The organism is Paenibacillus sp. S29 (assembly GCF_049319765.1).
Lineage (GTDB): Bacteria > Bacillota > Bacilli > Paenibacillales > Paenibacillaceae > Paenibacillus > Paenibacillus polymyxa_B.
Map to the genome: position 1 here is coordinate 173,015 of NZ_JBMOUI010000005.1, position 57,671 is coordinate 230,685.

Annotated in this window: 48 protein-coding genes and 1 pseudogene (2 of these 49 running past the window's edge); 38 read left to right on the top strand and 11 right to left on the bottom strand. The window is 44.9% G+C overall.

Going from position 1 to position 57,671, the window contains the following annotated elements; genetic code table 11:
* The 4 genes in view from ACL9RM_RS10640 to ACL9RM_RS10655 are tightly spaced (each overlapping or abutting the next) and all read left to right on the top strand, a layout consistent with a single transcriptional unit that may run on beyond the window.
* Positions 1 to 856, top strand: the 3' portion of a protein-coding gene (locus ACL9RM_RS10640) for an ABC transporter ATP-binding protein (protein WP_025720927.1). 254 nt of this gene lie to the left of the window's left edge; only the last 856 of its 1,110 coding nucleotides appear in the window; its start codon lies beyond the left edge, outside the window; it ends in the stop codon at positions 854 to 856.
* Positions 846 to 1,658: an ABC transporter permease gene (locus ACL9RM_RS10645; protein ID WP_023989586.1), complete on the top strand. Its 813-nt coding sequence runs from the start codon at positions 846 to 848 to the stop codon at positions 1,656 to 1,658. The genes ACL9RM_RS10640 and ACL9RM_RS10645 overlap by 11 nt, the downstream gene beginning before the upstream one ends.
* Positions 1,648 to 2,469, top strand: coding sequence for an ABC transporter permease (locus ACL9RM_RS10650; RefSeq protein WP_013311255.1), 822 nt, complete (start codon positions 1,648 to 1,650; stop codon positions 2,467 to 2,469). Before ACL9RM_RS10645 ends, ACL9RM_RS10650 begins: the two co-directional genes overlap by 11 nt.
* Positions 2,466 to 3,539: an ABC transporter substrate-binding protein gene (locus ACL9RM_RS10655; RefSeq protein WP_028542540.1), complete on the top strand. Its 1,074-nt coding sequence runs from the start codon at positions 2,466 to 2,468 to the stop codon at positions 3,537 to 3,539. Before ACL9RM_RS10650 ends, ACL9RM_RS10655 begins: the two co-directional genes overlap by 4 nt.
* 515 nt (positions 3,540 to 4,054) lie before the next feature.
* Here the strand turns inward: ACL9RM_RS10655 and ACL9RM_RS10660 are convergent.
* Positions 4,055 to 5,218 carry an aminotransferase A gene (locus tag ACL9RM_RS10660; RefSeq protein ID WP_061829694.1) on the bottom strand — a complete coding sequence of 388 codons (1,164 nt, stop codon included), beginning with the start codon at positions 5,216 to 5,218 and terminating at the stop codon, positions 4,055 to 4,057.
* 183 nt (positions 5,219 to 5,401) lie between these two features.
* Between ACL9RM_RS10660 and ACL9RM_RS10665 the strand changes: the two genes are divergently transcribed.
* From ACL9RM_RS10665 to ACL9RM_RS10715, 11 genes are all read left to right on the top strand, one after another.
* Positions 5,402 to 8,782, top strand: a complete 3,381-nt coding sequence (locus ACL9RM_RS10665; RefSeq protein WP_250268945.1) for an S-layer homology domain-containing protein — start codon at positions 5,402 to 5,404, stop codon at positions 8,780 to 8,782.
* A 115-nt stretch (positions 8,783 to 8,897) separates the two neighbouring features.
* A complete protein-coding gene (locus ACL9RM_RS10670) occupies positions 8,898 to 9,299 on the top strand; it encodes a VOC family protein (protein WP_061829696.1) in 402 nt (133 codons plus the stop codon).
* 109 nt (positions 9,300 to 9,408) lie between these two features.
* Positions 9,409 to 9,939: a GNAT family N-acetyltransferase gene (locus ACL9RM_RS10675; RefSeq protein WP_061829697.1), complete on the top strand. Its 531-nt coding sequence runs from the start codon at positions 9,409 to 9,411 to the stop codon at positions 9,937 to 9,939.
* Between the two features lie 198 nt (positions 9,940 to 10,137).
* Positions 10,138 to 11,547 carry an aspartate ammonia-lyase gene (aspA, locus tag ACL9RM_RS10680; RefSeq protein ID WP_061829699.1) on the top strand — a complete coding sequence of 470 codons (1,410 nt, stop codon included), beginning with the start codon at positions 10,138 to 10,140 and terminating at the stop codon, positions 11,545 to 11,547.
* Between the two features lie 173 nt (positions 11,548 to 11,720).
* Entirely contained in the window at positions 11,721 to 12,311 is a 591-nt protein-coding gene (locus ACL9RM_RS10685) for a restriction endonuclease (protein ID WP_061829700.1), read from the top strand.
* Between the two features lie 171 nt (positions 12,312 to 12,482).
* Positions 12,483 to 13,487: a BMP family lipoprotein gene (locus tag ACL9RM_RS10690; protein WP_061829702.1), complete on the top strand. Its 1,005-nt coding sequence runs from the start codon at positions 12,483 to 12,485 to the stop codon at positions 13,485 to 13,487.
* A 27-nt stretch (positions 13,488 to 13,514) separates the two neighbouring features.
* The gene (locus ACL9RM_RS10695; protein ID WP_061829704.1) at positions 13,515 to 15,170 is read left to right on the top strand and encodes a methyl-accepting chemotaxis protein; all 1,656 of its coding nucleotides are present in this window, start codon (positions 13,515 to 13,517) and stop codon (positions 15,168 to 15,170) included.
* Between the two features lie 214 nt (positions 15,171 to 15,384).
* The gene (locus ACL9RM_RS10700) at positions 15,385 to 17,826 is read left to right on the top strand and encodes an AraC family transcriptional regulator (RefSeq protein WP_250266346.1); all 2,442 of its coding nucleotides are present in this window, start codon (positions 15,385 to 15,387) and stop codon (positions 17,824 to 17,826) included.
* Positions 17,827 to 17,955: 129 nt separating this feature from the next.
* The gene (locus tag ACL9RM_RS10705) at positions 17,956 to 18,963 is read left to right on the top strand and encodes a tripartite tricarboxylate transporter substrate binding protein (RefSeq protein ID WP_250266345.1); all 1,008 of its coding nucleotides are present in this window, start codon (positions 17,956 to 17,958) and stop codon (positions 18,961 to 18,963) included.
* Between the two features lie 48 nt (positions 18,964 to 19,011).
* Positions 19,012 to 20,013 (top strand): 2-keto-3-deoxygluconate transporter, encoded by a 1,002-nt coding sequence (kdgT, locus tag ACL9RM_RS10710; RefSeq protein WP_250260847.1) that lies wholly within the window; start codon positions 19,012 to 19,014, stop codon positions 20,011 to 20,013.
* Between the two features lie 140 nt (positions 20,014 to 20,153).
* Positions 20,154 to 20,507: a hypothetical protein gene (locus tag ACL9RM_RS10715; protein ID WP_013311244.1), complete on the top strand. Its 354-nt coding sequence runs from the start codon at positions 20,154 to 20,156 to the stop codon at positions 20,505 to 20,507.
* Positions 20,508 to 20,589: 82 nt separating this feature from the next.
* Here ACL9RM_RS10715 and ACL9RM_RS10720 read toward each other — a convergent pair whose 3' ends face one another.
* Together ACL9RM_RS10720 and fdhF are read right to left on the bottom strand one after the other, a co-directional pair.
* The gene (locus ACL9RM_RS10720; RefSeq protein WP_250266344.1) at positions 20,590 to 21,072 is read right to left on the bottom strand and encodes a DUF1641 domain-containing protein; all 483 of its coding nucleotides are present in this window, start codon (positions 21,070 to 21,072) and stop codon (positions 20,590 to 20,592) included.
* 12 nt (positions 21,073 to 21,084) lie between these two features.
* Positions 21,085 to 24,027: a formate dehydrogenase subunit alpha gene (gene fdhF, locus ACL9RM_RS10725; protein WP_250266343.1), complete on the bottom strand. Its 2,943-nt coding sequence runs from the start codon at positions 24,025 to 24,027 to the stop codon at positions 21,085 to 21,087.
* 640 nt (positions 24,028 to 24,667) lie between these two features.
* Between fdhF and moaA the strand changes: the two genes are divergently transcribed.
* The 8 genes from moaA (at position 24,668) to ACL9RM_RS10765 (ending at position 32,245) form a co-directional block, all read left to right on the top strand.
* Positions 24,668 to 25,681, top strand: a complete 1,014-nt coding sequence (moaA, locus tag ACL9RM_RS10730) for a GTP 3',8-cyclase MoaA (protein ID WP_250268885.1) — start codon at positions 24,668 to 24,670, stop codon at positions 25,679 to 25,681.
* Between the two features lie 40 nt (positions 25,682 to 25,721).
* Positions 25,722 to 26,534: a formate dehydrogenase accessory sulfurtransferase FdhD gene (gene fdhD, locus ACL9RM_RS10735; RefSeq protein WP_250268884.1), complete on the top strand. Its 813-nt coding sequence runs from the start codon at positions 25,722 to 25,724 to the stop codon at positions 26,532 to 26,534.
* Positions 26,535 to 26,666: 132 nt separating this feature from the next.
* A complete protein-coding gene (locus ACL9RM_RS10740; protein WP_061829719.1) occupies positions 26,667 to 26,915 on the top strand; it encodes a MoaD/ThiS family protein in 249 nt (82 codons plus the stop codon).
* Positions 26,916 to 26,970: 55 nt separating this feature from the next.
* Positions 26,971 to 27,702: a molybdenum cofactor biosynthesis protein gene (locus ACL9RM_RS10745; RefSeq protein WP_323873174.1), complete on the top strand. Its 732-nt coding sequence runs from the start codon at positions 26,971 to 26,973 to the stop codon at positions 27,700 to 27,702.
* Positions 27,703 to 27,765: 63 nt separating this feature from the next.
* Positions 27,766 to 28,845, top strand: a complete 1,080-nt coding sequence (locus ACL9RM_RS10750) for a thiazole biosynthesis adenylyltransferase ThiF (RefSeq protein ID WP_323873173.1) — start codon at positions 27,766 to 27,768, stop codon at positions 28,843 to 28,845.
* Between the two features lie 102 nt (positions 28,846 to 28,947).
* Positions 28,948 to 29,769: a molybdate ABC transporter substrate-binding protein gene (gene modA / locus ACL9RM_RS10755; RefSeq protein ID WP_250268883.1), complete on the top strand. Its 822-nt coding sequence runs from the start codon at positions 28,948 to 28,950 to the stop codon at positions 29,767 to 29,769.
* 27 nt (positions 29,770 to 29,796) lie between these two features.
* Positions 29,797 to 30,462, top strand: coding sequence for a molybdate ABC transporter permease subunit (gene modB, locus ACL9RM_RS10760; RefSeq protein WP_250268882.1), 666 nt, complete (start codon positions 29,797 to 29,799; stop codon positions 30,460 to 30,462).
* A 247-nt stretch (positions 30,463 to 30,709) separates the two neighbouring features.
* The gene (locus ACL9RM_RS10765; protein ID WP_414126313.1) at positions 30,710 to 32,245 is read left to right on the top strand and encodes a choice-of-anchor Q domain-containing protein; all 1,536 of its coding nucleotides are present in this window, start codon (positions 30,710 to 30,712) and stop codon (positions 32,243 to 32,245) included.
* A gap of 236 nt (positions 32,246 to 32,481) precedes the next feature.
* On the opposite strand, the gene ACL9RM_RS10770 is transcribed toward ACL9RM_RS10765, so the two are convergent.
* Positions 32,482 to 33,792 carry an amidohydrolase family protein gene (locus tag ACL9RM_RS10770; protein WP_250268880.1) on the bottom strand — a complete coding sequence of 437 codons (1,311 nt, stop codon included), beginning with the start codon at positions 33,790 to 33,792 and terminating at the stop codon, positions 32,482 to 32,484.
* 156 nt (positions 33,793 to 33,948) lie between these two features.
* On the opposite strand from ACL9RM_RS10770, the gene ACL9RM_RS10775 reads away from it, so the two are divergent.
* Together ACL9RM_RS10775 and ACL9RM_RS10780 are read left to right on the top strand one after the other, a co-directional pair.
* The gene (locus ACL9RM_RS10775; RefSeq protein WP_250268879.1) at positions 33,949 to 34,377 is read left to right on the top strand and encodes a MarR family winged helix-turn-helix transcriptional regulator; all 429 of its coding nucleotides are present in this window, start codon (positions 33,949 to 33,951) and stop codon (positions 34,375 to 34,377) included.
* 120 nt (positions 34,378 to 34,497) lie between these two features.
* Positions 34,498 to 34,845 carry a DUF2294 domain-containing protein gene (locus ACL9RM_RS10780; RefSeq protein ID WP_250268878.1) on the top strand — a complete coding sequence of 116 codons (348 nt, stop codon included), beginning with the start codon at positions 34,498 to 34,500 and terminating at the stop codon, positions 34,843 to 34,845.
* A gap of 109 nt (positions 34,846 to 34,954) precedes the next feature.
* Here ACL9RM_RS10780 and ACL9RM_RS10785 read toward each other — a convergent pair whose 3' ends face one another.
* Positions 34,955 to 35,389 (bottom strand): DUF4395 domain-containing protein, encoded by a 435-nt coding sequence (locus ACL9RM_RS10785; RefSeq protein WP_155729733.1) that lies wholly within the window; start codon positions 35,387 to 35,389, stop codon positions 34,955 to 34,957.
* 292 nt (positions 35,390 to 35,681) lie between these two features.
* Between ACL9RM_RS10785 and ACL9RM_RS10790 the strand changes: the two genes are divergently transcribed.
* Positions 35,682 to 36,134 (top strand): AAA family ATPase, encoded by a 453-nt coding sequence (locus ACL9RM_RS10790; protein ID WP_235309259.1) that lies wholly within the window; start codon positions 35,682 to 35,684, stop codon positions 36,132 to 36,134.
* A gap of 10 nt (positions 36,135 to 36,144) precedes the next feature.
* Complete coding sequence (locus ACL9RM_RS10795; protein ID WP_250268877.1) at positions 36,145 to 36,975, top strand: siderophore biosynthesis protein; 831 nt, start codon at positions 36,145 to 36,147, stop codon at positions 36,973 to 36,975.
* Positions 36,976 to 37,012: 37 nt separating this feature from the next.
* Here ACL9RM_RS10795 and ACL9RM_RS10800 read toward each other — a convergent pair whose 3' ends face one another.
* Positions 37,013 to 37,501 (bottom strand): hypothetical protein, encoded by a 489-nt coding sequence (locus ACL9RM_RS10800; protein ID WP_190297640.1) that lies wholly within the window; start codon positions 37,499 to 37,501, stop codon positions 37,013 to 37,015.
* Between the two features lie 305 nt (positions 37,502 to 37,806).
* On the opposite strand from ACL9RM_RS10800, the gene ACL9RM_RS10805 reads away from it, so the two are divergent.
* The 3 genes from ACL9RM_RS10805 (at position 37,807) to ACL9RM_RS10815 (ending at position 45,141) form a co-directional block, all read left to right on the top strand.
* Entirely contained in the window at positions 37,807 to 39,279 is a 1,473-nt protein-coding gene (locus ACL9RM_RS10805) for an Ig-like domain-containing protein (protein ID WP_250268876.1), read from the top strand.
* 203 nt (positions 39,280 to 39,482) lie between these two features.
* The gene (locus tag ACL9RM_RS10810) at positions 39,483 to 40,361 is read left to right on the top strand and encodes a hypothetical protein (protein WP_061830398.1); all 879 of its coding nucleotides are present in this window, start codon (positions 39,483 to 39,485) and stop codon (positions 40,359 to 40,361) included.
* Between the two features lie 193 nt (positions 40,362 to 40,554).
* Positions 40,555 to 45,141 carry a fibronectin type III domain-containing protein gene (locus tag ACL9RM_RS10815; RefSeq protein ID WP_250268875.1) on the top strand — a complete coding sequence of 1,529 codons (4,587 nt, stop codon included), beginning with the start codon at positions 40,555 to 40,557 and terminating at the stop codon, positions 45,139 to 45,141.
* Positions 45,142 to 45,190: 49 nt separating this feature from the next.
* Here ACL9RM_RS10815 and ACL9RM_RS10820 read toward each other — a convergent pair whose 3' ends face one another.
* Positions 45,191 to 45,700 (bottom strand): discoidin domain-containing protein, encoded by a 510-nt coding sequence (locus tag ACL9RM_RS10820; RefSeq protein WP_250268874.1) that lies wholly within the window; start codon positions 45,698 to 45,700, stop codon positions 45,191 to 45,193.
* 792 nt (positions 45,701 to 46,492) lie between these two features.
* On the opposite strand from ACL9RM_RS10820, the gene sigK reads away from it, so the two are divergent.
* Positions 46,493 to 47,194: an RNA polymerase sporulation sigma factor SigK gene (gene sigK, locus ACL9RM_RS10825; protein ID WP_013311218.1), complete on the top strand. Its 702-nt coding sequence runs from the start codon at positions 46,493 to 46,495 to the stop codon at positions 47,192 to 47,194.
* 326 nt (positions 47,195 to 47,520) lie between these two features.
* On the opposite strand, the gene ACL9RM_RS10830 is transcribed toward sigK, so the two are convergent.
* Entirely contained in the window at positions 47,521 to 48,495 is a 975-nt protein-coding gene (locus ACL9RM_RS10830) for an alpha/beta hydrolase (protein ID WP_250268872.1), read from the bottom strand.
* Positions 48,492 to 49,121, bottom strand: a complete 630-nt coding sequence (locus ACL9RM_RS10835) for a TetR/AcrR family transcriptional regulator (RefSeq protein ID WP_250268871.1) — start codon at positions 49,119 to 49,121, stop codon at positions 48,492 to 48,494. Before ACL9RM_RS10835 ends, ACL9RM_RS10830 begins: the two co-directional genes overlap by 4 nt.
* A 189-nt stretch (positions 49,122 to 49,310) precedes the next feature.
* Between ACL9RM_RS10835 and ACL9RM_RS10840 the strand changes: the two are divergent.
* Together ACL9RM_RS10840 and ACL9RM_RS10845 are read left to right on the top strand one after the other, a co-directional pair.
* Positions 49,311 to 49,456: pseudogene (locus ACL9RM_RS10840) on the top strand (sigma factor); the annotation flags it as partial.
* Between the two features lie 140 nt (positions 49,457 to 49,596).
* Entirely contained in the window at positions 49,597 to 50,058 is a 462-nt protein-coding gene (locus tag ACL9RM_RS10845; protein WP_250268870.1) for a DUF523 domain-containing protein, read from the top strand.
* Positions 50,059 to 50,161: 103 nt separating this feature from the next.
* On the opposite strand, the gene ACL9RM_RS10850 is transcribed toward ACL9RM_RS10845, so the two are convergent.
* The gene (locus ACL9RM_RS10850) at positions 50,162 to 50,911 is read right to left on the bottom strand and encodes a YdcF family protein (protein ID WP_250268869.1); all 750 of its coding nucleotides are present in this window, start codon (positions 50,909 to 50,911) and stop codon (positions 50,162 to 50,164) included.
* Between the two features lie 217 nt (positions 50,912 to 51,128).
* Here ACL9RM_RS10850 and ACL9RM_RS10855 point away from each other — a divergent pair, with 217 nt between their 5' ends.
* The 5 genes from ACL9RM_RS10855 (at position 51,129) to ACL9RM_RS10875 (ending at position 56,814) form a co-directional block, all read left to right on the top strand.
* Complete coding sequence (locus ACL9RM_RS10855; RefSeq protein ID WP_250268868.1) at positions 51,129 to 52,016, top strand: DMT family transporter; 888 nt, start codon at positions 51,129 to 51,131, stop codon at positions 52,014 to 52,016.
* Between the two features lie 228 nt (positions 52,017 to 52,244).
* Positions 52,245 to 53,021 (top strand): NAD-dependent epimerase/dehydratase family protein, encoded by a 777-nt coding sequence (locus tag ACL9RM_RS10860; protein ID WP_250268867.1) that lies wholly within the window; start codon positions 52,245 to 52,247, stop codon positions 53,019 to 53,021.
* A gap of 233 nt (positions 53,022 to 53,254) precedes the next feature.
* Positions 53,255 to 54,250, top strand: a complete 996-nt coding sequence (locus tag ACL9RM_RS10865) for an ABC transporter permease (protein ID WP_069290040.1) — start codon at positions 53,255 to 53,257, stop codon at positions 54,248 to 54,250.
* A gap of 18 nt (positions 54,251 to 54,268) precedes the next feature.
* A complete protein-coding gene (locus ACL9RM_RS10870) occupies positions 54,269 to 55,162 on the top strand; it encodes a carbohydrate ABC transporter permease (RefSeq protein WP_061830389.1) in 894 nt (297 codons plus the stop codon).
* 110 nt (positions 55,163 to 55,272) lie between these two features.
* Complete coding sequence (locus tag ACL9RM_RS10875) at positions 55,273 to 56,814, top strand: extracellular solute-binding protein (protein WP_103049571.1); 1,542 nt, start codon at positions 55,273 to 55,275, stop codon at positions 56,812 to 56,814.
* 127 nt (positions 56,815 to 56,941) lie between these two features.
* Here the strand turns inward: ACL9RM_RS10875 and ACL9RM_RS10880 are convergent, their stop codons facing one another.
* A protein-coding gene (locus ACL9RM_RS10880) for an AraC family transcriptional regulator (RefSeq protein WP_250268866.1) crosses the window boundary here: on the bottom strand, positions 56,942 to 57,671 show its 3' end. It continues 1,532 nt past the right edge of the window; only the last 730 of its 2,262 coding nucleotides appear in the window; its start codon lies beyond the right edge, outside the window; it ends in the stop codon at positions 56,942 to 56,944.

Genomic DNA, 57,671 nt, shown 5'->3' on the forward strand with positions numbered 1-57,671 from the left:
TCAGGATTATGCGCTATTTCCGCATCTCAATGTGTTTGAAAATGTAGCCTTCGGTCTGCGAATCAAAAAGATGAACAAAAAGGACATTCAGGAGAAGGTGACACAGGCGTTGTCCTTTGTCAATCTGGAAGGCTACGGCGAGCGGGAAATTTCTGAGATGTCCGGGGGACAGCGTCAGCGTGTAGCCATCGCACGGGCTATCGTCAATGAACCTGATGTTCTCTTGTTGGATGAACCGTTGTCTGCACTGGATTTAAAGCTACGTACTGAAATGCAGTACATTTTGCGCGAAATGCAGCAGCGCCTTGGAATTACTTTTATTTTCGTTACGCATGATCAGGAGGAAGCACTGGCCATGTCGGACGAAATTTTTGTTATGAACAAAGGTAAGATTGAGCAGAGTGGTACGCCTAATGATATTTATGATGAGCCGATCAATCGGTTTGTTGCTGATTTCATCGGCGAATCTAACATTGTCCCAGGACGGATGATTGCAGATTATCAAGTGGAATTTAACGGTCGACAGTTTGAATGTGTCGACGGAGGATTACGTCCGAACGAACCCATTGAAATTGTGATCCGGCCAGAGGACTTGGAGATTACGAATGTTGCTGAAGGCAAGCTGCGTGTGAAGGTAGATACCCAATTGTTCCGTGGTGTTCACTATGAAATAAGCTGCTATGATGATTCGGGTCAGGAGTGGCTTGTGCATTCTACCAAAAAGGCGGAGCTGGGCAGTGAAATCGGTCTGCGATTTGACCCGGAAGCGATCCATGTGATGCGGTTTGGGGAAACAGAAGAAGAATTTGATCGGCGTCTGGAAGCCTATGAAGAGGTGGATCAGCATGTCCGGTAATACAAGAGCAGCGTATCTGCTGCCTTACTATTTATGGATTGTGCTGTTCGTGGCAGCTCCGGTTGTACTTGTGTTTTACTATTCACTATTTGATGTGGATGGTCATCTCACATTCAACAACTATGCTCAGTTTCTGACACCTGTTTATTTGAGCATGACGCTTAGTTCGTTTTGGTATGCATTTCTGATCACTGTATTTTCACTGTTAGTTGCTTACCCGGCAGCATATTTGCTCACACGCACCAAGCATAAGCAGCTGTGGCTGTTGCTCATTATTTTGCCGACCTGGATTAACCTGTTACTCAAAACGTATGCTTTTATCGGGATATTTGGTACCTATGGCCCGGTGAATGCGGTGTTAGGTATGGTTGGGTTGGGAGGTCAGCAATTATTGTTTACTAGCTCCAGCTTTGTGTTTGTATCGGTTTATATTTTTGTGCCTTTTATGATTTTGCCCATCTATAACGCGCTGGAAGGGTTAAACCCTTCATTGCTGGACGCTGCCCGAGATTTGGGAGCCTCCAAGTGGACCGCGTTTCGTAGGGTTATTTTCCCGTTAACGCTTGCGGGTGTGCGATCCGGTTGCATGGCTGTGTTTATTCCAGCGTTGTCGCTGTTTATGATTACCCGCCTGATTGCAGGTAACCGTGTGATTACACTGGGGACGGCGATAGAGCAGCATTTTCTGGTTACTCAGGATTGGGGGATGGGCTCTACGGTTGCCGTGTTCCTGATTTTGGCGATGGGGATCATTATGCTGCTCACCTCGGGAACGAAACGGAGGGTGCGGCATGGTAAATAAAAACCGGTTCGGGAATATTTATTTGGTGATTGTTTTTCTCGTGTTATACGCACCTATTTTGTATTTGATGTACTATTCCTTCAACAGTGGCGGGACGATGCATGAGTTTGAAGGTTTTACACTCCAATATTACAAAGAGGTGTTTGCAGACACTCGCTTGATCATTATTGTCATTAACACCTTGGTGATTGCTTTGTTGTCGTCTGCGTTGGCTACGATTATTGGCATCATGGGTGCGCTGGCTATTCATCAGATGCAAAACCGTCGAGTCAAAAATACGCTGCTATCGCTCAATAATGTATTGATCGTGAACCCGGACGTCATTATTGGCGCTTCCTTCCTCATTTTGTTCACGATGGTCGGGATTAAGCTGGGTTTCTACTCCGTTTTATTATCCCATATTGCATTTAGTGTGCCGATTGCGGTCATTATGATTTTGCCGCGGTTGCAGGAAATGAGTCCATCTCTGGTCGATGCCGCGCGTGATTTGGGTGCCAGCCGAATGGATGTGCTGACCAAGGTGATTCTACCCTTTATCAAGCCAGGGATTTATGCGGGCTTCTTTATGGCGTTAACGTACTCGCTGGATGATTTTGCGGTGACCTTTTTTGTGACAGGCAGTGGCTATTCGACCTTATCGGTGGAAATATACTCACGTGCCCGTCAAGGGGTTTCATTGTCCATCAATGCGCTATCCACGCTCATTTTCCTGTTTACTGTGCTGCTGGTGGTGGGTTACTACTTTATTATGCGCAAAGCGAATCGTAATGGTAAAAAAGAGCCTGCGGCAGAAATGGGGGTGCCTAGATGAAGTCACTTGTGCGCGTGTTTCTGTCGATTTTCATCATCTCGTTTGGGCTGATGGGGGTGGCCGCATGGTTGAATTCCAGTCAAGGCTACTCCGGTGGTAACACACTGACGGTGTACAACTGGGGAGACTACATTGACCCTGAGCTGCTGGAACGGTTTCAGAAGGAGACGGGGATTACTGTCATTTATCAGACATTTGATTCTAATGAGGCGATGCTGACGAAAATCGAGCAGGGAGGAACTTCGTTTGATGTAGCGGTTCCCTCGGAATATGCTTTGGCTAAAATGAAGCAGGAGCACTTGTTGCTCCCGTTGGACCACAGCAAGCTGCCGAATTTGAAGCATGTGGATTCTCATTTTCTAAACCTTTCGTTCGACCCGAATAATGAATACTCAGTGCCGTATTTTTGGGGTACAGTCGGGATTGTGTTTAACCCAGAGCTGACGAAAGGCATTGATTTTCATAGCTGGAACGGTCTGTGGAATCCAAAGCTGCGTAATAATCTACTGTTGGTTGATGGTGCGAGGGAAGTCGTAGGGATGTCACTGAACAGCCTTCACTATTCCTTGAACGATACGAATGAGGCACATTTGCAGCAGGCTTTGACGAAGTTGGAGAAATTAGCACCCAATGTCAAAGCGGTTGTCGGTGACGAGATTAAAATGCTGCTGGCAAACGAGGAAGCCGCTGCCGGGGTAGTATGGTCCGGTGATGCGTCTGAAATCATGGATGAGAACGAGAAGCTCGATTACATCGTGCCAGATGAAGGCTCCAACTTGTGGTTTGATAATATGGTTATTCCGAAAACCGCTACCCATGTGGATGCAGCCCATAAGTTCATCAATTTCATGATGCAGCCCGATGTAGCCGCTCAAAATGCCGAGTTTGTAGGGTACTCCACACCCAACGAGGACGGAAAGAAGTTATTGCCTGAAGATATCTCTGGCGACGAGCGTTTTTACCCTCCGTCCGAAATTACAGACAAGCTGGAAGTATACAACAATCTAGGCAAGCGCATGCTCGCTCATTACAATGAATTGTTCCTGCAATTCAAAATGCATTTAAAGTAGGGGAGTGGCGTTGGGATTAGGAGTTGGTGCTTTAAAGGTCGCTACGGTGGCGGATGGTGCTTACCATCGCTGTTAAATTCCGATTTTTATGATTGAATATTTAAAGGTTAAAATCGGAATTTAAAGGCGACCGCTTCGCTTGTCCAGCACCATTCCGCCCCCTCCGCTGCACCGTGCTTAAAGGTACGCACCCATGAATCCCACACCTAGGTGAGGGAGTAGAGGAAGAACGAACAGGCCCTTGAACCACCCGTGTAGGTGGTTCAAGGGCCTGTTTTGTTTATTCACCGTGTAAAGCAGTGAGTATTGTACTTCTTTTCCCCATACTTCACACACGTTAGAGAATCGTGGGACTTTGAGGCGGGCAGTGAGCGAAGCGGGCCATTTGAATCTGGAGAAGCGGTAGCGTTCGCCTTTGCTGAGGGATTCTTACCTATAAATGTTTTATCTAATCCAAGAATCCCCCAGCAACAGCGATCGGAAGATCAAATGGACTGCGTAGCGCCTCTGCTACCTTAACTCCTCACAATTCCCCTAACAAACCTCTCTATTTTATCCAACCCTTGCTCCAGCACATCCTGTCCGTAAGCATAGGACAAACGAATGTATCCTTCGCCATAGGAAGAAAAGGCATCTCCAGGTACGACAGCTACTCCATGCTCTTCCAGCAGCTTCAAGGTAAAATCCATCGAGTTTAATCCAAAATGGGCGATGGAAGGGAAAAGGTAAAAGGCTCCTTCGGGTTTCTCCAGCGGGATACCCATGTCTGTCAGCCTACCATGTACATAATCACGACGCTTGCGGTATTCCTCACGCATCGGGAGTGCATCATCGACACCAACAGTCAAGGCTTCCAGGGCAGCATATTGGCTAATCGAGCTGGCACAGGTTACGTTGTATTGATGGACTTTGACCAAGTGCTGTGTAATTTCAGCGGGTGCAAGTGTAAAACCAATGCGCCATCCCGTCATAGAATGTGATTTGGACAGACCGTTAATGACGATGGTGCGCTCCCGCATACCTGGTAGAGCTGCAATGGAAACGTGGGGTGTATCGTAAATCAGTTCACTGTATATTTCATCCGAAATGATAAACAAATCGCGCTCCTTCAGTAAATCCGCGACCGCTTCCAGTTCTTCACGGCTCATCACTCGTCCGGTTGGATTTGAAGGATATCCGAGAATGACTGCTTTTGTCCGTTCGGTCAGATAAGGCTCCAGCACCTCGGCCGTGAGTTTGAAGCCGCTACTGCGGGTATCGGCAAACACAGGAATACCGCCTGACAAACGGATCAATGGCTCGTACCCTGGGTAGATCGGGACAGGTAGAACAACTTCATCGCCGGGGGACAAAATCGTGCGTAAGGTAATATCCAGCGCTTCACTGGCTCCGTTCGTTACGATCACCTCATCCTGTCCACGGTAATTCAGGCCGTATTTACGAGCTACAAACGCCGCTGCGGCTTCTCGTAATTCCGGCAGTCCCGGATTAGGTGTATAGGAGGTGCATCCTTCGTTAATCGCCCGATGGGCAGCTTCCATAATATGCGCAGGGGTAGGGAAATCCGGTTGTCCGATCGTTAATGACAGGGTTCCGGGTAATGCGGCAACTTTGTTGGCGATTTTGCGGATGCCGCTGATTTGAATGTTTTTAACCTGATCGTTAAGCAAATGCTCCATAGCGTATGTGCCACCTTTTTCTGTATTAGAACAAGTTTACAATAATTTGATCTGAATATGCTACGGCAAGAAGAATTCATTTTACATAATTCAGGTACTAAATTGACTAATTTATGGTATCTTAAAAGAAGAATATATTTGTAAGCGTAATCATAGTAAAAATGGGGAGGGGAGTATCTTTTGATGAAACAAGAATACATAGAAAAAATATTACCTACGAAATTAAAAAGGTTCGGGATCACATGGCTCAGTGCTATACTGCTGCTTTCAGCTGGAGGGCCGGCAGGGTTGTCCAGTGGAAAAGCTTCGGCAGAGCCTGCATCTTTTGAAGGAAAAGAGGTGCAACCTTCACCCGTAACTGTAGGGGCAAGTGTATATGCAGATGTCTATTTTCCTAAAAAGCTTCGCATCCACGATGTACAGAGGGCAGCACACCGTTCTCCATATGAAGGACAAAAAGTAGCGGATATTGAAGGCGTTGTCACGATGGTGAAGGGGAGCAGTTTCTATATCCAAGAGTTGGATGCTCAAGTGGATCAGGATGAAAAAACATCCGAGGCCATTTTAGTGTACAAGCCTAGTCACGGTGCACAGGTAGGGGATGAGGTAAGGGTTAGCGGTTCGGTAAAGGAATACACGGAAAGAACATATGCAAGCAAGCCAATCGACTTGACGACCACAGAAATTGTGGCTTCTTCGGTTAAGGTAATTGCCAATGACCGTCCATTGCCAGCTCCAATTTTGCTAGGTGAACAGGGACGTGTGATGCCCACATCTGTTGTGGATCATGACGGAATGACGGTGTTTGATCCACAGGAGGATGGCTTGGACTTTTTCGAAAGCCTGGAAGGCATGCGTGTAGAGTTGAAGGATGCCACTGTGATTGGTCCCTATGGCTATGAAATTCCAGTCCGAATTGTTAACGGTCCAAACACAGGTGAGGTTGTAACGGAGGCAGGCGGACTCATGCTGACAGAAAGAAGTCTGAACCCGCAACGGATTCTGATTGATGCGAAGCCTTCGACACCGTTGAAAACAGGCGATCGTTTTGCGGGTTCTATCACAGGTGTGGTGAGCTATAGCTTTAGCAATTATAAGCTGCTGCCAGAGCGTCTGCCGGATATTGTACCTGGCGGCCTCCAGCCAGCCAATACGCGTTTGATAGGGGATGATCGTAAGCTGACAGTAGCTTCTTTTAATGTGGAAAACTTCGATCCCGGTGATGGAAAACGGATAGATCAGCTGGGGCAGGCTATCGCTGTAAATTTGAATCATCCGGATATCATAGGATTGCTGGAAGTGCAGGATAATAACGGTGAGAAGGATGATGGCACCACAGACGCTTCCGAAAGCTTCCGCGTGCTCATAGAGGCGATTCGTGCTCATGGAGGCCCGGAATACAATTTTACAGATATTGGCCCTGAAAATAATAAGGATGGCGGTGCCCCCGGTGGCAACATCCGTGTTGGCTTCTTGTACAATCCGCAACGTGTTACGCTGACCGACAAGCCCAAGGGGGATTCAGTTACGTCTGTCACTTATGGAGTGCAGGGACTTTCCCTCAACCCGGGTCGGATTGATCCCCTGAATGCGTCATTTGAAGACTCGCGCAAGCCGTTGGCCGCTGAATTTGAGTTTGAAGGCCAGCAGGTGATTGTGGTCGCTAACCATTTTAATTCCAAAGGGGGCGATCAAGCGCCATTTGGAGGAATTCAACCACCTGTGAGAAGCAGCGAAATACAGCGTGCGAAGATTGCAACGATTGTGAATGGCTTTGTAAAGTCGGTACTGCAAGTAAACCCTAAGGCCAATATAGTGGTGCTCGGTGACCTGAATGATTTTCAATTTTCGGAAACGCTGGCTTTACTACGGGGGCAGGAATTGACCAATCTGATTGACCATTTGGATGAAAAGGAACGGTACTCTTATATTTATGAAGGTAATTCGCAAACATTGGATCATATGCTGGTCAGCCCGTCACTGAGCAAAACATCCGTGCTGGATATCGTTCATATGAATGCAGACTTTAGTGCGGCGGACGGGCGGGTCAGTGATCATGATCCGTTGGTTGCGCAAATAGATGTGCCGCGCAAAACGGAAGAACCACCGACAGATGATGGGAGTGGCCGAAATGACGATGATGATGAGGATCAGCAGGATAACGAGGGAAATGGTAACACTGGAAATGGCAGTAGCGGTAACGTGAATGGAACGGTAAATGGACAGGGTCAGACTGCCAGTAGTGAGCCCAATGGAAGCAGCCTGTCTGGTACAAATGTGGTGCAAGTTAAGTCTGTAATGACCGGAGTGGAGAAAAACGGACTGAAAAAGGCAGTTGCTCAAGTAACAGCTGCTGAAATACAAAAGGCCATTCAAAATGGTGCGAAGGGTACGCTTGTGATCCGTGCAGGGGAGCAAGTAGAAGCGGGGACGTACGAGGTTCATTTAAACGGGGAAGCTTTGGGAGCCGTCTTGAACGACCGTATTCGTACCCTTCGAGTGGAAACGCCACAGGGTGGATATGAAGTAACAACAAGTCGCTTGTCTCTTCAGAAACTGGCTGATACCTGGCAGGTGCCTGTAAAACAAATTTCTTTGAATTTTTCCATCGCTTCGAACGAAGAGCTGGCTAAACGCTTGGATGTTCCAACAGGGCGTACACTGTTACAGGCTTTGGATATCGCCGCTGAGCTGAGAAGCGAGGATGGACGGAAACAGCTTTTGGTAGGTAACGGAGACTCTGGTAGAGGGTATGAACGTTATCTGTTACGTGTTCCTGCAATGGTCGATACAGACCAGCTTGCTGTAGTGAAGGTATCATCGACCAACCAAGTCGGACAGCTGTCCTATCAACCCGTTCCTTTTCACACTTCGAGTGAGGAAATAACCGTGTATGGACGTTCGGGAGGGACTTACGCTGTGCTTGATGGCGGGTCTTCTGGTGAAGTCAGATCGTTCATGGATATATCCGGCCATTGGGCGCAGCAGGACATTACACGGCTGGCAACTCGCCTGCTTGTGACGGGGACCCATTCAACAGCGTCTACAGCTACTGCGACTCGTGAAAGGGACTTAGCGAACGTGCATTTTGAGCCTGAAGGCCAGGTACGACGCTCTGAACTGGTAGCGATGCTGGTTCGTGTGCTTGGACTGGAGCGTACTGATCGCACGCTGACGAGCTTTGACGACGTTCAACCCGAATCGTGGTATGCGGATTCCGTACGTACCGCAGCAGCAGCTGGGCTGATCAACGGCTATACTGACGGAAGCTTCCGTCCTGATACCCCGGTATCGAGGGAGGAACTGGCTGTGATCATAGAGAGAGCCTTGCGCTTCGTTGGGAACACAGAAGAAAATACAAGAGAAGTGAGTGAAAGTATATCTGTATCATTGTCGGATGCGCAGGAGATTTCTACATGGGCAGCTCCGGCTGTGAAGACTTTGTCTGGACTAGGTATTCTGAGGGGAGACGAGAAAGGCCGTTTTGGCCCGGCTACATCCGTGACGAGGGCAGAAGCTGCGGCTGTATTATCTCGCACGCTGGCTAAGCTTCATTGGGAATAGGAGATTTCCCTATACAAATGTTAGATTGATTGACTTTATGCGATAGTTAAGTTATCTTTTGTGGAGAGGTACTATGATAAAGTAGAATGAATGACGAATGAAGAGGTGAAATGTCGTGGGAGTAAAAGCTAAACAAATTTTTGTGAATTTGCCAGTTAAAAATCTGCAACAGTCCATTGATTTTTTCACTACCATCGGATTTGAATTCAGTGCTCAGTTCACTGATGAACATGCAACCTGTATGGTTGTTAGTGAGCATATTTTTGTCATGTTATTGGTTGAAGAACGTTTTAAAGCGTTCACGACAAAGGAAATTTCAGATGCCACAAAAAGCACAGAAGCAATTGTTGCCTTATCGGTGGAGAGTCGAGAAAAGGTAGACGAGATCGTCCACAAGGCTTTGGAAGCGGGCGGCAAGCCCTCAAACGAACCTCAAGATCATGGTTTTATGTATGGATGGAGCTTTCAGGATTTGGATGGTCATCTGTGGGAGTTCTTTTATATGGCAGAGCAGTAATGGAAATGAGAATGATGAAGTAAGCGAAGTATTATGGAAAGTAAACTATCCTAAAAAGATAGTTTGCTTTCTTTATTGTATATTATCGAACCCATCGGGAGGAATCACAATGTCTAACGAAATGAGAGTCTACCCTGTTCAAGCTCTGGATGAAGCCCTGGTAGATTCGCTAAGTCGACTGTTAATCGACGTGGTTGCAGACGGTGCATCTATAGGTTTCTTACCCCCATTAGGTTATCAGGAAGCAGCAACTTATTGGAACAATGTACTTGAGGACGGCGTAGTTCTGTGGATTGCCGAGAAGGACGGAGTACCTGTAGGGACGGTCCAGCTTCATTTGGCTCAAAAAGCTAACGCTATTCATCGTGCGGAAATTGCAAAGCTTATGGTACATCCGTCCGGTCGCAGGCTGGGGATCGCACGACAGTTAATGAAGGCAGCGGAAGAAGAGGCACTAAGTCAGGATAGAACGTTACTGGTGCTAGATACGCGGGTGGGTGATCCCTCCAATGGACTATACGAGTCGATCGGGTTCGTAGAAGCTGGTGTTATTCCGGGGTATGCTCAATCAGCTGATGGTCAGCTTCATGCCACTCGATATTATTATAAGCCATTAAATCCGTATTCAAGTCATAGCTGAGCATTTACCGAATAAGTGTGGTATATACGGGTAATCATAACTTGTCATAGGATTACATAGCTTTTTCCGCGTTATTCAACTGGAAAAGCACGGGAATAGAAACGTATAATGAGAGGGGATCAGAGAAGGTCTTTTTATGTCAATTTGGCTGTACTGAATTGAAGAAACGTAGCAAACACAGCGGAGGAATCAGAGAATATGAGGTTGGAGCATGATTTTTTAGGTACCAAGGAAGTGCCATTAGATGCCTATTATGGTGTACAAACGCTGAGGGCAAAAGAAAATTTTCCAATTACAGGCCAAAGACTGCACCCTGAGTTGATTAAAGCCATGGCGATTGTAAAAAAAGGAGCAGCGACGGTGAATATGGAACTAACCCGTTTACACCGCCCCAAAGCAGAGGCCATTATTCAGGCTGCTGATGAGATTATACAAGGACAGTTGCATGATCATTTCATCGTCGATCCGATTCAAGGCGGCGCAGGCACGTCCATTAATATGAATACAAATGAAGTGATTGCGAACCGCGCGCTGGAGCTGATTGGCAAGCAACGCGGAGATTATCAGGAGATCAGTCCTAATAATCATGTTAATATGGCGCAATCGACGAACGATGCTTTTCCTACAGCCGTACACTTGGCTGTATTAAGTATGATTGATAAGCTGTTAGCTACCATGAGTGAGCTTCAGGAAGCATTCTCCCGCAAGGCAAATGAGTTTGATAGTGTGATTAAAATGGGGCGAACTCACTTGCAGGATGCAGTGCCGATTCGATTAGGGCAGGAGTTTCAGGCTTATGCGCGTGTGCTGGGTCGTGATATCGGACGCGTCCGTGCGACCAAGCAGCACCTGCTAACCATTAATATGGGTGCAACTGCGGTGGGTACTGGTCTGAACGCAGACCGTCGTTATATTCAGCGTGTCGCAGAGGTACTGGCAGACGTCAGTGGCTTCCCTGTGGAAGCTGACGAAAATCTTGTAGATGCTACACAAAATACGGATGCTTATACTGAAGTGTCTGCCGCCTTGAAAATTTGTATGATGAATATGTCTAAGGTGGCAAATGACATCCGTTTGATGGCTTCCGGACCACGTGCGGGTCTGGGGGAACTGAGTCTGCCTGCCCGCCAGCCAGGGTCATCCATTATGCCGGGCAAGGTAAATCCGGTGATGTGTGAGGTCATTAACCAAATTGCTTTTCAGGTCATTGGTAATGATCATACAATCTGCTTGGCTTCAGAGGCTGGTCAGCTCGAGCTGAATGTAATGGAGCCCGTACTGGTGTACAACCTACTGCAATCGCTGGAAATTATGAAGCAGGGCTTCCACGTCTTCCGCATTCATTGTGTAGAAGGAATTGAAGCGAATGTGGAGCGTTGTCGTGAATATGTAGAGAACAGTGTAGGCATTATTACAGCGCTTAATCCGCACCTTGGATATGAGGTGGTATCACGCATTGCTCGCGAAGCAATTACGACTGGGAAATCGGTGCGCGAGCTGTGCTTGCTGTACAATGTACTGACCGAGGAGGAGCTGGACATTATATTGGACCCGTACCAAATGACTCAGCCTGGTATTGCCGGAGAATCTTTGCTGAATCGCGAATAATAATGCGGAGTATGGAGTTTAGACAGCTTTGAGGCAAGACGAAGATAGCCCCGTCGAATCTGGCGGGGCTATTGTTATGTGATAAAGAGAGATGTAATACGGGAGCCAGCGTGCAGGGGAGTTCCCTGTTAAGGATGATACGGCTACGCTTATGGTAGAAAAGGGAGAGTTGGATGTTGCTAGAGAAATTATTGGCATACAAGGAATTAGGAATAGGACTCATTGTACTTTTAGTGTTGTTTGCGCTCATCATCAGAGGATTGATACGTGGTCGCAGAAATCGGATTTTACGTGATCTGGACCCACGTAAAATTGGAATTCAGGATATAGATCGTATGGAGGATGGTTCGGAATTTGAGCTTTATTTGCAGCGGTTATTATCCGCGCTTGGCTATAAGGACATCTATAAAACAACCAGTAGCCGGGATTTTGGAGCGGATCTGGTTTTTACAGACCGTGAAGGCGTCAGAGTTGTTATACAGGCCAAACGTTATGGGGTACAACATCCGGTAGGTTTGGGCGCGGTGCAGGAAATTTATACCTCCATGCGTTATTATGCGGCCGACAAGTCTGTCGTCATCACCTCCGGCCGTTATACGGAATCCTGTAAAACACTTGCTGCTGTCAACGGGGTTAAATTATTAGACCGCAACGACTTGATCGACATGATTAATTTATTCAAGACGAAACGCCGCGAGGAAGTCATGGATCTCATAGAGAGTAAAACCGAAGTGATTGCTTCCAAATGGAGTAAAAGTAAATAAGATTGGGGACTGATTGTTAGGCGATGTTATTCAAGCCTGGTGGTCAGTCCCTTCTATTTTTTCATAATAAAATAGAAGAACTGAGTTTACAGAAATTATTATGAAAAAATATGCTTTTATAACCGATATAAAGATGTTGGGGATTTCCAAATTATGCTGAGGTGATATGTCATGAAGAAGCGAGCTGTATTATTAAATTTTAGGTGGATTCCCATTGTCACAATCTTTGCATTATTGCTAAGTGCATGTGGGCAATCGGCAGCACAAACCAAGGCTCAGCCCATTAAGGTGGGAATCGTACTGTCAGATATTGGTCTGGGTGACCAATCTTACAGCGACGCTGCTTTCCGAGGTTTGGTCAAAGCACGGGATGAGGGGAAAATTGTTTTTGAATACCGAGAAATAACAGAGACCAAGACGTATGATGCGGCTTTTGAACAGCTTGCTCAGGAAAAGGCTGATTTAATCATTGGGCTGGGTTACATGGTGAAGGACAGTTTGGAATCCATTGCTAAAAAATATCCAGACCGTAAATTTTTAATCGTGGATGAGAAATCAGATTTACCGAATGTGGCCTCTATTAGCTTCAAAGCAGAAGAGGGCAGTTTTATGGCTGGAGTCGTTGCGGGTTTGACGAGTCGCACCGAACAGGTGGGTTTTCTCGGAGGTGCGGAATCTCCTCTGTTGAAAAAATTTGAAATTGGGTATCGCGCAGGAGTGCAATCAGTCAAGCCTAATGCCAAAGTTACTGCAACGTATGCAGGAGATTTTGGAAAGCCGGAACTGGGTACGGAAATTGCAGATGACATGATTAATCAGGATCAGATTGATGTCATCTTTGCAGCCGCAGGTCTTACGGGTGTAGGTGCGTTGCAGGAAGCGCAAAAGCAGCATAAATTCGCCATCGGGGTCGATAGCGACCAGTTTTTTATTGCGGAAAAAGCGGTAGTGACCTCGATGTTTAAAAATGTAGACATTGCAATTTATACAGCAGTCAAAGGATTTGCAGATCATCAAAGAAAATTTACGGAGAAGGATATGGTGTTTGGTCTTGCGGAAGATGGTGTAGGTTTGGCGCCTATTCGTGTCGTGACACTGAGTCCGGATCAACAAAAGTTGTTGGATGATTTAAAGGAAAAGATCAAATCCGGCACACTGACTGTTCCCACCCAATAAATTTTCGCAAACGGAGGATGAAAGCTGATGAAACTGCAAGGTAAACTGGTGCTGAACGCGATGATTTCCTTGATCGCTTGCCTGGCTTTAGTGGCATATATCATTTTTGAATTAATTCGTATTAACTCGCAAAGTAGCAATCTGGTTCCGGCTATGTTGAATGTACAGCAGCTCAATGCCTATTTGATTCAGTCAGGGCAGGCACTGCAAAATTATTCAGCTTCCATGACGGAGAGCAACAAAGCCGATGTGCAAAATCAACTGACTCAGTCTGAAAAGACGATTGCTTTGCTTTCACAGGGCATGATGCAAACCGAAGCGCAGCAAAAGCGACTGAATACGATTAAAACAAAATTCAGCCAATTGAAAGTAGCAACGGAGAAAGCCATGAGTACCCAAAACAGCCCGGAGTCCAAGCGGGAGGCCATGCGTGCCCAAGGGATTCAGAACGATGTATTTATGCTGGATCTGCTGACCAAGGCACGTTATGACCAATACACAGAAGATTTGACCAAGAGCATTCGTTTTACATGGCAATTGGCCTTGGCAGGTGCAGTTATACTTCTGGTGGCGGTTGGGCTATATAATACATATACATCCAGGCAGCTTGCCCTTAGAACACGCAAATTAACGGATGCCGCAAAGCAAATTGCTGAGGGGAATCTGACAGTGCAGCTTGCCCAAACCAAGGGACGCGATGAGCTGGACGAGCTCAATGAATCTTTCCGGGTGATGATCGGGAACTTGCGCAGCATTGTACTCTCCATTGATCAGGCGGGTAATCGTGTCGATCTGATGGCTCGGGATATTGATCAGCATAATGAGGCCATGAAGGAAATTGTGACACAAGTCAGCACGTCAACAGAGGAACTGGCAATAGGCAGTCAGAAAATTGCTGAGGATCTGTCGTCGACAGTTGGCGTTGTGGACGAGATGCAGCAGAAGTTTGAATCGAATCTACTGGAGACCACACAATCGACCGCGTATAGTGAGGATGCTTTGCGTGTCATTGAGCAGGGTACGCGGGTCATGAGCGATCAACTGCGTATCGTTGCAGAAAATCGTTCAGCCATGTCCGAAGTGGAGCAGACGGTCAAGGAGCTGGAGGCTAATGCAGCCGAGATTACAACCATGACTGGATATGTATCCGAAATTGCCAGCCAAACATCACTGTTGTCCTTGAATGCCTCTATTGAGGCTGCACGTGCAGGTGAAGCAGGAAAAGGTTTTGCTGTTGTTGCCAATGAAGTGAAAAAGCTGGCGAATCAATCAGAGTCTGCTGTAAAGAAAATTTATACTGCTGTTGACAGTATCACGCAGGCTATGGATAAGGTGAAGACTTCTGTGGCGCAAAGTCAGGAACTGTTCCGTGAGCAGGAGAAGGCAACCTCCTCGACTGGAGAATCGTTTACAGAGATTAGTGGTAAAGTGCAGCAAATTGCCAGCCAAGTCAGCAAGTTATCAACGGACATGAATGTATCGCGAGAACTGAGCGTACAGGTGCAGCAAGCTATTGAAAATATCAGCGCAATCACTCAGCAGTCCGCCGCAGGCAGTGAAGAGATTACGGCTTCCACGGTGGAGCAGAAGCGTTCATTTGAGGAATCGGCTGAGAAGGTAAAAGAGCTTCGTCAGATTCGCGAAGAGATGCAGCGGGAGCTGGATCGTTTTCAGGTGGAATAGACAAGCTAAAACCTGTGCAGCGAGTATCTGTTTTTGCTGAATAATGATACAAGCAGTGTCAAAGAAGGAGTTCTACCTTGTACAGTACAGGGAGGCTTCTTCTTTTTTATATGAATCCTTATATTAAGTTTGATATACATAGGCAGGGAATTCCAACTCTTACGTCAAATAGATTTAGGGAGAATATGTCACCACGTATATTGGCAAGAGGAAGATGGACAACGAAGTCCGGAAGGATGAAGTTACGGGAATGTTGCGACTTAAGCTTCGATTGATACTGAAAAATAAACAGACAAGATTGATTCTACTGCTCACTTTGTGCGTGTCGCTTGTAATTAGCGTGATCGGCTTGCTATCGTATTCACGATACCGTGAAGGTTTGGATACCGAGCTGAACACACCCAATATAGAATTGTTGCAAATCAATCTGGATGTGACCAATCGGGCTTTTCGTGAGTCTGATAACAAGGCGCTGGACGCAGCATATCATCCAGACGTAGAGGCCTTTGTACGTGTCCAAACGGATGGGGAATCGCTGGAAGACAAGGCCTCCGTCATAGATCGGCTTCACAAATACTTGAAAACCCTTTCTTCGCACGAAGAAATTTACTCGGTTGAAGTTATTTCTTTGGACAATCATGCTCTCGTATCCAGCAATTATGGTTACAGGCCTGATTGGAAGCAGGCACCGGATACCACATGGGTTCCTTGGATTCAGGACATTCAAAAAAAGCCGTTGTTGATTAAGCGGCGATGGTACGGCACCGATCGTGAGCAGGGGGCGGTAGAGCTACTTTCGCTGGCCAGGCCCATAGTAGAGAATGGTCAGGTCATGGGTGCGGTGCTAATCAATCTGGATTATGACCGTTTTTTCTCCAAACTCTATATTCATTTATCCAACTCGCAATACGTGTACGATCTGGAGGGCGAGTTGATCTATCCCAAGCTGAGATCGTCCTTACCCTTAAATGATATGGGCAGGATTTTAAAAGAACTGGATGTGAGTCCCTATGCTTATGTGGAGATAGGGGACATGGAATATATGGCGAACCAAACCTTTTCTGATGTAACGGGCTGGCGTCTAGTATCGCTCGTTCCGATGGACAAGCTGCTGAAAAATGTAAAGCTGGCGCGCAATATGATGCTGTGGCTGGCCTTTATCTCCATACTGGCTGGGTGCTCAGCAGTTTACTATTATAATTATGCAGCTTTTCGTCCCATGAAAAAAATTAATAGCCTATTGAATTCGGGCAATAAGGGAACGCGCCAGGGAGGATTGTATGACCTGGAACCTGTGATTAGCAAACTGGTTGGAGAGTTTCACCGCAAATCATTGGTGGTAGAGCGAAGCCTGCCGGAGCTGCGTTCCAAATATATGGAAGATGTCATCCAGCGTAGAATGGGCATACAGGAAATGCGTATGAAATGGGAACAGTATTTTTCCGATTGGGACGGCCATTCTTTGTTTGTCATGATCGTGTCCATTGACCGGTATTCTGCGTGGGCCGCAAGCTTTCCAGAAGAAGATAAAATGCTGCTCAAGTATGCGCTGAACAATATTTTGCTAGAGATGCTCGAACCTCACTGGAAAGCAGTATGCTCACCGGAGGAGGAAAGTGGTTTTATTGTGCTGTTACAATTCAGCGAGAGTTCGAATGAAGTTGGTACAGAGACTGACCTCCAAGAGAGCATTTTGCTTCAGAAAAGCGTGGATAGGCTGATTCAGGTTGTCGGTGAGTATCTTCCTTTGACTATTTCTATAGGGATTGGTCATATGGTCACGGATATTCGAGAGGTACGGGCGTCTTTTATAAAAGGAAAAGAGGCCCTTAATTTGCGTTTGTATGAGGGGTATGGACATTCATATACGAATATAGACAGCAGTATAAGTGTGAAAAAGGATAATACGGTGGATGAACAGTCAAAGGAGCAGATTCAGGATTCAACATTGCTGGACAATCGGCGTGTGGAAATGATTCGTGCCCTGGAGTCACAGGAACCTGGTGCAAGTGTAAAGCTAATCAGCCACTGGGTAGAAGAACTTCGACTCCACAGAACATCCCCAGCTCAGGTCTACTTGTTTGTTCATGAATTGCTGGAAGATTTGCTAAAATGGTGTGCCACTCAGAGTGTGACACCGCCGGATCAGCTTGCTGATTACCACTGGAATCAGATTCTGACGCTAGACCTTCAAGACATGGAGGTATTGCTGGTCATTATGTTGACTGATATTGAAGAAAAATGGAATGGACGCATCCAGTCCAAAGATTTTGTGCGTGTGCAACAGATGATCGAGTATATGGAACATCATTTACATTTGAACATCGGGCTTCAGGAAATTGCGGATCATGTTCACATGAGCGTGTCCTCAGTGAGCAGCATGTTCAAGGAAGAAACGGGGACCACCGTTTACGATTATTTGACTGGACTACGCGTAAAAAAGGCATGCACATTACTATGTGAAACCCATTTGAAAATCGGTGAAATTGCAGAACAGGTCGGATACCGAAATGAGAACAGCTTTATCCGGGTATTCCGCAAGCACAAACAAGTAACCCCAGGGAAATTCAGACAAATCAGCAAATCTTCCAATGAATATGCAGATCGGTCAAAAGGTCGATACTTTGGCGAAATAGAAGATAAATACGAAGATTAAGCGATAGCTGTAGCCCTCCACGTTGCGGTACATTGACTTCATGTAAACGCAAACAACAAGACCGAAAACGTTGGAGGTGAAAACGGGCGCATGACGGGCCCAGTTCATTTTTGGAGAAGAGGAAACGTAATGAAGAAAAAGCCATGGCAAAAATATGTGCTGGTTGCGGCGGGAGTAGCTATGCTTTCTGCCTTGAGTATCAGTGAATATGTGGATCACCACACCTTGCAGGATCACAGCCGTATATTTCCTACGAAGCCAATAACACTCGTCGTTCCTTACGCAGCCGGAGGCGGTACAGATATTACCGCGAGAGCGTTGGCGAAAGCCGCCGAAAAGCATCTCGGTCAGCCGATCATCGTCGTTAATCGAACGGGAGGAGGCGGTTCTGTCGGGCTAATGGAAGGGGCTGAGGCGCAGGCGGACGGTTATACCGTAACGTATCTGGTCGCCGAGCTGACTACGTTGCCTCATTTGGGACTGCTACCGCTCACCTATGAGCGATTTAAGCCGCTGCTTCAAACCAATATGGACCCTTCCGCCATTACGGTCCGGGCGGATGCACCATGGAAGACAGCGGAGGCATTTCTGGAGGATGCTGGGGCCCATCCCGGCAAGCTCAAAATGGGGAATGCAGGCACAGGGAGCATATGGCACCTTGCTGCCGCGATGCTGGAGCAGAAAAGCGGAGTTCGCTTTACCCATATCCCTTATGAGGGAGCAGGCCCAGCCGTCTCCGCTTTAATGAGCGGATTTGTGGATGCTGTACCCGTCAGTCCCGCAGAAGTAAAGAAATACGTGGACGAAGGGAAACTTCGCATACTGGCGATCCAGGCAGACACTATTTCGGAAGCGTTTCCAAAAGTGCCGACACTACAGCAATCCACTGGGCTGCGTGTACATTTTATCGGCACTTGGAGAGGGCTGGCTGTACCCAAGGATACACCGGATGAAGTTGCTCAAACGCTGACGGATGCACTGATCAAGGGGACGAAAGACGGGGAATTCAGGGAGGAAATGCGTAAGCATGGGTTGGGATTGCGTGTACAGGATGCAGAGGCATTCGCGCGGCAACTGAAGGAGAGTCACGATACCTTCGCGAGACTGATTCCCGAGCTCGGCTTGAGCCGCAAGTAACACGGCCTTGTTTTTGCATTGGCAAAAACGAAAGGGTTGAACGAAGTTATGAAAATCAAACAAAACATTGATAAAATTCCAGGGGGCATTATGCTGGTGCCGCTGTTTATTGGCGCGCTTTTTCATACATTTACTCCATGGGCAGGCGACTATTTTGGATCTTTTACCAAGGGGCTGATGACAGGTACGGTACCCATCTTGGCAGTGTGGTTTTTTTGTATGGGTGCTTCTATAGATGTGCGAGCGACGGGTACTGTATTGCGTAAATCAGGAACGCTCGTATTGACTAAAATCGCGGTCGCGTGGGTAGTGGCGATCATTGCATCCAGATTGCTGCCTGTTGGTGGTATAGAAAGTGGGCTATTTGCAGGTTTGTCGGTGCTGGCGTTGATCTCGGCTATGGATATGACGAACGGCGGGTTATACGCCTCTATTATGCAGCAGTATGGCTCCAAGGAAGAGGCAGGAGCATTTGTACTGATGTCACTGGAATCGGGTCCGTTGGTGACCATGATTATTTTGGGTAGCACCGGGCTGGCCGTTTTTGAACCGCAAACATTTGTGGGAGCGGTATTACCATTTTTGGTCGGATTTATGTTGGGCAATCTGGATCATGATTTCCGAAAATATTTTGGGAACGCAACGCAAGCTTTGATTCCATTTTTCGGTTTTGCACTTGGTTGTTCCATTGATCTGAGTGTCATTGTCCAGACAGGTATGCTTGGTATTTTATTAGGTATTTTTGTCATTATCGTTACAGGTATTCCGCTGATTTTGGCTGATAAATATATCGGTGGTGGCAACGGTACAGCAGGGATTGCAGCCTCCAGTACAGCAGGTGCAGCAGTAGCCAATCCAGTCATTGTGGCCAACATCAAGCCTGAGTTTCTGCCTGTAGCGCAATCTGCAACGGCCTTAGTTGCTGCTTCGGTCATTGTGACCTCGATTTTAGTACCTATTCTGACGGCATACTGGGCCAATTATATGAAACGTAAGGGAAAATCCCAAGGAGCAGGACCTGTAAATCCAGGGGCGAATGTGCCTAAATAAAGTTTGGATGATGATGGCTCAAACTCATGGAACTTTCCATTACCCGGGAAATGCTTTTGCAGTTGTACCTTTAATGCTAACATCACAAAACTTGTCCTAAAACGCTTCTGCAAACATACATATGTAAGCAGAGGAGCGTGATGGGATTGGAAAACAAGGTGCGTCGCTACTACCAGTTAAAGCAAAAGCAAAAAGAAATTGAAGGTGAACTGACTGATTTGCGTAATGACATTACCGCACATTGTGCACAGCAGGAAGTATCAGATTGGGAAATTGGCAACTACCGAGTCAAGATTATACAGCAGCACCGCAAGGAATATGATCATACAAAGCTGTATGATTCACTGCCTGATCCGCAGCTATGGCGCTTGTTTTCCAAGCCGGATACATCGAAGATTGCCAGTTTGCTTAAGCTCAAGGTCATCGCAGAGGAGCAAATAAAAGATGCCGTTTCTCTTAAAACGGTGACGCTATTACAGGTGGATAAAAAATAAATAAAAAGAGCTGCCCCCGTTTTCGGAGCCAGCTCTTTTTATTGTCTGTTGTTACTAGTCTTCCACCTTCACGCTCTATGAGTTATTTATCAGACAAACTTTTTCCCACTCCTTTGAGAAAATGAATGCCAAATCCCATTGCCCGGTTTACATCTGGATCATTCATCGCCTTCATAAGATCGCGCAGACGAGTCTTTTTATTCTGCTTTAGATGTTTATCGGCTTCGTTCAGGCCATTAGTAACACTGTTTGCCAGCTTTTTCATCAGCTCGGGGTCTACCTCAGACAGCATCGCTGCTGCTCCCATGAGATTATTGATGATGTTCGTCACAGGCTTACGCGTCGCTTGTCCTACAGCGATTTTGGCGATGCTTTCTTTAGCCTTTAGCATAGACTGAGCTGCTTCGAGAAGACCACTATCGTGCAGCTCGCGTACGATTTCAAGTGTCTTCTGCAATGCCGCCCCATTGTCCGCCAGATCAGCAGTAAGCTGATCCAGCGATTGTTTTTGCCGTTCTTCTTCTGTCAAAATGCGTTTTCTCACAATTGAAATAGGCTTAGCCACGGCTTGACCTCCTTATTTTTGATCCACTAAATCGACGTAACCGGGACGATTCCACTTACGGTCCACTTCAACCCCATTTTGCGGATGACGCTTTTTGTAACGCGGATTGATACGTGGTAGTGGATTTTGCCCGTCTACCTCCAAAATTTGCATCCGTACTTTGGCTTGTTTATAGGCCGGTGTACGGGTGACCACATCGAACGCTCCACCAGTTAACAGATTGACCGCACCATCATGGCTGGTAGAGTGCATCGGCACATAAATTTCAGTTCCCTGCACCCGGTCTGTAACCAGAACGCGTAGCTTGACCGCACCATAAGGGGATTCCAATCGAACCAGCGAACCATTATGGATTCCGCGCTCTTCAGCCAATTCAGGGGACACTTCTACAAATACTTTTGGAAGTTTCAGCTGAATACCCGCTGATTTGGTCGTCATATTTCCTTCATGAAACTGTTCGAGCAGTCGACCATTATTTAAGGTCAGATCGAATTCAACGGGGTACTCTTTCGGTGGCACATATTCGAAAAGTCCCAAACGCGCTTTTTTATCCGGAAAGTTAAAGCCGTTGGTGTGCAGTAGCGGTGTATTGCTACCATCCGGCGATCCCCAGTGGAAGCTGTTCCAGCCTTCCAATACGTCATAATTACATTGGGAGAAAAATGGAGTGAGCGACGCCATTTCCTCAAAAATTTCACTTGGATGGCTGTAATCCCAATCAAATCCCATGTGCTTGGCAAATTGGCTGAAAATCCACCAATCCGGTTTACTGTCTCCCATAGGGCGGAGTGCTTCATATAAACGCTGGACACGACGTTCGGTGTTCGTAAAGGTTCCGTCTTTTTCGAGTGAAGGTACGGCTGGCAAAATGACATCGGCGAATTCAGCTGTTTTGCTCAGAAATACATCCTGTACGACAAGGAAATCCAAATTCGCCAGCATTTCTTGGGTATGGTTGGAGTCGGCATCCACCCATGCCATCTCTTCTCCAGCGATATACATCGCTTTGAGCTTACCTGTTTCAATGGCTTCCAGCATCTGAATGTTGTCTAGTCCGCGTTGACCTGGAATTTGTACGCCGTAGGCCGCTTCGAACTTGGCACGAACGACATCGTTCGTCACGGGCTGATAGCCCGGGAAAATATCCGGCATCGTACCCATATCGGCAGCACCCTGAACATTGTTATGTCCGCGAAGCGGATATGCGCCTGCACCCGGACGCATAAAGTTTCCAGTCACCAGCAGTAGGTTGGCAATTGCAATCGAAGTGTAAGAGCCTGCGATGTTTTGCGTCACACCCATGCCCCAGCAAATGGCAGTGCCGTCGGCTTCGTGAATCATAGTCGCTACCTGAATCAGTGTCTTTTTGGAAATACCAGTTTCCTGTTCGGCAAATTCCAGGGTGAAACGATCTAGCAACTTCAAATATTCAGGATAGAAGTTTACATGCTCTTCAATGAATTTTGCATCATGCCAGTTTTGCTCAATGATGTATTTGGCTACAGCGGATAACCATACATAATCAGTACCTTGCTTCGGACGAATGAACAGATCTGCGCGTTCTGCCATTTCATGCTTGCGCAGGTCGACCGAGATCAACTTTTGACCGTGCAGCTTATGCGCACGTTTGATACGAGTAGCCAGCACTGGATGTCCTTCTCCCGGCGCGCAACCGACCAGCATGACCAATCCTGCTTTGGCAATGTCTTTAATCGTACCGCTGTCCCCACCGATGCCTCCGGTGTATTGCAGCCCCCATGACGCAGGAGATTGGCAATACCGTGAGCAATTATCGACGTTATTCGTTTGGAAGACCTGACGAGCCAACTTCTGCATCAAATAGTTTTCTTCATTGGTAAATTTGGACGAAGAAATAAAGCCGAGTGCCTCACCGCCGTAAGTTTCTTGAATAGCTCCCATTTTGCTGGCCATCAGGCTCAAAGCTTCTTCCCAGGTAGCTTCCACAAATTCGTCACCTTGACGAATTAAAGGGGAGGTCAAACGCTGATCGCTGTTCACAAAATCCCAGCCAAATTTCCCTTTTACGCATGTTGAGATACCGTTAACAGGTCCCTCAGAGGTAGGTTGTACCTTCAAAATTTTGCGGCCTTTGGTCCAAACCTCAAAGCTGCAACCTACACCGCAAAACGTACAGACGGTTTTCGTTTTTTTCGTACGGGTTTCACGCATTGCTGCTTCGACTTCGGAAATAGCAAAAATCCCACTATAGCCCGGCTCCACTTCCTTTATTAAATCCACCATCGGATTTAATAAATCCTTGTTCATGCCACTCATGAAGCCTGCTTCTCCCAGCATAGATTTCTCCATCAAGGCATTGCATGGGCAGACGGTTACACACTGACCGCAGCTAACGCAGGAGGAATCGTTAATCGCAACCCTGTCATCCCATATGACGCGAGGGCGTTCCGCTTCCCAGTCGAGGGACAGCGTTTCATTGACCTGAAGGTTTTGGCATACCTCTACGCATTGGCCGCATGCAATACATTGATTGGGGTCATATCGATAGAAGGGATGAGACATATCTACTTCTGTCGGGTCAACTTTCGGTTGATACGGATATTTTTGATGTTCAATCTCCATAAGCTCTGCTGTATTATGCAAAGTACAATTACCGTTGTTGTTATCGCACACTGTGCAGTAGAGGAGATGATTTTCTAGCAATCGGTCCATAGCCTCGGTTTGAGCTGCTTTCGCGCGATCCGAGTGTAAATGAATATTCATTCCATCCGAAGCCAGTGTTGAGCAGGAACGCATAAGTTTTCCGTCCACTTCCACGATACATGTGTCACAGGTGCGGATCGGATCGACTTCGGGAACGTAACACAGCTGGGGATGGGCGATGTTGTTTTCGTTAATCACTTCAAGAATCGTTGCGCTGTTCTTCGTTTTCAGTTCCTGTCCGTTTAATGTAATTTTGATCGTACTATCAGTCACGGTTCAGGCTCCTTTCAGATTTTAAATTTAAAAATTAGGAATAAAAAAACTCCACCATAAACACAAGTGCTCGTGTTCCAGCACTTGTGTTTATGGTGGAGTAGTGACCAAGCTCTAGGTCCTGGAGGCCAATCCGCCATTTGAATATGTATTAATAACAAACAGTACGCACCGTCTGTATATCAATAACTTCTGAATAACTTAGATATGTCATTTTCTGCATGTCATCTCGTGTAACTATAACGTAAAATTTAAGATAGTTCAACGGTACATTATTAATTTTTTAATTGATAATGATTATCGTTTGAGAAATCGAAAAATCATTGACAAACGTTCCAGGATTGCTAACAATAGGAATGTAATCTATTTCAGAGCAATCGTAAATGGAGTGTGCGTGGGAACCGCGTATATTTTATTTGTCGCAGCGCTTGTTAGTTTGATTTTTCTATATCACATGAAGTGGGATTCGTAAAATCCTGATGTAGATAAATTAACCGGCATTTAGCAGATTCTTCGATATTCATAAGCGAAGAAGTTGTTGTGATGCCGGTTTTTTGGTTCAGTATAAAATGAATGGAAATGCCGTTCCAATTTAGAGTGTAAAGAGTCTTATTAATGAAGACGGATTGAGGTGAACAGGATGGCGAACCGGAGCGACGATCAATGGAATCGTCCGTTACGGGACTTAAGAATATCCGTCATAGACCGATGTAATTTTCGGTGCCGATATTGTATGCCGGAAGAAATATTTGGCCAGGACTATCCGTTTTTGCCAAAAGAAAAAATATTGACCTTTGAGGAAATTACGCGCCTTTCCCGTATTTTTGTCTCGCTGGGTGTTACGAAGTTGCGTATTACTGGTGGTGAGCCGTTGCTGAGGAAAAATTTGTCCTTGCTTATTCATTCGTTAACTCAACTCGATGGCGTTGAAGATATTGCAATGACGACAAACGGCGTATTTTTGCCTAAATATGCTGTAGCACTGCGAGAGGCGGGACTGAAAAGAGTGACGGTTAGTCTGGATTCGCTCGATGATGATCGGTTCCGCCAAATGAACGGGGGCAGAAGCAGTGTAAAGGCGGTGCTGGATGGTATTGAGGCTGCCGCTCAAGCAGGGATGCAGGTGAAAATAAATATGGTCGTGCAAAAGGGCTTTAACGATCAGGATATTGTTCCTATGGCTGACTATTTCCAAAAGAAAAAGCATATTTTACGTTTTGTTGAGTTTATGGATGTAGGCAACACCAATGGCTGGAAATTGGATCAGGTCGTTTCCAAGCAGCAGATCATCGAAGCCATTCATGAGCATATGCCGTTAGAGCCTGTTCCACCCCAGTACAAAGGTGAGGTGGCGACGCGCTACAGGTATCAGGACAGAGACGGGGAAATCGGTATTATTTCGTCTGTTACGGACGCCTTCTGCTCCACATGTACACGAGCGAGAATTTCTGCTGAAGGCTCCTTGTACACGTGCCTGTTTGCCTCTCAAGGGTACAAGCTTCGCGCGATGCTGCGTTCCGAACAGTCCGATGACGAGATTAGAGCTTACATTGAGCGTGTTTGGAGAGAACGTACCGACCGCTATTCAGAGGAACGACTGAATCATACACAGCAAGCAACGTCTAAAATTGAAATGTCACACATCGGCGGGTGAGCCGAAGAGCCCGCCTGTCAGAAACAAGGGAGTGGAGCACATGGAAAAGCCAGCTGAGGTAAAACGTGAGATTCTACGTTATCGTGACGGTCAGATCAAGCGTTTTGAAGACACTGTGGTGACGGAGCATCCGGTGACCATCAAAATCAATCAGCAGGAATTTGCTACCATGGTTTGTACACCAGAGTATGTGGAGGATATGGCAGTAGGTTTTTTGGCCTCTGAAGGCGTCATTCAACGGTACGATGATATTGAAGATATTTGGGTTCAGGAAAAAGAAGGTTTTGTTCATATTAAAACCCGTCGAATGAATGAGTTTTATCAAAACTTTCATTCCAAACGGTACATTACCTCCTGCTGTGGAAAAAGCAGACAGGGCTTTTATTTTATGAATGATGCCAAAGTGGCAAAAAGAATGAATGATACCCATGTTACGCTGTCTTTTGACGATTGTTTCCGCTTGATGGATTTAATGCAAAGCTCGGCACTTACGTTCCAAGAGACCGGTGGTGTTCATAATGCAGCGTTGTGCGATAAAGACGGGATGATCCTGTCCAGAATAGATATCGGCCGACACAATGCGCTGGATAAAATCTATGGGCATTGCCTAAAACATGATATTGTATTACAAGACAAAATCATAGTTTTCAGCGGGCGCATTTCGTCTGAAATTTTGTTGAAGGTTGCAAAGATTGGCTGTGAAGTTGTGTTGTCCAAGTCAGCTCCCACAGAGCTTGCTCTTGAGTTGGCTGAGGATCTGGGAATTACAACCGTCGGCTTTATACGCAGTCATTCTCTGAATGTATATACGCATACCGAGCGGATTGATGAACTGGTTGAATCTAAAATATAATATACAAATCCTCATTGTACACCGTCATAGTTAACCAGCATGGAAAAAACCTTTCGGGGTATTCATTCATGTTGGTTTTTCTTGGTACATATGTGGTGGACAGTCACTGTACTGAAAAGGAGGGGATGTTAAATGAACTATCATATTCAAGTATTTGCCGGACTTGCGGAACAGATGGGAGGGCCTATAATCACGGTGCCTACTGATCAAGAAACGATGAGCGTTGCCGCGTTAAAAGACTTGCTATCCGAGTGTTTCCCTGAAGCAGCAGCCCAGTTGCAGGGTTCTTTTGTTGCCAGAAATCAAGCCTACGCCGCTCCTGAGGACCTCGTAAGTATCCATGATGAGATTGCGATTATTCCTCCGGTTTCAGGAGGGTAAATTCTATTAATAGAATAAATGAATTCGATAGAATAGGTGCAAGGGGGCAGATCATATGCAATACCGTATTCAGCTATTCGCAGGTATGGCGGAGCAACTTGGTGATGTGATCACGGTAGAACTTTCACAGGAAGCGGTGACCATTGCAGACATTCGAAAAAGGCTGAATGAGCTGTACCCGGAAGTAACTTCACAACTGCCAGGTTCTTTTTTTACCCATCATAAAAAGTTGGCTTCTCCAGATGAACTTGTGCTTCCATCAGATACAATTGCTCTTCATCAGTCAGCACCCGGGATGGAGACGGTCGTTTCAAAATGTGGCTTATTTGCCATTACGTACGACCTGATTGATGCCGATGAAGTAACCTCAAAGGTGCTCGACCCTTCTCATGGCGCCTCGCTGACCTTCAATGGTACGACTCGGGAATTTACGCAAGGTCAGCGAACGGTGCTGCTTGAATATGAGGCGTATGTCCCGATGGCCATGAACACGATGAAGCAGATTGGTGACGAAATTGCAGAGCGTTGGCCTTCTACACGTACTGCGATTACACATCGGCTTGGTACGGTAAGAATTGGAGAGACGAGTGTGGTGATTGCTGTCTCTGCTGCACACCGCGATACTTGCTACGAAGCCAGCCGCCATGCCATTGAACGGTTAAAGCAAATCGTACCGATTTGGAAAAAGGAAGTGTGGGAGGACGGCTCAGAATGGAAGGGGCATCAGCTGGGTGGCTGGAACCCTCAAAATACTCCAAAGCTTTCGAATAAGGGCGAGGACATTTGAACTTTTAGCTTGTCTGATCAACTTGTAGCTATCAATGGATAAGTATGGGGGCGTAAATCAACGATGTCAGAAATGGACAAAAATCAGAAAAAAGAAGTTGATGCACAAGCACATGCGCATAAGTCTCATGCCCGTTATTCTAGACAGGAATTATTCTCGAAAATTGGACCGACAGGCCAGCAAAATATCCGTAGTAAGCACGTGCTGATGGTGGGGGCCGGCGCACTGGGCACTGCCAATGCTGACATGCTGGTGCGAGCGGGCATCGGACGGCTGACGTTGGTAGACCGTGATTATGTAGATTGGAGCAATTTGCAGCGTCAACAGCTCTATGACGAAGCGGATGCCCGTGATCAGATCCCCAAGGCAGTGGCCGCGCAGAAGCGATTGCAGCAAATCAATTCGGACGTGGACATTCGTGCGCTAGTCCGGGACGTCTCGCTGGAGGAAATCGACGATATCGCAGCAGGGGTGGATCTTATCGTAGATGCCACCGATAATTTCGATACACGTCTGCTTATGAACGATTATGCGGTCAAGCACCGAATTCCCTGGATTTATGGAGCGTGTGTAGGCAGCTACGGGACAACCTTTACCATCGTGCCAGGGCAGACACCGTGCCTGCATTGCCTGCTCGGGACCGTACCGCTTGGCGGTGCGACCTGTGATACGGTCGGTGTGATTAGCCCGGCTGTACAGATGGTGGCCGCTTATCAAAGCGCCGAAGCATTGAAGCTGCTCACCGGGGACGATTCGGCTTTGCAAAATAAGCTGATTTCTTTCGACTTGTGGAACAATCAGCATCAGGCGATTCAAATCAGCGCCATGAAGAAAGCCGATTGCCCAACGTGTGGTGAGCACCCAGTGTATCCTTTTTTACAATCGGAGCATCAGGCTAAAACGGCTGTCTTGTGCGGACGAGATACGGTTCAAATCCGCCCTGCCCCGGGTACTGTACGTGATCTGAATGAAGCGGCACGTTTGTTATCCCGTCAGGGGGGCAAGGTGGAGCATAATCCATACCTGGTATCCGTTGTTATCGGAACGCATCGAATTGTTCTTTTTCAGGATGGACGCGTTTTAATTCATGGCACGAAGGACATCGCCGAGGCGAGATCGATTTATCACAAATATTTGGGTTGACCCAATAGATTCGACCGGTTATGAGATGTACAATGTTTCCTTATTTTCGCTATCACATTTCGTCATCTCATTTTGGAATTTATAGGATAGGGGAAAAACAAGTTGAAAAAGAAATTTGGGTACATATTCACGTTCGTTGGATTGTTGGCATGGGTTCTGGCGGGCTGCTCGTCTCCGGCTGCTGTACAATCGGCACAGTCCGCACCCAAGACAGAACTAGTCGTATCTGCCGCTGCAAGTCTTCAAGATAGTCTGAATACACTCAAAGGCCAGTATGAGAAACAGCACCCAGATATCAAACTTACCTTTAACTACGCTTCATCTGGTACATTACAAAAACAAATTGAGCAAGGCGCACCCGCTGACGTATTTATTTCGGCGGGCATGAAGCAAATGAAGGCATTAACGGATGCTTCATTAGTGGAAAAGGATAACGTTCTACTTCAAAATAAACTGGTTGTGGTTGTTCCGCAAGATAAGGCGAAAAGCACAGATAACAAAAGCATTACGCTCAATGACCTGATGGGTCCTTCTTTCCTGAAAGTGGCTGTTGGGGAGCCTACTACCGTTCCCGCTGGACAGTATTCCAAAGAATCGTTAACGAAGGCTGGACTATGGGACAAGCTGGAACCTAAGATGGTATTCGCCAAGGACGTAAGACAGGTATTAAATTATGTTGAAACAGGCAACGCCGATGCAGGACTCGTCTATCTAACGGATGCCAAATCATCCGATAAAACGGTCATAGCACTGGAAGTGCCCGAGGAATTGCATGCACCCATCCTGTATCCTGAAGGCATTGTAAAAGCAACCAAACATAGCCAGGAAGCAGGCGAGTTTCTTGATTTTCTACGGACAGATGAAGCTATGAGTGTGTTCAGTAAAGATGGATTTTCAGCCCCCACAGAAATGACGGAAAAATAGAATTCACAGATAAAGGAGGGGGTCCCGTTGGATTGGTCAGCTTTTCTTCCTCCGGTTATCGTATCTGTTAAAGTCGCTGTCGTCGCCAGCATCATCGTCTTTTTATTAGCTACTGTGGTAGCGCGAATGATGGCGAACTGCACGCCGCGGAGGGGAACCAGCGTGATCGAGACCGTCCTACTTCTTCCGCTCGTTTTGCCTCCCACTGTTGTCGGTTTTATTTTGCTCATCTTGCTGGGAAGGAAAAGCTGGATTGGCACTGCCTTCGAAAGCCTATTCGAGCAGACGATTGTATTTACGTGGGGAGCTGCAGTGGTGGCGGCCGTAGTTGTTGCTTTTCCACTGGCTTACCGTACGATTAAAGCAGGGTTTGAAGCTGTAGACCCGGAGCTAGAGCAGGCTGCACGTGCGCAAGGTGCCAACGAATGGCAAGTGTTTCGCCACATTACGATGCCCCTTGCCTATCGACCGCTCATTTCAGGATACATTCTCGGATTTGCCCGAGGGTTAGGGGAATTTGGCGCTACGTTGATGCTTGCAGGTAATATTCCTGAACAGACCCAAACCCTGCCTACCGCGATTTACACCGCGTCCGAGGTCGGAAATATGACACTCTCTTGGAGCTGGGTAGCTGTCATCATTTTATTCTCTTTTATCATGTTGATGCTTTCTAATCGACTGGTAAAGGATTAGTCCGTTTGGAGTAAGAACATGCGCAGTCTGCCGATAGGGCGGCTGCGGCAACGTTATAGAGCAGCTTAGATCACCAAGAAACCCTGCGATTACTAAAACGCAGGGTTTCTTGGTTCTTTCGACAGCGATTACGGTGACCTCCCGGTCCTTGGTATCGAGCATCAGGTTGCACTAATGGCCGATGCCATAGAACAGATTTAGTGGAATTATGGTACAATTTACAAAAAAACAAAGGGGGATGAGGAACATGATGAAATTCGGGCAAATGTTTCTGGTAGGTTTAGCCATGGTTTTTGGGCTTGGTCTGGTGGCCGGAAATGTGCAACCTCCCGCCGCTTCCGCGGCCGGTACAGAATATTATGTGGCCACGAGCGGCAGCGACTCTAACGCCGGAACGAACGATGCGCCGTGGAAGACGTTGCAGCACGCGGCCGACGTGGCTCCTGCGGGCAGCACGGTTTACGTCCGAGGCGGCGTGTACAAGCAGAAATTAAAGATTACCCGCTCTGGCTCCGCTTCGCAGGGTCCCATTGTGTTCACCAACTATGGGACAGAGACCGCCATTATTGATGGCAGCGGACTTTCGGTTAGCGGGAACGAAGGGCTGATCGAACTGGCCGATGTCAATTACGTTACTGTTCAGGGGTTTGAAATCCGCAATTTTACCACTGCTTCCAAGAACGTGGTGCCTGTAGGTATTTATGTCCACGGTTCGGGCGGCTTCATTAATCTGTCCAACAACAAAATCCATGACATCAAAAACACGGTCACCCCGACCGGCAAAGATCGGCTGGGTCGGGACGCTCACGGTATCGCTGTTTACGGCACGAAAGCTCCGGCTTCGATTCACGACCTTACGATCAGCGGCAATGAGCTGTACAATCTCGTGCTAGGCTCCAGCGAATCGCTCGTTTTGAACGGCAACGTGGATGGCTTTGTGGCAACCAACAACCTCATTCACGATAATGACAACATCGGGATTGATTTGATCGGCTTTGAGGGAACTGCGCCGAATACCGCTTACGATCAGGCACGGAACGGGTTGGTGAAGGGCAATCGGGTGTATAATAATTCAGTTCAAAATAACCCATCTTACAAGAGCGATGACAACTCGGCAGGCGGCATTTATGTAGATGGAGGCAAGGACAGCATTATTGAGCAGAACTACAGCTACAACAACGATATCGGCGTCGAAATTGCCTCCGAGCACGCCGGTAAAGCAACCAGTAATATTACGGTCCGTAGCTACGTGATATATAACAACCGACTGACCGGCATTGCCATGGGCGGTTACAATGAGGAGCGTGGCTCCACGGTAAACTGCAAGATCGTGAACAATACACTATACAAGAACGATACGTTTGACGACGGAAGCGGTCAGCTTTTGGTTCAATATGATACGCGAAACAACGTGATCAAAAACAATATTTTCGTGGCCAGCTCCACGGATATGCTGATCTCCAATGGATACACCAAAAATTCCGGCAATGTTGTGGATTATAATTTATATTTTGCTCCGAGCGGCAGCTCGGAAGCCAACTGGATCTGGAAAAATAAAGAATATACAGGTTTCTCCGCGTACAAATCCGGGACCGGCAACGATACGCATTCTCTATTTGCCGATCCTAAATTCGTGAATGCCGCGAACAGCGACTTCCATTTGCAGTCTTCGTCACCTGCGATCGATGCCGGGAACACGGACCGTGCCATCATTGGAACACTGGATATCGACGGGAAGCCAAGAGTACAGGGAGCCGCTGTGAACATCGGTGCCTACGAGTAAGTCCTATATTTTATGATAAACAGTGCATGGCGAAAGTATTTGGGGCCACTGTTTGTACGGTTTTACAATGTTCCTTGCAATTAAAACACCTTCAAAGTGAAACTCCATGTCGTAAGTTATGGAGATAACCTTGAAGGTGTTTTTGCGTTGGCAACAAGATTAAGCTATCCCCGGAAAGTAAAAATGGAAGTCATACAAATGAGATTAGAAAGTTGTTCCTGTTCGATAGGCTCCGATTAACATAGTTGTTGCACACCTTTTAACCATACGGATTTGATCGACAAGGTATCCGAGATGTTGGTTGTCGGATCACCGTTTACTAGTATAAGGTCAGCAAGCGCACCTTCGGCAATACAGCCGCGATCGTTAAGCCCAAAGCAACGGGCCGGTTTCGCGGTAGCCGACTGAAGCGCTTCTATGGGAGTAAATCCGGCCTCAACCAGTAATTGCATTTCATGATGAACGCTGGCTCCATGAGCGAGGCCGCCAAGATTGGGAACAGGAACGGGGGCGACATCCGTCCCGACCAGAATATTCACACCGGCACGGTGAAGATCCATCACATTTTTAAAGCTATTCTCCAAATTGCCTTGCGGGAAAGTATGGAAGCTTGAGTTCAAAATATCGATCCATTCCGGACTTAATTTGGAATAAACACGTGGATCATTCGCCAATTCTGATGCCGGATTCCCCAGAATGGATGAGTTCAATACCAAGCACGGTATAACAAATGCGTCTGAATCCGCTATGGATTTCACCAACTCAGATGTGTATTCGGGCCTGTCGAGAAATAAGTGACCCAATCCGTCGACTCCCATATCGATAGCGGTTTGCGAAGAGTGAGCCGTCAAGACGTGAGCTATGACTATTTTATCGAGCTTATGGGCTTCTGCCACGGCTGCTTTTAAAATCTCGTCGCTTAAAATAGGCAGTCCAGGGGCACCCAAGACCGTCCCTTCTTCAATCATGATTTTAATAAAGTCGGCGCCACTCTCCACTTGGGTATGCACATGTTTGATCGCTTCTTCCACTGTCGTCACTTGGGGCACTTTTTCGTGATCGTGAGCGTAGGCGGCTAGCATAGCTTCCCGGTCTTCCTTGGGTAACTTCTCCAATTCCTTTAATACGAACTCAGGAATTTCATCCTCATCCTGCACTAATTCATCCGGATGACCACCTGGAGCAGTGATCGCTGTGCCGGCGGAACGGACTTCGGCGACGTCATTCACGTTTTTCAACTGGATCTTGCGCCCTCTTTCTGTAAAACTGCCGTTCATTTCGAGTTCTGTCGTGACGCCGAATTTTAAAGCATCTCGTAACCCACCGATTGAAGTGTGGACATGCGCATCAATCAGGCCAGGCAATAATGTCGCATTTTCCCCATCGATGATCGTTGCATGCGTCGGAAGGTCTCCGCCTACCGAAATAATGGTTTCCCCCTGGATGACAACATTTCTGGGCTCAATAACTTTTTCTCCATCGAAAATACGTACATTCGTAATCGCTGTAACTTTTTCTACCGTAGAGCTTTGAGTTACATTCTTCATGTCGTTCCTCCTTAGTGTTCAGTTTCAAACACTTAGAATTCTAACTATTAGTTTTATAACTGTCAATAAACTGATTTTCATTTGACAAACAGTTTAGAGATTTATATAGTTTATTTATTGACAATTAGACTTCTAATAATTTGAGGAGGTATGATTATGAAAACCCAAAAGGATACGGTTTTTCTGGATTTGTTTCAGGTTATCGGTCTTAAGTTAAAGAAAAGAGCGGACGAGAGCATAAAAGAGTTGGGATTAAATGCTCAACAAGGAAAAATGATTAGATATATCTACGAGAATCAAGAAAATAATTTAATTCAGAAGGATCTGGCCGATCGGTTTCATCTGCGCGGAGCCAGCATTACAAGCATACTTCAAGGTCTTGAGCAAAAAGGATTCATCGAGCGCAAAATCCCGGCCAATAATGAGCGGCAAAAAAATATTTATGTTTTACCAAAAGCCATTGAATTGATTGAAGCTTTTAGTGACTCTTTTCAAAAGGTGGAGGACGAAATTGTTCAAGCCCTGACCGAAGAGGAGAAGAAAATTTTAGAGGAAATGTTACTCAAAATTAATAAACGTTTATAATTTTAGATAAAATCATGTTCCAAAAAATCACTTTCGCTAGTCTCTGTTTTATAGGAGAGGAATCGGTTATGATGGATATAGTAATAGGGATTTTAGTAGATTTTAGGAGAGCGGTGCGATATGAGAAGGGAAACGGGTTTTAACGAGATTATTCGAAAAGTACGTAAAGAGCTGTTTGGGAAAGGCCCGGAGCGCATACATACAACCTTTGTAGATCATATGGCCATCACGATGCTGTATGGAAATTTAACCCCATCTGAAAGGTTTCTGGCACAAGAAGAATCTGGGAAAGAGATGGTGCATGCAGCTCGAACCAAAATGGTTCAAAAAATATATCCTACACACTTCAATAAAGAACTGGAGGATTACATGGATTCGCGGCTGCTGCACCTCTTTTCAGATATTAAAGTGGAGGAAGATATAGCCATCTCCGTTTTTGTATTTGAAGATAACATTACCGCAAAATAAAAAGAAGGCGGAACCGATATAGCATCCATATTGTTGGAGAGTTCGGCTACACCCTCGATTTAATTAACGATGTCCTAATTGAAATGGAATGAATAGAGAGTTTTTCTGTTTACACGTTTTTTCTTCTTCGATATTGATATTGGGACCATTGGTAGAGAACAAAACATCCTATGCAAAAACCAAGGATAGCCACCAAAGCCGCCACTAGGACCATGGCCGAAAATACATAAGCGACAATACTCCACTGGAGCATAAATCCTACCCAAGCGACCAGCAGAAAAAAGACGGCAAGAAGCTGATTAAACCTTTGCTGTTCTCGGTCCTCCTGCACATATGAGGAGGGGCTTTTCTTCAAGAAAAGCTTGGCTATCCGCATTACTGGATTGAAGTTAAAAAGGACGCCGAGCAACCCCGCGATAAGAGGAATAACTAGCACCCCATATCCCCCTGTAATCCAAGTAAAAACTACAGATAAAACAATTACCCATTGATTAGCCCTGACTAACGGGCGCGGAATGGATGGATTTTGGCTCAAATATATCATCCTTTTCATATCGGAATAAATTCAAAGATGGAAATATTATAGCCTAACATTTGGGGAATAGATACAAAAAAACCAAAGACTCTGCAAGCCCATCTGCTAAGGTTTTTTGTCTTGCTTAATTCCTAGCAATGCATAATCCAATTTGTTACAATTCTTATATACGCCTATTGGGGCAGTACAACAAAGGCGAAGCCGTCAGAAGCAAGTGGGATGTTGATCATGAGACACCGATTTTTTCACAGAATAGAGATTATATTAACCAATATGTATACTTGGACAAGGATGTGTAGATTTGGAGTGTGTCATTTTTATAGGAATTCAGGCTTCGGGCAAGTCGACATTTTATAAAGAACATTTCTTCAAAACACATATGCGAATAAACCTTGATATGCTTAAAACACGGAATAGGGAAAATATTTATCTACAAGCCTCCATCGAAACGATGCAGCGCTTTGTTGTAGACAATACAAATGCCACTGTTATAGAACGGAAGAAATATATAGATGCTTGTAAAAATAAGGGGTTTAAAATTATTGGCTATTATTTTGAGCCTGATTTTGCAGAATCTATTAAGCGTAATGGGCAGCGTACAGGCAAAGAGTATATTCCTGAGATCGGTATTAAAAGTGTAATGAGTAAACTAGAGGTTCCAAGCTACGAAGAAGGATTTGATGAACTCTATAGCGTGATTTCCATTGAAGGAACATTTCAGATCAGAAGACTGCCGGAAAACCATACAATATAGGGGGACTACCATGAACATACCTGAGAGATTCATCAAACGTTTTCCAGCATACGAGGACGTATTTGCCAGCGATCTTGAACATTATCGCAAGCACTTTCTGCCGATTTGCTCGATTAATCTTCAGTTCTTATTCCCGGAACAGGACGAGTGGCTGCATTTTGTTTCCGTAAAAGAAATCTACGAAGGCTGTGTGGGTGAAAATACTCAGCAATTTTATACCTCATATACCAAGGAAGATATGCTGGGTTTCGATGTCATTGACGGCAAATACAAATTCGAAGCAGACTGGAATTATTTTAGTCTCCATCAGAAAGAGCAATTGGAAGCTACCTATGAAGCGCTGAAATCTACCGGGGATAAAGCGTACCTACGTATGAAGAGAGAAGTCATGGCGTTGGACGGACTGGAACAGGTGTACATGGCTAATGAACAAGACTACCAAGCTCGCAAAGCATTTTTCCTAGAAAACAATAAAATTTATCCATATTCCTCCTTTGGAGAGGCCAAAAAGTCTGTGGAAGAACTCATCCGTGATTTTGAGGAAAAGCAATCCAGCGGTTGGGGGCTGAGTTTCCCTGAAGTTAACGGTATTTTAGAGGATATCGCATTTCAGTCTGACAAGGCTCAAAGTTTTATCAAGGAATATAACGAATCTCTGGAAGAGATGCTCCAGTTCGAGCAAACCAATCTGCTTCATGTGCCTAAGCGTCCCAATGGTGAGACTTTTACCTATATCGGTTCCATTACCGGATATTATTTTCAAGCGTGCGGGGCGGATGCCGTCTATTTATTTTACGACCAAGAATTAAGCAAAGCGGTAATTTGCTTCGAATATTCATAAGTATATAAAAAAACTCCCATCAAGGGAGTTTTAATATTTATTTCTTATTCATCTCCACATCATGCTCTTTGGCAAGTGTGTTGACCTGTTCACCAAAATCTCTGAATAGCTTTCTACCTTCGCTGAGCTTAGTGTTACTTTCATTGATTAAGTTCAGATCCTGTTTATCCAATGCATCGAGCATCTTAATGAAGGCTTCCTTTTGAGTACTAGCGGCCTTGATGTAGGTTTCGTGGACGGCTCTTACCTCAGGAGTTTCCGTCTTTACAGCTTCTAACTTATCAACAAATTTAGTGTATCCCGGGATGATATCATCTTTTAAAGCATTATATAGTGTTACATCATCTGTAAAGTTATCTCCAGTCACAGCTTCATACTTTTCAGTAACTGCTTTTTCATCTTGTGCCAAAGGAAGCATTCCATCATTGACATACGTAATTAAATCTTTTTTAACCGGATCGGTAGAGCAAGCTGCCAAAATAGAGAAGCAACATAATACTAACATAAACACGCTAAGTTTTTTCATCTGTATTCCCCTTTTTTATGTATGTTATGGGTAATTCGATTCATTAAATAGTCTGAAAGAACTATCCATATTATTTAATTATATCGTATAAATAAGAGAATGGTAGGATTTTTATGGTAAAATAGTGTCAAAATTAAGTTGATTAACCTAAACCTATTCATTCGTATTACAAATAAGAATATTTTAAGAAGTATATTCCATTTGAACCAATAATGTATTATGATAGAGCCATACAGCCTAGAAATCGCCCTGGTTTATCCGGGGATAGCGGGAATTCCTTAAACCATTTGAGAGGGGATTTCAGTATGAAGAGGTTCAAAAAGGCTATTGCAGTAATGTTAAGCATGATGCTCCTGTTTGCTTTCGGAATGACTGCGAATGCGAGTGAAAACACGGAGGCTGCATCGGATCAAGCGATTAAAGCGGAATCTGAGATTCAGCTAACAACTGTCAATGAAGACGTAATTAAGCGTTTAACACGGGCAGACAAGCCAGACAGCGTTACGTCTTCGGTTTATGTCATGCAAGAAAATCTCAACTTCAAGACACCAGAGACAACCTCATTGAAAAGGGAATCCATTTCTTCGCTGAAAGCAAGTCCAATGGCTGCTTTAGCCACAGCTTCTTCTGCTACGTATTCCGGTACGATTACGCAGGAGGGAGGCACACAATTTTTATATCCGATTTATTTGCAGCCTGGTGAATTGTTGCAGTCCCAGTTGGATGGTCCATTTTCAGCCCAGCTTGACTATGACTTATACTTATATGAGTTTGATATGACGACAGGTGACATTAATTCTAATGCCATTGACGCATCCACCTATGGTACTTATTTTAACAATTATGAACAGGGTGCTGCCTCACTTCCTGAAAACGTAGGAACCCGTAACACTGCCGGATATGAAAAGGCATATGCGATTGCTGTCCATGCCAAAAAGGGTTCCAGCATCAATGATCCTTTCTATCTAACGGTCGATACAAGTTCCAGCTACGATGCATATGAACCAGATGAGAGTGCTTTCCATGCCTATAATTTTACCTTTAGTACGGGGGGTTCGTCGCTTAATTCACGCTCCATTCATTCAGGCATTGATAACGACTGGTACCAAGTTACGATCCCTGCCAGCCGCAATTATGATGCTTTGAACGTAAAGCTTGACAGTGTATCGGACGGCTACGGCTACAAAGCGGAAGTCTACGGAGCCCTTACCGGAAACCAAATGGTACTTTTGCCACAAACGAATCACAATGTTAGCCTAAATACAGGAACCTACTATGTGCGAGTGTACACAACAAATCAGTTTTCAGCTGACCATTCATATGCACTCACACTTAAACCGGTGCTTCGGGCTGGGAAAGTTGTAATTACCGGTTATGATTCTTCTAAAAATGGGCCTAATGACTACCCAACCTATTCTTATGGGCGCCATTATCGAGTTAATGGAAGTAGTAGTTTTACTGTGAAGGGTGTGGTTACTACAACTGACAATTATCCAGTTGCAAATGCTCCTGTTGACGTAACATGGTTGAATCAAAACTGGAGCGAAAGCAGCGGAAATCGCACTCGCACAGGTACTGCATATACGGATCAGAATGGAGTTTTTAGTGTTACTGTTTCCCTGCCACCTTCAACTGGAAGTATTGCAGAATATCTGTCTGGAGCTATCAGTTTCACACACTATTTTGATCTTTCAGGGGTAGCTGCTCAGGTGAGAGGTACTTCGAATATAGCCACAGATGTTGTATATCACTTTGCTTACAGTATTTATGGAGGGTGATAGATGGGGTTATAAAGCAATCACTTAAGGTGAATTGTTGCTTGAATGAAATAAAAGTAGTTTGTTTCAATATTTGTTCATTATTGGGACAAAGCGTATATTCATTCCATATATGCTTTGTCCGATATATATAGAAACAGGGTCACATTACACTATACATACGCCTTAGATTGCCTGTTACAAACATGACAGGAGGAAATAGGATGAATTTTGGACCTCTTAGAGCACAGCAAGCGATTCTTAATGCAAGTAGTTTACGGATCAATCCGACAAGCAAGCAAGCTCCACCACCCCAGCTTCATGAAGAACAGGTCTCCAGAGTGGTAGTTCAAGACTCCGTGGAGATCAGTGAAGCTGGTAGACAGTTGGCCGAAGGGGCTATTGTATCACAGGCTGCCAAGTATTTCGGTACAACACAGATTAATGATTCATTAAACCGGGTTTTGGAAGGTCAGCCAGAAGAAGTGTCTAATGCAGTGTACAGTATGATTCAATCTAATTTTATCGTCGACGGAACAGTAACGGATGAGAGTCAGCGAGCTGTGCTGCTGGAGATGGGAGTTACTCAATCCAAGTATATTGCTGATCATTACATGGAAGGCGACAAGGCCAAAGAATTTCTCGAAACCATGAACCAGATCGCTGGTATTGCTTTAACACGATCCACTGATCCAGAGACCGGAGATATTAGCTACACGACTCCAATAGATCGTCCGTCAGGTGCTCCTGAGGATTATGTCAAGCTATCAGAAGTGATGAAGCAGGTCGATCCTCAAAAATATACGGCGTACATGAATGATATTAAAGGTGGAGGAAATGGGCTGAGCCAACTGTTAAATTTTGCGCAAAAGGTTCCTCAACATCCCGATTGGATTGAGAAATACAAGGAACGCACGGGACAGAACGCAGAGTTGCTAAATAACACACCGTTAAACAATCGGTTTGACAAAGCTGATACGACATCAGCTTCTGCTTTTATGAACAGTATGCAAAATCTTCTTAAGGAATCTTCCGCTACTCAGGATTCTTACATGCAAAATATACGAGATTTTTTTCGGAACTTGGGCGTTCAGATTCATTAATATCCTCAAATAATTTGTCAGTTCTGTTTACATCCTGCTAGGAACGAAGTATAATAGCTTCAAAACATACTCGTGATATAGAGGAAGCACCTCAAACCTAGGCATTAACGCCTTCGTTTGAGGTGCTTTTTCTATTTTACCCGAAGCGAGTTTGTAAAACTCTTTGAAAATAAAATAAAGTAAGGAGAAGTGTATGTATCGAAAAAATAAGCGAAAGGTAAGGAAGTATAGGAAATGGGTGTATGGATTTTTGGCTGTATTCCTACTATTAACGATGATTCCCATATTTCCGGAAAGGGTATCAGCTGCTGCTCAGGAGATCATGGGGGGCCCTTTTTGCCAAAACAATTTGCCGGGTGGAGGCGATAGTTGGGGTTCTTGGTCAGGAAATGGGATAGGAGCAACGGAAGTATATACTGGCATGGGTTCGGCTAGGTATAAATGTGATGGTACTACGCAGCCGACAAATCGTTTTATTGATATTGGAAGATCCATTAAGACTTCGGATTACAGGATTTTTGTTTACATTGAAGGGTCTTATCATACTGATATATATGCATCTAATAATGCAGCAGGCGACAGTTGGAGGCCTAATGGAACGAACTTATATACATGGACTAATGTAACGAAATTCTATGCGGATAGATATTATCAGGGAAAATGGTTAGATATCACCGACTCTATTACATTAAGAGATGTTCGATATTTCAGAGCGGTGGGAGATAGCCAACAGACAAGTGCTGAAATATCCAAGTTTGGAATCCGTGTTATTCCCAAATCGGACCTAATGCCTAAACCACCTCAGATCCATGCAGGTACAGAGGGACAAGCGATCACAGGATGGACCAAAGAACCTGTAACCGTGTGGATAAATGGGGACGTGGCTCCTGAAGGACTAAAATACTATGAATATAGCCTGAATGGAGGAGCATTTCAGCAATACACCGGGCCTTTCACTGTCTATGAACATGGTGTAAATACAATTTATGCCCGGACGGTGGACGTAAATAATCAGTATAGTGGTCTTTCTTCTGGGAATGTCCGAATAGACAAGATGCCTCCAACTCCACCCACCCTAAGCGCAACGGGAAATAGTAATGACTACACCATTTCATTACAGCCGGGAACAGACGATTATTCTGGACTAGCCCATACTCAATTTCGTTTGACAGGCGTTGTGAATCAAGATTGGCAGGGCTATGTTGGAGTGTTTCATGTGAATAAAGATGGCAAAAGCACGGTTTATGCACGCTCCATTGACAGCGTCGGTAATGTGAGCCAAGAAGTAAGCAAAGAAATCACGATTGATAAAAAGGGACCGACTGCTCCTGTCATCCGGGCTAGTGAAACAGGTCCAACGAACCGTGATGTGAATGTTACCATTGATTCAGGAAGTGACTCTACAAATGGAATTAAGATGACACAGTATCGCTTGGGTCCATTAGGGGAGTGGCGGACATACAATGGCACTTTTACATTAAACGCAGAAGGGACTTACGAATTAGCAGCACGGACGATCAATAATCTCGACGTGTCTAGTCCAATCGTGACTCAATCGGTTATGATTGATCGAACCCAGCCAACGCCTCCAAAAGTTACGTTTTCCGAGGTGACGACACCTACTCGATATACCAATAAGCCAGTGGAGTTTGCTCTATCGGGTGCGACGGATACTACAGCAGTACATTATGAATATCAATTGGGTTCTGGCACCTATGTGCCTGGTTCGTTGGGAATTTTAAAGGATTCGGGTATCATAAAAGTGACTGCCCAAGCTGTAGATGCAGCTGGGAATCGAAGTGATCCAGTATCCGTAATGTCTTATATTGATTTGGAACCACCGACGATCCAACTGACGCCGGATTCGCGTGAATGGAAAGATACTCCTATTCATGTGAGGATACGATATGCCGATCAGCATTCGGGGATTGAGTCGTCGACAATGCAGTATAAAATCACGAACAGCCCTGATTCACCCGAAAACTGGGATACTGCAGCCGATACAACAATCCAGATGGATCTTTCAGATGAAGGTGAATGGTATGTTCATGCCAAGGTCAAAGACAGGGTGGGTAACATTTATGAAACGGTCAGCAGTGCACTTCGCATTCAAAAGCAGCCCCAGTCGGTTGTGCTCTCTGCGACATCCGTACGAAATACAGAAGCTGATTTGCAGTGGACTCTCCCGTCGGGCCTTGATGATGGTTACGTTTATACAGTCCGAAATCTAACAACTAATGAGGTTTGGGATGTTACGCATCCAACAAATTCTTTTACAGTTAGGGGGCTACAAGAAGGACGGCAATACGAATATGAAGTGCGTTCCAGTAACCATGTAGGAGGCAATGCATATTCCAATCGAGTCCATGTATTAACGTTACCTGATGCTCCTGATCATATCCAGTTACAACCTGTCTCTCGTCATTCTACAGAAATCATGGCTGATTTTACGCCAGTTTTCTCAGCTAACAAATATAACATTACAGCAGCGGACGTAAGTACGGGAGAAATCATATTTAGGAATACCGTTACACAGGATGTGTATAATCCAATTACAGGAATGAAGCCTGGTCAATATTACGATGTTTCTGTATCAGCTATTAATGACACTGGAGAGGGTACAGCAAAGCATGTATCTTTTCTAAGCCTACCAGACAGCCCGAACGGATTCCGGAATGTAACTGTAAGAGAAGATGGAATCGATTTGAAGTGGAATTCTGTAATCACTGCCACCTACTACGCCCTAGAACGTGACGAAGTCTCGGTTTATAACGATGTGTATACAGAATTTACCGATACTGATCTTCAAGCAGGAACAGAGTATGGTTATAACGTTTCCGCTGAAAATGCAACAGGATTCGGAGACTATGCCCATCTAGGAGTCATCACTTTACCTGATCGAGTAACTACAATATCAAGTGTGACGAAGGATGTGTATGCTATCGGTGTTGCGTGGCAGGATGTGCAGGGGGCTGAAGGATACATCTTGAATGTTAACGATGAACCGAAGGTGCGGGTTGCACGTGGTATCCATTCATATACTTTTGAGGGATTGCCTGCGGGTAGATCTGCCAATATTAAAATACGAGCCTACAATCGAAGTGGTACAGGTAAAGATACATCTATCCACGCATTAACACTACCTGATTCAGCTGTGCAACTTGCAACTGAAGATGTTCGCGAGCACGATGCCACGTTGATATGGGCCCCGGTTGATGGGGCAACTCAATATAAGGTAACGATCAACGGTCAAGATTATTATAGTACGGAACCACGTGTGGTTGTATCTGGTTTAACAGGTGGGAGAAACTATGATTTTCAAGTGAGCAGTGGGAACAGTAGTGGTTTCAGCCAGCCAGCGTTGGGTAAGCTGCTGACACTTCCTCCTCAAGCACAAAATGTTAATGTTACAGAACTTGAGGATGGCCAGATTTTGCTGAGCTGGGATGAAATCAAGAGCGCTTATCAATATACTGTAACCCGTAAAGATACGGGGGAAGTTTTTAACACCAGAGATACTCATTTTAAGCTTTCAGATATCCAGCCTGGTATGATTTACTCGTTTGGTATACAGGCCGTGAATACAACGGGGGTAGGTAATATAACTCCCTTTACGCATCGCGCTTTGCCAGGTCAAATACCAGACAATAGATTGACTGTGAAAGAAGTAACAGATACCGATTTGGTTGTTACGTGGAAAGAAGCTCCGGGTGCAGATGCCTACAATGTCTACCAAAACGAGGTGCTTATCGGTCATACGACCACCCATGAATTTAAAGTAGATGGATTGGACAGTTCTACAGTGTATCGTATTACCATCAAGCCAGTGAACACAAGTGGTGAAGGTAAGCATACAGAAGGTCAGGTCGAGACGCTGCCGTCTCCAGCATTTGCGTTTTCGAAGACAGAAACAACGAATAGTGAATTTATCATCCATTGGGAGTCAGACCATGAGAATGATATTTTCGTCCTCACCAGTGAAGGAGGAACCGAGCTATATCGTGGTAAGGATCGAAGCTATATCTGGAGACAACTTAAAGAGAAGCAGTTGTATACAGTTCAACTTTGGGCAGAAAATAGTCAAGGAAAACGCACAGAGGCAAAACAAGCGTATGGAAAAACAACGGCTAATACTGTGGACGTAGGTGGCGGAGAAGGAGGGGCGGAGAGTGTAAAACCGATTCAGCCTGTTATAAAGGAACCGATAGAAACAGAGCACATTCAAGATTCAACCGTTGAGAAGAAGCCAAATCATTTTAGCGACATTGATCGGATATTTAATAAAGAAAAAATAAATGTGCTTGCCGATTTGGGTATAGTAAAGGGAACAACCCACACGCTATTTGAGCCGAACAGATCTGTAACGCGTATGGAGTTTACTTCGATGCTGGTCCGTTCCTTGAAATTACCGCTCGAAACGGATGTGACTCTAGGCTTCGAGGATATTAATCCATCGGCGTGGTACGTTGATCTACTCAAAACGGCGATTAAAGATCAGGTCGCTCGCGGGTTTAGTAATAGAGAATTTGGCCCAGATCGGGTCATTAACCGTGAACAGGCGGCTAAAATGGTGAATAACATTATCAAGGCTACACCACAGCAAGAAAGCAGTGCATACTCAGATTCCTCTCAAATTGTAGAGTGGGCCAGAAAGGATGTACTTGGTCTAACCGAGATAAATTTAGTACAAGGATATCCAGATGGTAGCTTCCGTGCCAAACAGGACGTCACACGGGCGGAAGCGGCTGAGATGATTTATAACATGCTTCAAATGAAATAGAATGAATCAAGGGGCGGCATTGGCCAGCCCCTTTTTTGTGTGTACTAACTTATTCCGCAATAGCGGGGTTTATGTTGGATGCTCTGTAGGCAGGAACGCCATTAATGAGTGCGGTTCTTAGCTGAATATATCGTATACCATAATAGGAGGTTGTACTACTCAAGCCGGATGAAAGTACAGTTATTTTATAATATGAAAAAGGAATCTCATTACTAAATTGATAAGTTGTTTTTGCAGTGGTTGGCAAAGTTTCGACTTCACCTAACCTAAACCAATTTTCTCCGTCAATAGAGCCGTGAAAAGAAAATGAAAGTATAAAAGCTCGAGAAGATGGCTGAGCTAAAAGAATATCATTGATCGTCTTGCCTGTATCTAATTTGAAGATGATTTCTCCACCTTTACCGCTTAAACTGCTCTCCCAATAGAGATTATTATCGACTAAAACATTTTTCGGAAAAGTATTTTTAGAATCCCCGTTGGTTGAAACATTTTCCTCTGCTATAACAACAGGATCTACAGAAAAAGTATAGTTATCTGGATTTTGACTGAATTTTGCCATGTTGAAATTCCTCCTTAAGTTTAATTTTTGAATGTGGTGAAAAGGTTGATTTATATCATTTATATGGAACTCTCTATGAATATATTCCTTGATGATAGAATGCATACTAGTGTTTAAGCGGTCCAACATCATAATAGCAAGCTCATTTGCGGGCGGGGAGTTGCATGTTTAGAATATAAATAACTAATTGAGGTGCGAGAATGGAAATGGATAGAATATGAAAATATACACTTATTATTTGGGAGACGGCATATTCCCTTTGGATTGGGAAGTTTGTTTTAGTACTGTTGAGGAATATAAAAGAAAATTATTTGAGAAGTACACGGCTTCCCAAGAATATAATGATTTTGTAATAGGTGGATTTAATGTGTTTACCGACAAAATAGATGTGATTCTGAATTGAGGCGATGAAAGTAATGGTGCTGAGTTTGCTATTGTTTTAAAACGAGATGAAGATGGAGATATAATGGTCTATTCCCCACTCCCATTGTCATATTTAGAAAGAAGTTAATACTCTGCTGAAAGAAAAGGAGGAAACCAAGTGATGAATAATGTAAAGCTATCCCGGGTTTCCCTCTGGCTATATGGAGTGCGTTGATTTGTGTCGAAGATATCTCTACGTTTCGAATTTAGTATTGGAGGTTGCTCCAGAAAGGTATCTGGCAAATTGTTACGGAGCAGTTTTCGGAGTACAGGCACGGATGGGCACCTGCCTACATACAATAAACAGACCGCAAGCCCGGTAAGTAACAAAGGCCGGTAAGTTCGCAACTACCTCAGGAGGTGTCATCCGTGCCCGGACTATTTAGCGCTATCGCTCTGTTCATCAAGGAATTGACGCTGCTCGTTTCCTACGTGAAAAACAACGCCTTTCCGCAGCCATTGACTGAGAAAGAGGAAGCTCGACACCTAAAGCTGTTTGCCGAAGGCAACGCACACTCCCGTAACACACTCATTGAACATAACCTACGGCTGGTGGCCCATATTGTGAAAAAATTCGATAACACCGGCGAAGATTTGGAGGATCTTATATCCATCGGTACCATCGGACTGATCAAGGCCATTGAAAGCTTTCAGACTGGGAAAGGCACCAAGCTGGCAACATTTGCAGCCCGTTGTATAGAAAATGAAATTCTTATGCATTTACGATCCCTAAAAAAAACACGCAAAGACGTATCTCTCCACGATCCTATAGGGACTGATAAGGAAGGCAACGAGATTACTTTGATTGATATCCTCGGCACCGAGGCGGATGATATTGTAGATAAAGTACAGCTCAAAATTGAGAAAAGTAAAATCTATCGCAACCTGGATATTTTAGATGAGCGTGAAAAAGAAGTGGTGATCGGCCGCTTCGGCCTGGAAGCCGGAGGAGAAGAACGAACACAGCGGGAAATTGCACGAGAACTGGGAATTTCGCGCTCGTACGTGTCACGAATCGAAAAGCGCGCGCTGATGAAGTTGTACCATGAGTTTTACAAGCAGAAGGGGTAATGGATAAGGAGATATATGAAGCCGCTTGAGGCCCTTAACAGGGCCTTTTTAGGTCTTTTTCATAATTCAATTACTTGCTTCTTTTCAGAGGCGTGTTTAATTGCATCCCCCTCTGCCCATCCAATATTCTTATCTAAGGCTATCTTATAAAAACAACTGCTCCTTTTCGCTTAAATAATAACTATTTTGCTATGTGTTTTCATTTAAAACGCAAATAAAAGCCTGTAGTGGTTTTCTACACTACAGGCTAAAAATGCTTGATATTATTGGGTGTTTATACTTCGTCAGGACAAGCTCCTTCGCTAGTTGGCTCTCTTGGATTGAATTTATTTTCCTACATACTCATCCAAAAAGCGATCTACTCTTTTGAAATACTCAGTGGGGTAATGGTTGATGGCATCGATGTGCTCCGTATTTTGCGGGTACCATACTTCTGCTTTTGGGTTATCTTTTAAGGACTCGTAAATAATTTCTGTATTTTTATAACTAATTTGCTGATCTCCAGTACCATGAATGAGCATAACTGGCTTGTCTTGCATCTTTTTTACCGCATCCATAGGAGATATGGAATCAAGATCAACCTTAAAGGCCCAATTTGCCATCCATGTCGATGTATAACTAAATGGAAACGCAGGTAAACCTGAAAAGAAGGGCAAACCCTCTCTCAGAAATAGACCGGCATTACGAAAAGGACTATCCGCAATTACGGCTTTGATGTCATCACTTTCACTTGCGGCTAGCAAAGAAGTAGCAGCACCCATTGAAAAGCCGATAACTCCAATCTTATCACCCGTATGGTCTCTGGATTTTAAATAGCTTACAGCTCCTAGCAAATCGTATTTTTCATTGAGGCCCAGTGTAATCAAATCACCATCGGATTTACCTTGTGAGCTGAGGTCAAATGCCAATACATTGTAGCCTTTCGGAACGAAATGCTCTACTAACTTTTGGGTCCGCCCTTTGACTAAACGATTGCTCGTATATCCATGGACGACAATAATTGTCTTATTACTTTCTTTACCATAAAGACCACTTGCAGGAAAGAAGGAACCTCTAATCGTATTATCATTTTTCAAACTCTTGAACTCGACCTCTTCGTAGGGAGTTTTATCGATATTCAATCCGTAGCTGACATTAGTATCTCTAGGATGGTGCAACAAGGTGTCTACTACTTTATAAGATATAAAAAATACAAGAGCCATTACAAGCAAAAGCACGATCCCTAGGCTCCATAAAATTTTCTTTGGTTTTTTCACACGAACGTTAAATTTCAGCTCGGGTTGTAATGATGCCTGACTCATTCAGACTCCTCCAGTTTTTCTTTAGGTTGTATGGGGGCGAACAAATAAAAGGCATGCCCCTTCAGATTTTCCCACTCGGGATGATGAATAATACTTTCTCCAAGGGTTAAGCCCACTCCATTTAAGAAAGAGATATAGGCACGAGAGATCATTGCTGGAGAAAAGCTTTTGTTGAATTCTCCCATTAACTGTCCCTTGGCATAGACGCATTCGATCGCATCTGTCATTACCTTTATACTTTCAAGGACCTTCTGTGTAAGTTCAGGGAATCTTATTCGTTGTCCTAAGACAGATTGAACAAGCCGCAATTCATTTATATAGAAGTAGATATGGTTGAATTGTTCTGCCACCATCTTCTTAATCAATACGCCCGGCGTCCCCTCTTGTTGTAGACAAGCAAGCGATTTCACCTGAATATCAGCAAGCGGCTCAAGGACAGCGGCGTAGTATAAAGCTTCTTTGCTGGGGAAATATTGAAAAATGGTTCCAGGAGTCACTCCCACACTCTGCGCAATGATAGCCGTTGTGGTATTAGAATATCCACTTTCTGCGAACAGGACAACAGCTTCTTCTAGGATACGTTTACGCCGCTCCAGTCTTTTTTCTTCATTGATGGGTCTTGCCAAATGTATTCCCCTCTCTTTAAACTAAACTTTTATTAATTAAATGACTGATTATTTAATTAATAATATATCTTAAATTATGACTTATAGCAAGAGTGAATTTATCTTACTTACGAGCAGGAAGAACCTTAACAAATAAAAAACCAATATGCGCCTCCGGCTTGTTTTTATCAGGTTATTTTGGATGAATACATTGAAAGCTTTCGGACCGGGAAAGGCAGCAAGCTGGCAACATTTGCAGCCCGTTGTATAGAAAATGAGATCCTGATGCATTTACGTTCCCTGAAAAAACACGCAAAGACGTATCTCTCCGCGATCCTATAGGGACTGATAAGGAAGTCACGAATTGAAAAGCGCGCGCTGATGAAGTTGTACCATCGTAGTGGCGAGTCAAAATTTTCGTACGATGACTCTACTAGAAAATTTGTTTATACTTTAACTACTTAATAGTGAATGCAATGGATATGAGGTGGAACTAATGATTCTGGTAAGTTCGTGTTTAGCGGGCATGAAGGTACGATATAACGGGACGGATAGCCTGGATGTACATATTCAGAAGTTGGTAGAGGAAAAGAAAGCTTTGACGATCTGTCCTGAGCTTTTGGGGGGCTTTGTGACTCCGAGAGAGCCTGCTGAGATTGTTGGAGGGACAGGCGAGGATGTGCTGAACGGCACAGCCAAGGTGGTCGAGTTCTCAGGCAACGATGTTAGCGATATGTACATTAGAGGTGCGTACGAAGCCTTGAATATAGCCAGAGAGGTTAACGCAACACTTGTTGTTTTAAAAGAAAACAGCCCGTCCTGCGGATCAGCAGCAATATATAATGGGTCATTCGAAAATCGTAAAATAGCAGGTAACGGGGTAACCTCGGCTTTGTTAAAAAAGGAAGGCTTTAAGGTCATATCGGAAGAACAAATATCAGATATTTTCTTGGATTAGAATATGTAAGGGTAGATCAAGCGCCTTGCTAGCTTACAGGCTTATACCTGCGAGCGCAAGACGCTTGTTTGTGCTATGTGCCGCTATACGATTAGACATCACATTATTTAAGCTTTAATGCAAGAATTCCTAGGTATTCCTTGAGGGCTGTTCCGGTTGTAGACATGGCCCCAGCAGACGGCGAGAGCTTGCCAGCATACAGTGACAGCTTTTCACTTGCTAGATAGTCGGTAGGATAAGCTATGACCTGCATGCCTGCACGCTGAAATTCCAGTGCAGCACGTGGCATATGGAAAGCGGAGGTCACCAGAACAGGTCTAGTGAGTTGATGTTTTCCCAAAATTTGCGATGTATATACGGCATTTTGCTGTGTGTTCAAAGAACGGTTTTCGATCAGGATATCCTTTGCCGGAATACCGAGTCCTAGTAGCTGCCTTTGTGCAATATTCGCTTCATTACCACTGTCTCCAAACACTTGCCCGCCGGAGAAAAGAATGGGTAAGCCTGTTGCTTCGTGCAGTCGCGCCGCAGTGAGCAGTCGATTAGCCGCAGATCCTAGCAGATTGCCTTGTCCATTGATGTCGGGGGTTCCCTGTGTGGCTCCGCCCCCAAGTACGACAATGACATCGCCTTGAACGGTACGGGGTTGTGGGTACTGTTTTTCCAGGCTACTGATTAACAAATCTCCAGCCAGATTGGTCGAGGAAACATACAGCAGCAATGTGGCAAGAAGCAGTACGACCGCAGGTATACGTGCCCTTTTCCATAGCCAGATCACGAGCCCTGCCATCACGAGGATGAACAAACCGGGAGGGAGCACAAAGCTGTACAAAAATTTGATGATATAAATCAAGTGCAGACAACCTCCTATCCTTATAAGCTTTATAAGTCTTTTTGGTATATTGTAACATAGGCAAATGACTGGATTCCTCTGTCCGAAGACATACCTCGATGAACAAGCGGGCATGAAAGGTGGAGCTTTCCAATACATATTTTTTGTTTGATAAAGTTGTTCTGCAGGCGTAGTATATAAAGTCTAGTGATTTTTTTCATAGAGGAGCGATAGCGTCATGGGAGAGTTAACGACAGCCAAGCGGATGATGATGATCGCGCTACTGGTTGTATTGTGGGGCATTTCTTGGCCCATTTATAAAGTGGCATTGGAATTCACACCTCCATTGTTGTTTGCAGGGCTACGTACACTGCTGGGCGGTCTGCTATTAGGAGCAATTTTAGTACCGAGATGGAATCGCATTCGTTGGAAAGAAAATTGGCGGGTGTATGCTATTTCAGGTATTTTTAACGTGGTACTGTTTTATGGTCTGCAAACAGTGGGACTGATGTACGTCCCCTCCGGCTTGTTTTCTGTGCTGGTATATCTCCAGCCTGTGCTGGTCGGTATTTTTGCATGGATGTGGCTGGGAGAAGCGATGTCCAGACTCAAGGTGATTGGATTGATCATCGGATTTTTGGGCGTTGCAGCTGTCAGTGTGGGCGGATTTTCAGGGCATGTGGCTGTGGCAGGTGTAATCATCGCCATTATTACTGCCGTGAGCTGGGCATTGGGAACGGTATATGTGAAAAAGGTAAACCAGCGTGTCGATTCGCTGTGGCTGGTTGCATTTCAATGTACACTGGGAGGCATCGTGCTGACGGGAGCTGGAACGGTGACGGAAAGCTGGTCAGATATCGTATGGAATGTCCCGTATGTGTCAGGGCTGATATTCGGCACGGTGCTGGGAATTTCACTTTCCTGGTTGCTGTATTTCACGCTGGTCAATTCGGGGGATGCCAGTAAGGTCGCTTCCTATACGTTTTTGGTGCCTGTGATTTCAGTATTTGTCAGCTCGTTGGTGCTGGGCGAAGCGATTACGGCTTTCCTGCTTATCGGGTTGATCTTAATCGGGCTTAGCATTTATTTGGTTAATCGCAGAGTGAAAGTAGTACGACAAGCTTGAGCGTAGTAGTTGAAACAAAGAAATTGAAAGATAGAACTTGAAACAAAGTAACAACAAGGGACTCTTGCACAATAGCAGGGTCCCTTTTTATATGCCGACAGGTGACACAGTTAAGTGGGTTATGACATACCGAATTCGAGAGTTTAAGGGGTTTCCTCCCTGGGGAGTTGGTTAAAATTATGATATGGATGACAGCATACAACCAAGCTAAGAAGGGAGATGCGGGCGATGGCACGAAAATTATTGATTACAGGTGCGGCAGGTACAATTGGAAAAGTATTGTATGAAGGGCTACAAGCGGAAGGTAAATATGAAATAACCGCTGCTGATGTGAAGAACGATGAAGAGGCAGGGATTGTGGAAATGGATATACATGATGCTGCACGACTGGATGAGCTCACGCGTGGAGTGGATACGGTACTGCATTTTGCATGGATCAAGGATGAAGGGGATTTTCTCGGCAAAGTGCTGTCTGGCAATGTTAGCGGAGCCTACAAGTTGTATGAAGCTGCGGTGAAAAATGGGGTAAAGCGCATTGTTTTTGCCAGTTCCAATCATGCCACAGGGTTTTATAAAGTAGGCGAAAGTATAGATGTAGAAGATCCCTACCGACCAGACAGTTTTTATGGATTGAGTAAGTGCTACATTGAACTGTTGGGACGACTGTATGCCGATCAGGGCAAAATATCTTCAATGAATATCCGTATCGGAAATTTTCCTGGGGATGATTGGCCCCATTCTGAGCGTGCCGCTCATATTTGGATCTCCGAGCGCGATATGATCCGTCTGACCGTCTGCTGTATCGAAGCTCGTCCAGAGATAAGCTATCTTAATTTGTACGGTACGTCAGCCAATACGGATAATTATTATGACATTGGCTACTTGGAAGAACTAATCGGATATAAGCCGCAGGATAATGCCGCTGAGGTGCTGGAGCAGGCCAAGAAAATCGGATTTCGGGTGAAACAGGATGAAACCACTTTTCAGGGGGGACAAAAGGAATAGAGTAGATCGTTCAAATATGCTTTGTGAATGGGCTCAAGGCGTCGATCAGGCGCCTCATATTACATAAAACTTCACAAATATCCGAATTGTTCACTCCTCCGGACACTCCTTTGTTCATGAAGCATGAGAGGCTTCACTTTTTATTTTGAATGCGCTTACATAAAATACAGTTATACGGCGGCGGTGCTACAAACCTTGCTGTCGGCAACGTATACAGAGGGGAGTGACTCACATTGAATCAGCCTATGCCCAAAAATTCTGCAATGCTTGCAACGGATTCCCGCCTGAACGGTAAGAGGCTGGGAACGGGTAGAAAACACGGTTTTTTCTATGAACTGTTCCGCAATCGGGTATTATTTCTGATGTTGTTGCCCACTTTAATTTTTTTCTTCATTAACTCCTACATTCCTATGGTGGGTATTTATTATGCATTTACCCAGTTCGACTTCAATACCAGCCTGTTTGATGCCAAGTTCGTCGGACTCCAAAATTTTCGCTTTCTATGGCAATCCGGCACGCTGACAAAACTGACATTGAATACGGTCGGATACAACGCAGCGTTTATTTTACTCGGCAACGTGTTAGCGATTGTTCTCGCTATTTTGCTGAATGAGCTGCGAGGCCGCTACTTTAAAAAGATCGCTCAATCCGTGATGTTCCTGCCTTATTTTGTTTCTTTCGTTATTCTAAGTGTCATCGTGTATAACATATTTAATTATGATAATGGTTTTCTGAATACGCTGTTGCTGCAACTTGGTGGTGAACGCGTGGATGTATACAACAAACCATGGGTATGGATTTTCCTGATTATCCTGTTCTATTTATGGAAAAATCTCGGCTACAGTATGGTGATCTATCTGGCAGCAATTACAGGGATCAGTGACGAATATTATGAGGCAGCTAAAATGGATGGAGCTAATATTTTCCAACGAATCTGGTACATTACCGTTCCGATGCTTAAATCGACATTCGTTGTGCTGCTGTTGTTTGCACTTGGTAGTATTATGAAAGGACAATTTGATCTTTTCTATCAATTAATCGGCAACAATGGGGTGCTGTACAATACGACGGATATTTTGGACACTTATGTGTACCGTTCCTTGAAAGTGACTTTTGATGTGGGTATGGCTTCGGCAGCAGGCGTGTACCAATCCTTGTTCGGTTTTGTACTGATCATGACCGTGAACTACATCATCCGCAAGTTGAACGACGAATATGCCTTATTCTAGAAAGGAGGACCCAAACGGATGGCGATCAAAGAGGATGTATACACTCGAATTTTTAAAATCATCTCTTATGTGATTATCATTATTGCTTCCATTGCTTGTTTACTCCCGTTCCTACTTATTATTTCGGCTTCACTGACCAGTAATGAATCGATTATCAGGGATGGATATCACTTTATACCACAGCAATTCTCACTGGAAGGTTACCGGACGGTGTTCACCTTTCCTGAAGAGGTGTTAAGAGCGTACGGGGTGACAATTTTTACCACGGTTGTAGGCACGACATTGGGCCTGTTCCTGATGACGATGGCAGGATATGTGTTGGCACGCAAAGATTTTAAATACCGCAATGCGTTTTCATTCTATATATACTTTACGACGCTGTTCGGAGGCGGGTTGGTACCTTGGTACATTATGCTGACGAAGTATTTAGGATTGCTTGATACGTATACAGTGCTTATTTTCCCGGGATTGATGACTCCGTTTCTGATCATTTTAATGAAAAACTTCATTCGTTCTTCCATGCCGGAAGAACTGTTCGAGTCCGCTAAAATTGACGGCGCGGGTGATTTTAAAATTTACTATCGAATTGTGCTGCCTTTATCTACACCGGGGATTGCCACTGTGGGGCTGTTTCTGGCCTTGGCTTACTGGAATGACTGGTTCTCATCCTCACTCTTTATTAACGATCCGCATAAATACCAGTTGCAATATTATCTGTATAATGTAATTAACTCCATGCAATTTATCGCTCAAATGGGTGCAGGTACTGGTGTGTCTCTTTCCAATGATATGCCGACAGAATCGACCAAAATGGCAATGGCGATCGTGGTTACTGGACCCATTTTGCTGCTGTACCCGTTCATTCAGCGTTACTTTGTTAAGGGGCTGACCATAGGCGCGGTAAAAGGCTGAAGCGGCACTAAAAGGCTTTGATGGCATAACGTGCTGACGGTATGCCATCAAAGCAGCACTTTTTGTAAGCGTTTTAATAAACAGACTACCATTTCAAAGGGAGGATTCACATGACATTCACAAAGAAAAGAAAACAACGCATGTCCATCCTGATTGCAGTAATGGTCATCATGGCGCTATTAGCCGGATGTGGAGGCGGTAGCGGAAACAGCGCACAAAAAGCAAATGGAGAGGATGATAAATCCCAAAAAGTTCAGCTGCAATTTTATATGCTGGGGGATGCTCCTAAGGATCTGTCTACCATTGAGGCAGAGATTAATAAATTGGCGGAAAAGGATCTGAATGCCACCGTCAAATTTAACTATACGACGTGGACAGACTGGGATCAAAAATATAAGCTGTTATTGTCTTCGGGTCAGCCTATCGACCTGATATTCACTGCAGATTGGACGCAGTATCAGGCCTATGCTAAGAAGGGCGCATTCCTACCGCTAGACGATCTGCTGCCTAAGGCTGCACCTGCTTTGCAAAAATTTGTACCTCAGGACATGTGGGATGGAGTTAAAATCGGAGGCAAAATTTATACCGTGCCTGGCACGTATAAAGAGTATGTCACTAACGGTTTTGTATGGCGTGAGGATTTACGAGAGAAGTACAATTTGCCTAAACCGACAGATATCAAAAGTTACGAGGCTTATATGGATGGGATACGTCAGCATGAGCCAAATATGAAAACCGTATCTCTGAACAGCGATATCAAGGGAAATCTGCATGACCGATATACCGAATTAGTAACGAAGAGTGTAGGTGCCTTGCCTTATGGCATTGGCATTAAATATGAAAAACCAACAGAGGTTTATAAATATTGGGGCTCGGATGAACAAAAGGAAGAGCTGAACACTTACAAACGCTGGGCCGATAAAGGATTCATTCCCAAAAACGTATTAAACGTAAAAGATACGCTTCAGGATCAAGTGACTTCTGGCAAAGCAGCGAGTATTTTCGGTGACAATCCAACCCGGTTTAATGATATGGTCATTAAGCTCAAAGCATCTCACCCGGACTGGAAGCTCGAGTATTACCCATTCCCTTTGACGACAGGTTATGCAACTCCAGTGCATCCGATTCATAACGGCTTTGCAATTCCAAAAAGCAGCCCAAATCCGGCGCGCGCATTAGCTTTTTATGAAAAGCTTGTGACGGACAAACGCTATAACTTGCTCACGCAATATGGTATTGAAGGCAAAAACTATGAAGTCAAAGATGGTTACTATCATATGATTGGTAGCGGCAGTTCTAATGGATTTTCACGCGAAGGTATGAACAGTTGGGCTTGGCGTAACCCGGAATATATGCTGTTTGATTCAGGCTTTGACCGTGTGAAGAAGATATTTGCTGAGCTGGATAAAATCCAGAAGCCTGACCTGTTTACCGGTTTTGCAGAGGACTACACAACCTACCAAGCTGAAAAAGCGGCTCTAGAACAGGTGGAGAAGCAATATCTGTATCCGCTCCAAGCTGGGCTGATCGACAATGTAGATCAAGGCTTGCAGACCTTCTTGCAAAAGGCAAATCAAGCTGGTTTGGAGAAAATCCAAACTGAATATACAAAACAATGGGAAGCTTACGTAAAGGAGAAGGGTATTAAATAAAACATAAAGATTTATGATAAAGAAGAAAAGCAAGTCTCCAGAAAGTTGGAGGCTTGCTTTTTTAATATCAGTTTATGTTTTTTGGAGCAATGTTCCGTTATCAGAGCTGTCGTGTAGAGCAGTCTACTTATTGCGCATTTGCTTTAGAACGGCGAAAATCTGTCGGTGTTACGCCCAAGCTACGTTTGAACATGCGATGGAAATAAGAGCTGCTCGCAAATCCGGTTTGTTCTGCTACGTCAGCCACAGACCAGTCGGTCTGTTCCAGCAGCTCACAGGCCTTGCGAATACGGAGTTGTTGGATGACGTCCACGATAGTAGACATGGTCTGCTGCTTATATAGCCTGCTGACATAGATCGGCGACATATCCAGCTCTTCCGCAATCTGATTGAGACAAAAATTCGGATCCGTATAGGCTTGCTCTATTCGTTCATTGATTTGCCGCACCAATCGTTCCTGCTTCGTGTTTCGTTTTTCCGATAGACTGGAGCGAATATGATCAAAGACCAATTGATAATGATCAATAAGATTCTCAGCGGTCTCTAACCGATCTGCGGATGGTAATTCAGGTTTAGTTTCTATAGCAAATCCATTGAGCTCACTGATATGCCGAACAGCATTATTCACACTCATGATAAGCCGGGATATTGCCACTTGAACAGAGGAAAACGGATATTTTTCCATATGCATCAACAATTCTTTGAAGATACTGTGTGCATCCTCCGTATGACCAGACAGCAGCGTATCCAGCATTTTTTTCTCTTTATCGGCTGGATATACGTAAGTATTTTGGATATCCTCGTCTGTAGTGTTTTGCGCATTAATAATGCAGCCATGCCCCTGAAAAAATCGGTGC

Coding starts and splice junctions, on each gene's coding strand:
- ACL9RM_RS10870 (WP_061830389.1), top strand. CDS start 54,269: ATGGCGATCAAAGAGGATGTATACACTCGAATTTTTAAAATCATCTCT.
- ACL9RM_RS10860 (WP_250268867.1), top strand. CDS start 52,245: ATGGCACGAAAATTATTGATTACAGGTGCGGCAGGTACAATTGGAAAA.
- ACL9RM_RS10750 (WP_323873173.1), top strand. CDS start 27,766: ATGTCAGAAATGGACAAAAATCAGAAAAAAGAAGTTGATGCACAAGCA.
- ACL9RM_RS10695 (WP_061829704.1), top strand. CDS start 13,515: ATGAAACTGCAAGGTAAACTGGTGCTGAACGCGATGATTTCCTTGATC.
- ACL9RM_RS10765 (WP_414126313.1), top strand. CDS start 30,710: ATGATGAAATTCGGGCAAATGTTTCTGGTAGGTTTAGCCATGGTTTTT.
- ACL9RM_RS10845 (WP_250268870.1), top strand. CDS start 49,597: ATGATTCTGGTAAGTTCGTGTTTAGCGGGCATGAAGGTACGATATAAC.
- ACL9RM_RS10815 (WP_250268875.1), top strand. CDS start 40,555: ATGTATCGAAAAAATAAGCGAAAGGTAAGGAAGTATAGGAAATGGGTG.
- ACL9RM_RS10655 (WP_028542540.1), top strand. CDS start 2,466: ATGAAGTCACTTGTGCGCGTGTTTCTGTCGATTTTCATCATCTCGTTT.
- ACL9RM_RS10770 (WP_250268880.1), bottom strand. CDS start 33,792: ATGAAGAATGTAACTCAAAGCTCTACGGTAGAAAAAGTTACAGCGATT.
- ACL9RM_RS10800 (WP_190297640.1), bottom strand. CDS start 37,501: ATGAAAAAACTTAGCGTGTTTATGTTAGTATTATGTTGCTTCTCTATT.
- ACL9RM_RS10715 (WP_013311244.1), top strand. CDS start 20,154: ATGGGATTGGAAAACAAGGTGCGTCGCTACTACCAGTTAAAGCAAAAG.
- fdhD (WP_250268884.1), top strand. CDS start 25,722: ATGGAAAAGCCAGCTGAGGTAAAACGTGAGATTCTACGTTATCGTGAC.
- ACL9RM_RS10740 (WP_061829719.1), top strand. CDS start 26,667: ATGAACTATCATATTCAAGTATTTGCCGGACTTGCGGAACAGATGGGA.
- ACL9RM_RS10660 (WP_061829694.1), bottom strand. CDS start 5,218: ATGGAGCATTTGCTTAACGATCAGGTTAAAAACATTCAAATCAGCGGC.
- kdgT (WP_250260847.1), top strand. CDS start 19,012: ATGAAAATCAAACAAAACATTGATAAAATTCCAGGGGGCATTATGCTG.
- ACL9RM_RS10705 (WP_250266345.1), top strand. CDS start 17,956: ATGAAGAAAAAGCCATGGCAAAAATATGTGCTGGTTGCGGCGGGAGTA.
- ACL9RM_RS10805 (WP_250268876.1), top strand. CDS start 37,807: ATGAAGAGGTTCAAAAAGGCTATTGCAGTAATGTTAAGCATGATGCTC.
- ACL9RM_RS10795 (WP_250268877.1), top strand. CDS start 36,145: ATGAACATACCTGAGAGATTCATCAAACGTTTTCCAGCATACGAGGAC.
- ACL9RM_RS10875 (WP_103049571.1), top strand. CDS start 55,273: ATGACATTCACAAAGAAAAGAAAACAACGCATGTCCATCCTGATTGCA.
- ACL9RM_RS10775 (WP_250268879.1), top strand. CDS start 33,949: ATGAAAACCCAAAAGGATACGGTTTTTCTGGATTTGTTTCAGGTTATC.
- ACL9RM_RS10830 (WP_250268872.1), bottom strand. CDS start 48,495: ATGAGTCAGGCATCATTACAACCCGAGCTGAAATTTAACGTTCGTGTG.
- ACL9RM_RS10745 (WP_323873174.1), top strand. CDS start 26,971: ATGCAATACCGTATTCAGCTATTCGCAGGTATGGCGGAGCAACTTGGT.
- ACL9RM_RS10650 (WP_013311255.1), top strand. CDS start 1,648: ATGGTAAATAAAAACCGGTTCGGGAATATTTATTTGGTGATTGTTTTT.
- ACL9RM_RS10685 (WP_061829700.1), top strand. CDS start 11,721: ATGTTGCTAGAGAAATTATTGGCATACAAGGAATTAGGAATAGGACTC.
- ACL9RM_RS10665 (WP_250268945.1), top strand. CDS start 5,402: ATGAAACAAGAATACATAGAAAAAATATTACCTACGAAATTAAAAAGG.
- ACL9RM_RS10855 (WP_250268868.1), top strand. CDS start 51,129: ATGGGAGAGTTAACGACAGCCAAGCGGATGATGATGATCGCGCTACTG.
- moaA (WP_250268885.1), top strand. CDS start 24,668: ATGGCGAACCGGAGCGACGATCAATGGAATCGTCCGTTACGGGACTTA.
- ACL9RM_RS10810 (WP_061830398.1), top strand. CDS start 39,483: ATGAATTTTGGACCTCTTAGAGCACAGCAAGCGATTCTTAATGCAAGT.
- ACL9RM_RS10645 (WP_023989586.1), top strand. CDS start 846: ATGTCCGGTAATACAAGAGCAGCGTATCTGCTGCCTTACTATTTATGG.
- ACL9RM_RS10690 (WP_061829702.1), top strand. CDS start 12,483: ATGAAGAAGCGAGCTGTATTATTAAATTTTAGGTGGATTCCCATTGTC.
- ACL9RM_RS10780 (WP_250268878.1), top strand. CDS start 34,498: ATGAGAAGGGAAACGGGTTTTAACGAGATTATTCGAAAAGTACGTAAA.
- ACL9RM_RS10785 (WP_155729733.1), bottom strand. CDS start 35,389: ATGATATATTTGAGCCAAAATCCATCCATTCCGCGCCCGTTAGTCAGG.
- ACL9RM_RS10675 (WP_061829697.1), top strand. CDS start 9,409: ATGTCTAACGAAATGAGAGTCTACCCTGTTCAAGCTCTGGATGAAGCC.
- ACL9RM_RS10820 (WP_250268874.1), bottom strand. CDS start 45,700: ATGGCAAAATTCAGTCAAAATCCAGATAACTATACTTTTTCTGTAGAT.
- ACL9RM_RS10700 (WP_250266346.1), top strand. CDS start 15,385: ATGGACAACGAAGTCCGGAAGGATGAAGTTACGGGAATGTTGCGACTT.
- aspA (WP_061829699.1), top strand. CDS start 10,138: ATGAGGTTGGAGCATGATTTTTTAGGTACCAAGGAAGTGCCATTAGAT.